Raw genomic sequence first — 54,884 nt, 5'->3', positions numbered from 1 at the left:
AGAAGCGTCACTACGCACACGTTGACGCCCCCGGCCACGCGGACTACATCAAGAACATGATCACCGGTGCGGCCCAGATGGACGGCGCGATCCTCGTGGTTGCGGCGACCGACGGCCCGATGGCCCAGACCCGCGAGCACGTGCTGCTCGCCCGTCAGGTTGGCGTGCCCCAGATCATCGTTGCTCTCAACAAGTCCGATATGGTTGACGACGAAGAGCTGCTCGAACTCGTGGAAATGGAAGTTCGTGAACTTCTGTCCTCGCAGGATTACCCGGGCGATGACCTCCCGGTCGTGAAGATCTCCGCTCTCAAGGCGCTGGAAGGCGATCCGAAGTGGGTTGCTTCCATCGAAGAGCTCATGGACCAGGTGGACAACTACTTCGAGGATCCGGTGCGCGACACCGACAAGCCGTTCCTCATGCCGATTGAGGACGTCTTCACCATTACCGGCCGCGGCACCGTGGTTACCGGCCGTGTGGAGCGCGGTATCCTCAACCTCAACGAGGAAGTGGAAATTCTCGGTATCCGCGATACCCAGAAGACCACCGTCACCGGTATCGAAATGTTCCACAAGCAGATGGACTACGCCGAAGCCGGCGAAAACTGCGGTCTGCTGCTCCGCGGCACCAAGCGTGAAGATGTTGAGCGCGGCCAGGTTGTGGCCAAGCCCGGCACCATCACCCCGCACACCCAGTTCGAAGCTCAGGTCTACGTGCTGAAGAAGGAAGAAGGCGGCCGTCACAACCCGTTCTTCTCCAACTACCGCCCGCAGTTCTACTTCCGCACCACGGACGTCACCGGCGTCATCACGCTGCCCGAAGGCACCGAGATGGTTATGCCCGGCGACAACACCGAGATGTCGGTTGAGCTCATCCAGCCCATCGCCATGGAAGAGGGCCTCGGCTTCGCTATCCGCGAGGGCGGCCACACCGTTGGTTCAGGGCGCGTCACCAAGATCATCAAGTAACTTTTGATGCATCTGGGCGCAGCTACCCGGTATCCGGGTAACTGAGCAAAACGTCCGCCGTGAGGCGGGAAGGGACCCTAGCATTGCGCTAGGGTCCCTTTGTATTTGCACGACGACGCAGAACTTGGCAGAGTGGCGCTATGGCTCTTGAGGATGTGTATAAGAAAATCGGCTTTTCCGCTGGTACGGCGGGCAACGCAACTCAGGCGGGCAGCGGTGCCCCAGCCGCGGTGCTCTGGGATATGGACGGCACCCTGGTGGATTCTGAAGAGGAGTGGGCCCGGGTATCCGGGAATGTGGTGCGTTCCCACGGTGGAATCTGGACCGATGAGGATGTGCTGGCTATCCGCGGTGCGGATACCATCGCGCACGGGCGGCGCATGATGGCAGCGGTGCGCCGCGGCGGGGGAGAAGTGGACCCCTGGAAAATGTTCGCGGAAGTGCTGCGGGCCATGGCCGATCATATGGCCGATGCGGAACTTATTGACGGGGCGGCTGAGCTCCTCGATGCTTTCTCCGCGGCCGGCATCCCGCAGGCACTCGTTACGGCCACCCCGGGGCGCCCGGTGGAAATCTTCCTGGCCGGGCCGGGCAGCCGGCTGGAGGCGGCGGTTACCGGGGACGATGACGTCCCCGGTAAACCGAATCCCGCACCCTACCTCCTGGGTGCGCAGCGCCTTGGCGTTCCTATTGAGAGCTGCCTAGCTTTTGAGGATTCCGGGCCCGGACTGGCCGCGGCCCGCAGCGCCGGCGCTTTCACCGTGGATGTGGGGGAGTTCCCCCTGGCTGAACTCGCGGCGCTACTTTAGCTGGTAGCCATATTGCAGTCCGCGGTTCTGCGGGGCCGCGGCTTTGCTCTAGCGCGCTGCCGCGCAGCCCACCCGCTAGAAGGACGTGATAACCACGCGCCCAATCCCGGCGTGATGATCGACCATCGCCTTGTAGGTCGCGTCGATATCATCGAGGGCAATCTCCGTGGCAACAAGGTCATCCAGGTGGAGGCGGCCCTGCTGGTAGAACTCCACGTACTGGGGGATATCCGTCTTAATATCGGTATTCCCCATGTACACCGCGTGGATATGGCGCCGGTGCACGAAGAATTCATTGAGCGGATTAATGGTCCACTCCATCTCCGGCTTGAAGACCCCGGCTACGTACACGTCCCCACCCTGGCGGGTGGCGGCGATGGCCGTCTCCATCGTGGGCACGATGCCGAGCGCCTCGAAGGACTTATCCACCCCGCGCCCCTCGGTTGCGGCGAAGATCTGCTTGATAACATCCCGGTCCCCCGCGTTCACGAAGTGGGTCATCCCGAATTTCTTTCCGAATTCTTCCTTCTCTGGGTTGGTATCCACCCCGATAATCCGGCTGGCCCCGGCAATGCGGGCGCCGTTGACGATGCTCAGGCCCACTCCGCCCAAGCCCACCACCGCCACGGTGTCACCCGGGCGTACCCGCGCGGTATTGAGAGCTGCACCCGCGCCGGTAATGACCGCGCAGCCGATCACGCAGGCCTGCGGGAAAGGCATGTCCGGGTTGATCTTCGCGATCTGGTGTTCGTGCACGAGCGCCTGCTCCGCGAAGCCGGCAATACCGTAGGTCTGGAAAATCGGTTCGCCGTTCCGGCTCAGCCGCGGGGCTTCGTCCGGCCCGCGCAGTGTTTCCTCCGGGAATTCGCATTCGTACATGCGCGATTCGCGGCAGGCCCGGCAGTGCCCGCAATACTGGATGAGGGAGGCGACCACGTGGTCACCGACCTTGATTTCCTTCACGTCCGGGCCGACGGCGGTGACCACGCCGGCGGCTTCGTGCCCGAGCACCTGCGGGAAGGGGAAACCGAAATTGGTGGTGGAGAGCGTGAGATCCGAGCGGCACAGGCCGGAAGCCTTGACGTCGAAAAGTACCTCGCGCCCGATGGGTTCGGCAATCTCGATATCTTCGATGGTGAACCCGCCGCCCACAGAATTGACTACTGCTGCTTTCATGCTTACTCCTTTCCTGAAAGCGAGGAGAGGAACTCCACCGCGGAGATTCCCTCCGGGAGAAGAATCGACTGGATATTGGCGAATTCGCGTACCCCTTCGTAGCCCATCTCGCGCCCGAAACCGGAGCGCTTGACACCGCCGAAAGGCATGCCGGCGGGAACAGCGGGAACCGGGGAGTTAATGGCAACGGTGCCGGTATCTACCCGGGCGGCAACGCGCGCGGCATGCGCAACGTCTACCGAATGAACCGTTCCGCCCAGCCCGTAGCACGAATCATTAGCCAGTCGGATCGCCTCTTCTTCCGAGGATACCCGGTACACGCTCCAGACCGGCCCGAAAATCTCCTCGTAGAAGACGGGGTTATCCCGCTCCACGTTTTCGAGCAGGGTGGGCTGCACCCAGGTATCTCCTTCGGGAACAATATGGCCCAGGGGAGTGGCGCTCGCCCCGCCTTCGATAGCCCGCCGAATCTGATCGTTGACCGTGGCGGCCTGTTCGCGGGACGACATCGGCGGCACGGTGGTGTCTGCCGCTGCCGGGTCCCCGGGCCGCAGTTGCGCGGTGCTTTCCTTGAGGCCGGTAACGAAACGGTCGTAGAGCGCATCGGGAACGATCATGCGTTTGGGGGAGGCGCATACCTGGCCGGCATTGAAGCAGCGTCCCATAATTGCCAGCTGGATGGTGGCCTCAATATCGGCGTCGTCCAAAACAATAAAGGGATCGGAACCACCCAGTTCCATGACGGATTTCTTCAGGTGCCGGGACGCGAGCTGCGCGATTTTCGCTCCCGCAGCTTCTGAGCCGGTGAGCGTAACAATGCGTACCCGGTCGTCGCTGATGAGCCGCTCCACCTGCGCGTGGGTCGCGTAGAGATTTTGCCATACCCCGCGCGGTAGCCCGGCATCGTAGAGCACCTGGACAATCGCTGCAGCGCATTGCGGCAGAATCGACGCGTGCTTGAGGATAACTGTATTGCCGCAGAGCATTGCGGGCGCGAAACCGCGAATGGCCTGGTAGTACGGGAAGTTCCACGGTTCAATTTCGACGACGACGCCCTCCGGGCGATAGTCAATATAGCCTTCAAAAGGTGCGGCGGTGGAGCTGACAGGGCGCGGAGCTAAAATATTTTCCGCTTCATCAGCGAGCCAGCGCAGCATTGTTGGAACGGTGCCGCCGGCTTCCCCGGTGGCTTCCCCAATGAGTTTGCCCATTTCCAGGGTGGCCAGCGCCCCCAGTTCGCTCGCGCGTTCTTCCGCGATATCCGCGGCGCGGCGCAAAATAGCGGCGCGTTCGGCGATAGAGGTGCGGCTCCACGTCTGGAATGTTTCGTGAGCCAGCTCGAGGGCCTTATCCACCTCGTCGTCGGTGGCATAGGGGAATTCGGCGAGCACCTCACCGGTATAGGGATTAGTTGATCGATAGGACATCTTTGTCTACCTCCTCGGTATGGTGGATGATCACCCGCCCGCGGCAACCGCACCGCTGAGCGACGTAGATCACTTAAGGCCATGCTAGGTGGTGGCGGCATCCGGGGCAAGGGTGGGGCGACGGCGCCGCTGGCGGCCCGCGTGGCCGAGAGTCCGGGAGGCTGCGGCGTCGTCGTACTGCGACGTGAAGCGCTTCACCGCAACCGTTTCTTGCACGAAACGCGGCCTTTCGGTAAAATTTTTACCCGTGCCGGCAGGCCTTCGGGCTTGCTGGGAATGAGAAACGGCGCACGTTCGCCGTGAAAGTCTTGAAAGTACGCCGAAGTTTTTGGCATACTTAACAAGTTGCTCGGATTACGAGCGAAGGAACTTAATCGGTTACCCAACGCCGATTATCGTATAAAGGGTTCTCCGTAACCTCACATAGGGCATGGCTACTAGATTTACCTCCGGTACGACACGCCCGAGTGCGGGTACCGGGCACCGAAGCTAAAGAGAGGTAGACGCGCCATGGCGGGACAGAAGATCCGCATTCGGCTGAAGTCATATGACCACGAGGTCATTGATAGCGCGGCCAAGAAGCTCGTCGATGAAGTTGCGCGTACCGGCGCGACCGTGGTGGGACCCGTCCCGCTGCCGACGGAAAAAAACGTTTTTTGCGTTATCCGCTCGCCCCACAAGTACAAGGACTCCCGCGATCACTTTGAGATGCGCACACACAAGCGCCTTATTGACATCGTGGATCCCACCCTGAAGACGATTGACAGCCTGCGCCGTCTCGATCTTCCGGCTGACGTCAACGTGGAAATCAAGCTCTGAGGTAATACGCAATGAACTCCAAGCAAGCTGTTGCCAGCAAGCCCGTGAAGGCGTTGCTGGGCACGAAGCTGGGGATGACCCAGCTCTGGGATGAGGACGGGCGCCTCCTTCCCATTACCGTTGTGCGCGTGGGCACCAATGTGGTGACCCAGGTTCGCACCCCCGAGGTTGACGGCTATTCCGCCGTGCAGCTCGCCTCGGGCGATGAAAAGACGAAGAACGTCACCAAGCCACTCCAGGGCCACTTCGCTAAGGCCGGTGTTACGCCGCGTAAGAAGCTGGCGGAAATCCGCACCCCCGATGCCAGTGAATACACGCTCGGGCAGGAACTGACCGCGGATATCTTCGAAGCCGGTCAGTCCGTTGACGTTATCGGTACCTCCCGCGGTAAGGGCTTCGCCGGTGTGATGAAGCGTCACGGCTTCGCCGGTGTGTCGGCCTCCCACGGTGCGCACCGCAACCACCGCAAGCCCGGTTCCATCGGCGCCTGCGCCACCCCCTCGCGCGTCTTCAAGGGTCTGCGCATGGCTGGTCGCATGGGTCAGGACCGCGTCACGGTGCAGAATCTGTCCATCCACTCCGTTGACCTCGAGAACGGCCTGTTGCTCGTGGTTGGCGCCATCCCCGGTGCAAAGGGTGGCTCGGTTGTGGTCCGCACGTCCGTGAAGGGAGCCTAACAATGGCAGACTTCAAGATTGACGTTCTCGATGAAACCGGCAAGGTGACCTCGCAGGCCACCCTCCCGGCTCAGCTCTTTGATCTCGACTTCAATATGGCGCTGGTCCACCAGGTCGTTAACGCGCAGCAAGCTGCCGCTCGCCTGGGTACCCACGCCACGAAGACCCGCGGTCAGGTGTCCGGCGGCGGCAAGAAGCCGTGGCGCCAGAAGGGGACCGGCCGGGCCCGCCAGGGTTCGATCCGCGCTCCGCAGTGGGTCGGTGGCGGCGTTGTCCACGGCCCGCAGCCGCGTGACTACTCGCAGCGCACCCCCAAGAAGATGATTGCGGCCGCGCTGCTGCAGTCCCTCTCGGATCGGGCTCGCCACGAGCGTATTCACGCCGTGACCGCTTTTGTTGCCGATGAGACCCCGTCCACCAAGGCGGCACGTGCGCTCATCGAGAAGATGAACGAGGGGCGCAAGGCGCTCGTCGTGGTCCAGCGTGAAGATGATGCCTCGGTGCTCTCCGTGCGCAACCTCCCGCAGATCCACGTCCTCTACGTTGATCAGCTCAATAGCTACGACGTTCTTGCTGCTGACGACGTCATCTTCACCGAAGCCGCGCTCGGCGCGTTCGTGGAGAAGAACACCAAGAAGGATGAGAAGTAATGACTGAGAACGGTAACTTCTGGAATAAGAACCCGCACGATGTCATCCTCGCCCCGGTGATGTCGGAGAAGAGCGCGCTGCTCGAAGAACAGGGTAAGTACACCTTCTTCGTTGATCCGCGTTCGAATAAGACCGAAATCAAGCAGGCCGTCGAAGCGATTTTTGGCGTCAAGGTTGCCTCCGTCAATACGCAGAACCGCCAGGGCAAGACCCGGCGTACGCGCAACGGCATCGGGCGGCGCAAGAATACCAAGCGGGCCATCGTCACCTTGCGTGAAGGCTCCATCGACATCTACGGCGAAATCGTCTAATAGGCGATTCGAGGAACTGAGGAATAAGAACTCATGGGAATTCGTAAGTACAAGCCGACGACCCCGGGTCGTCGCGGTGCGAGCGTTGCCGACTTCGCCGAGATCACTCGTTCGACCCCGGAGAAGTCCCTCGTTCGTCCCCTGAAGAAGACCGGTGGGCGTAACAACCAGGGACGCATCACCACCCGTCACAAGGGCGGCGGGCACAAGCGCCAGTACCGTCTCATCGACTTCCGTCGCTGGGATAAGGACGGCGTGCCGGCCAAGGTTGCGCACATCGAATACGATCCGAACCGCACCGCGCGCATTGCGCTGCTCCACTTCGTTGACGGCGAGAAGCGTTACATCGTTGCTCCCCGCGGCGTGAAGCAGGGCGATCTCATCGAAACCGGTCCGAACGCGGATATCAAGCCCGGCAACAACCTGCCGCTGCGCAATATCCCGCTCGGTACCACGGTGCACAATGTGGAACTCAAGCCGCTGGGCGGGGCAAAGATCGCCCGCAGCGCCGGCGCTTCCGTGCAGTTGGTTGCCCGCGAAGGCAAGTACGCGCAGCTGCGTATGCCCTCCGGCGAAATCCGTAACGTGGACGTGCGTTGCCGCGCCACCGTCGGTGAAGTCGGCAATGCCGAGCAGGCGAATATCAACTGGGGTAAGGCCGGCCGTATGCGCTGGAAGGGCGTGCGCCCGACCGTCCGCGGTGTCGTTATGAACCCGGTGGACCACCCGCACGGTGGTGGTGAAGGTAAGACGTCCGGTGGGCGCCATCCCGTTAGCCCGTGGGGCAAGAAGGAAGGCCGTACCCGCCGTCCGAACAAGGCCAGCGACAAGCTCATCGTGCGCCGTCGCAAGACCGGCAAGAAGCGCTGAGGAAGGATTAGCTGATGCCCCGCAGTTTGAAGAAGGGTCCGTTCGTCGACGAGCACCTCTACAAGAAGGTCGACGAGCAGAACGAGAAGAACACCAAGAACGTAATCAAGACCTGGTCGCGTCGGTCGGTTATCACCCCCGATTTCCTGGGTCACACCTTTGCAGTGCACGATGGACGCAAGCATGTGCCGGTATTCATTACCGAATCCATGGTTGGCCACAAGCTCGGGGAGTTCGCCCCGACCCGCACCTTCCGCGGGCACGACAAGGACGACCGAAAGGGCCGCCGGCGCTAAGCCGGGGCCTCGAGCGAGAGAGTAAGGCAGAACTATGGAAGCAAAGGCGCAGGCGCGCTTCGTGCGCGTGTCGCCCATGAAGGCCCGTCGTGTCGTGGACACCATCCGCGGCCGGCGCGCCCTGGACGCTATTGACGTACTGCAGTTCGCACCGTTTGCGGCCGCCACTCCGGTTCGTAAGATCGTGGAGTCGGCCATCGCCAACGCGCGCTACGCCGCCGAGCAGGCGGGGGAGCGTTTCGATGAGTCTGAGCTGTTCATCGGCGAGATTTACGCCGATGAAGGCCCGACGATGAAGCGTATCCAGCCGCGTGCCCAGGGCCGGGCGAACCGCATCAACAAGCGGACGAGTCACATCACCGTTATCGTTACCGACGAGAAGCCCAAGACCAAGAACCAGAGGAGGGCCCGCTAGTGGGACAGAAAGTCAACCCTATTGGGTTCCGTCTCGGCATCACGACCGACCACCGCTCCAAGTGGTTCGCTGATTCCACCAAGAAGGGGCAGCGCTACTCGGACTACGTCCTCGAAGATGTCAAAATCCGTGACATGATCGAAAAGACGCTTGAGCGCGCCGGTATTTCCAGCGTGCATATCGAGCGCCGCGCCGAGCGCGTGGTTGTGGATATCCACACCGCTCGCCCCGGCATCGTCATTGGCCGGCGCGGTGCGGAAGCTGATCGCCTCCGCGCTGATCTGGAGAAGCTGACCGGCAAGGCCGTGCAGCTCAATATTCTCGAAGTGAAGAACCCGGAAGCTGACGCCCAGCTCGTGGCGCAGGGTATCGCGGAACAGCTCGCCTCGCGCGTGTCCTTCCGCCGCGCCATGCGCAAGGGTATCCAGTCCGCCGAGCGCGCCGGTGCCAAGGGCATCCGCGTGCAGTGCTCGGGCCGTCTGGGTGGCGCCGAAATGTCGCGTAGCGAGTTCTACCGCGAAGGGCGCGTGCCGCTGCACACCCTGCGCGCGAATATCAACTACGGTTTCTACGAAGCGCGTACCACCTTCGGCCGCATCGGCGTGAAGGTGTGGATCTACCGCGGTGATCTGACCGACGCTGAGTACTATCGCAGCCTCGCGGAAGCTCCGCGCGGTGGGCGCGGGGGCCGTTCGGATCGTCGCGGGCGCCGCGGCGCCGGTCGCGGTCGTGGTGGCCAGCGTGGGGAAGCCCGCAGCGAACAGGCTCAGAGCCCGGCGGCCGGAGCCGAAGCTCCGGTGTCCGCGCCGGAATCAACCGGAACGGAGGCATAACTCATGCTGATTCCTCGTCGTACTAAATGGCGCAAGCAGCACCGTCCGCACCGTAAGGGTATGGCCAAGGGCGGAACTCAGCTGGCTTTCGGTGAATACGGCATCCAGGCGCTTGAGCCGGCCTACATCACCAATCGTCAAATTGAAGCAGCCCGTATTGCCATGACGCGTCACGTCAAGCGTGGCGGCAAGATCTGGATCAACATCTTCCCGGATCGCCCGCTCACCAAGAAGCCGCTTGGCGTGCGTATGGGTTCGGGTAAGGGCCCGGTGGAAACCTGGGTTGCTAATATCAAGCCCGGCCGTGTCATGTTCGAAATGGCCGGCGTGGATGAGGCTCTCGCCCGTGAGGCCATGAGCCGCGCCCAGCACAAGCTGCCCATCAAGACCCGCTTTATCACCCGTGAGGAGGTTGAGTAATGGCTAAGGGACTGACCACCGCGGAACTCGACGCGATGACCGACGCGGAGCTTCTCGAGAAGCTTGCCGAGTCGAAGAAGGAACTGTTCAACCTCCGCTTCTCGGCGGTGACTCACCGCCTGGAGGACAGTGGCCGCCTGCGGGAAGTTCGTCGCGAGATTGCTCGCATTTACACCATTAAGAGCGAGCGGGAGAAGAACATTCGAACCGCTCCGGCCGCTCAGTAAGTGAGGATGAGATGAGCGAGAACGCAAGCACCGAAACACGTAATCATCGCAAGTCGCTGCGCGGCTACGTGGTCTCCGACAAAATGGACAAGACCGTTGTTGTTGAAGTTGAAGATCGCGTAAAGCACCCGCTATACGGTAAAGTTATTACCCGCACCAAGCGAGTGAAGGCGCACGACGAAAATAACGAAGTTCGCGTAGGCGATTTGGTTTCCATTATGGAAACCCGCCCGCTCTCCGCGACCAAGCACTTCCGGGTCGTTACGATCATCGAGAAGGCGAAGTAGTTAGGGCTTTCCTAGCTTGAGCGAATGTGACCGGCCTGAACGCAGGCGGCCCTCGCATGTGGGCCAAAGGCGTTTGGGCCGGCGCAGTTCGCGCGAACCCATTCGTTCGGCAAGGCTCGAATCCGAGAACCGGCACGACAATAGGAGATAGAAACACATGATCCAGCAGGAGACGCGGCTTAGCGTCGCCGATAACACCGGTGCCAAGGAACTTTTGTGCATCCGCGTGCTCGGCGGCTCCGGCCGGCGCTACGCCGGAATTGGTGACACCATCGTCGCCACCGTCAAGGATGCTATTCCGGGCGGAAACGTAAAGAAGGGCGACGTCGTCAAGGCGGTCGTCGTCCGTGCAGTTAAGGAAACGCGCCGCAAGGACGGGTCCTACATCAAGTTCGACGAAAACGCAGCCGTGCTGTTGAAGAACGACGGCGAACCCCGCGGCACCCGTATCTTCGGGCCCGTTGGGCGTGAGCTTCGCGACGCGAAGTTCATGCGCATCATTTCGCTGGCTCCGGAGGTGATCTAATGGCGAAGATTAAGAAGGATGATCTCGTCCAGGTGATCGCCGGGCGCGATAAGGGTATGCAGGGGCGCGTGCTTTCCGTTGATACCAAGCGTGATCGCGTCATCGTGGAGGGCGTCCAGCGCGTGAAGAAGCACGTGCGCGTGGGGCAGACCTCGCGGGGCGGCACCACCGGCGGTATTGAAACCGTTGAAGCACCGATTCACATTTCGAACGTTGCCCTCGTTCACGATGGCAAGCCGATTCGCGTGGGCTACCGCGAGGTAGAGGTGGAGCGCGACGGCAAGAAGAAGATTGTCCGTGAGCGCATCGGACGCCGCGGCGGGAAGGAAATCGAACTGTGAGCGATACCCCCCGTCTCAAGGTGAAGTACCGGGAACACATCATCCCGGAACTCCAGGAAGAATTTAAGTACGTCAATGTCAACCAGGTTCCCAAGATCGTCAAGGTCGTGGTGAATATGGGCGTGGGTGATGCTGCGCGTGACTCCAAGGTGCTCGACGGCGCCGTCGCCGATATGACGGCGATTACCGGCCAGAAGCCGATGATCACCAAGGCCAAGAAGTCCATCGCGCAGTTTAAGCTGCGTGAAGGCCAGGCCATCGGGTGCTTCGTTACCATCCGCGGTGACCGCATGTGGGAATTCCTTGACCGGCTTATTTCCACCGCGCTGCCGCGTATCCGCGACTTCCGCGGCCTTTCGCCCAAGCAGTTTGACGGCAACGGGAACTACACCTTCGGTCTGACCGAACAGACCGTGTTCCACGAGATCGACCAGGACAAGATTGATCGCGTGCGCGGTATGGACATCACCGTGGTGACCTCTGCCGGGAGCGACGACGAAGGGCGCGCTCTTCTCAAGCATCTCGGATTCCCCTTCAAGGAGGCCTAAATATGGCAAAGACCGCTCTGAAGCAAAAGGCCGCCGGTAAGCAGAAGTTCGCCGTTCGTGCGTACACCCGTTGCAACCGGTGCGGCCGTCCGCATTCCGTTTACCGCAAGTTCGGCCTGTGCCGTATTTGCCTGCGTGAGTTGGCCCTGCGCGGCGAACTCCCCGGTGTTAAGAAGTCCAGCTGGTAAAGACTACGTCGCAGGTCCATCGGAAACCGCGACGAGGAAGGGCCACAGCCCAAAATGACAATGACTGACCCAATCGCAGACATGCTGACGCGTCTGCGTAACGCCAATTCGGCGTTCCATGAGTCGGTGTCTATGCCGTACTCCAAGATTAAGTCCCATATTGCGGACATCTTGAAGCGCGAAGGCTACATCGACTCCTACGAGGTGGAGAGCGCCCAGGTGGGCAAGACTCTCACCCTCACGTTGAAGTACGGATCGAACCGTGAGCGCGCCCTCGCTGGCGTCCGGCGCATCTCCAAGCCGGGCCTGCGCGTTTACGCGAAGTCCACGAACCTGCCGCGCGTTCTTGACGGCCTGGGTGTGGCTATTTTGTCCACCTCCTCCGGCCTCATGACGGACCGCGAGGCCAAGGATAAGGGCGTTGGCGGGGAAGTCCTCGCCTACGTCTGGTAATGGGAAGTAGGTGCAATAATGTCTCGAATTGGTAGGCTTCCCATCGCTATCCCCGGCGGCGTCGACGTGTCGGTTTCCGGCCAGGACGTCACCGTCAAGGGCCCCAAGGGTCAGCTCGCGCTCTCCGTGGCCGAGCCGATCGCGGTCAATGTTGATGACAATACGGTTCTGGTGACCCGGCCCAATGACGAGCGCGAATCGCGTTCGCTGCACGGCCTGACCCGCACCCTCGTCGCGAATATGATCGAGGGCGTCACCAACGGGTACACCAAGGCGATGGAAATCGTCGGAACCGGTTACCGCGTGGTCGCCAAGGGTTCTGATCTTGAATTCTCGCTGGGCTACTCCCACACGATTCTTTTCGAAGCTCCCGAAGGTATCACCTTCACGGTGACGACCCCGACCAAGTTCACGGTCTCGGGTATCGATAAGCAGCTCGTGGGCGAAACCGCCGCGAAGATTCGCAAGCTTCGTAAGCCCGAACCCTACAAGGGTAAGGGCGTCAAGTACGCGGACGAAGTTATTCGTCGCAAGGCTGGAAAGGCTGGTAAGTGATGGCTGTTACCATCAAGGGCAAGGGCAAGTACATCGCTCGTGCGCGCCGCCACTTCCGGTTGCGCAAGCGTATTTCCGGTACCGCCGCGCGGCCGCGTCTCGTGGTTTCGCGTTCCAACCGTCATATTTACGCCCAGGTTATCGACGACGTCGTGGGCCGCACTCTCGCGGCCGCCTCGTCCTACGAGGCTGACCTGCGCGAAGCGGAGGGTACCAAGACAGAAATCGCGCGGAAGGTCGGCGAACGCGTCGGTCAGCGCGCCAAGGACGCTGGGATCAGCGCCGTGGTCTTCGACCGCGGTGGCAACCAGTACCACGGTCGCGTTGCAGCTGTCGCCGAAGGTGCGCGCGAAGCAGGACTCGATTTCTAACGGCTGAGGAAAGGCAGAGGAAAATGGCTGCAGAGCAGCAGGATCCGGCCCAGAACGGCCGGGAAAATCGCAACGAAGGTCGTCGCGGCCGCCGCGACAACCGTCGTGAGAACCGCCGCGACAACCGTCGCGGTGAAGAAAAGAACGCTTATATCGAGCGCGTGGTGACCATTAACCGCGTTGCGAAGACGGTCAAGGGTGGCCGCCGGATGTCCTTCACCGCTCTCGTGGTGGTGGGCGATGGCAACGGCCTCGTGGGTGTCGGCTACGGCAAGGCCCGCGAAGTTCCCGCCGCTATCGCCAAGGGTACCGAGGAAGCGAAGAAGAACTTCTTCCGCATTCCGCGTATCGCGCGGACCATCCCGCACGTGGTGCAGGGCGAAGACGCCGCCGGCGTTGTGCTGCTGCGTCCGGCCGCTCCCGGTACCGGCGTTATCGCCGGTGGCCCGGTGCGCGCCATTATGGAGTGCGCGGGTATTCACGATGTGCTCTCCAAGTCGCTCGGTTCCTCGAACGCGATCAATATCGTGCACGCCACCGTGGCTGCCCTCAAGCAGCTTGAGCAGCCCGAAGCGGTTGCCGCCCGGCGTGGGCTCCCGATCGAGCGCGTTGTCCCCGAAGCTATGCTGCGGGCCCGCGCCGAAGCGGAAGCTAAGGAACGCGAGATCGAAGAGGCCGAAGCCGCCAAGGCGGAAAATGAGGCCGCGGCCGCGGGAGTTGGTGCGTAATGGCAAATCTTAAGATCACCCAGGTGAAGGGTGTTGTTGGTGCGATCCAGCGCCAGAAGGACACCCTGCGCACGCTCGGTCTGCGCAAGATCGGTCAGTCCGTTGTGCGCGAGGATACCCCCGAGGTGAAGGGCATGGTTCGCGCCGTGGCTCACCTCGTTACGGTGGAGGAGGTTGACTAATGGCGGAAGCAGAAAAGGATTCCATCATTAAGCTGCACGACCTGCGTCCGGCTCCCGGTTCGAACAAGGCGAAGATTCGCGTTGGTCGCGGTGAAGGATCCAAGGGTAAGACGTCCGGTCGCGGTACCAAGGGTACCCGGGCACGTAATACCGTGCGTCCCGGTTTCGAAGGTGGCCAGATGCCGCTGCATATGCGCCTTCCGAAGCTGCGCGGTTTCAAGAACCCGTTCCGGGTCGAATACCAGGTCATTAACGTTTCGGCGCTCGGCGAGCTCTTCCCCGAAGGTGGGAAGGTGACCTCGGCGGATCTCGTGGCCAAGGGTGCGGTTCGCAAGAACTCCCCGGTCAAGGTTCTCGGAACCGGTGAGATTTCCGTCAAGCTCGACGTTGAAGTGGAAGCGTGGTCGAATTCGGCTAAGGAAAAGATCGAGGCTGCCGGGGGTTCTATCTCCGCGCCGCAGGTCGAATCCAAGTAATACGCGCTGGCCGCACGGCCACCGTTTGGCTGAGCACTCACCCACACTCTGTGGATGAACAGTGCGAAATTTGCTCGTCCCCGCTATTATGGCGGGGGCGAGCTTTTTTCTGGGCGCAGGCAGCCCTGCTGAAGTATTGCTTTGCTGCGGAAAGATTGCTTTCAGTGGCGAATAAGCAGCGTGGCCGGTGCGCCGTCGTACGTACTTTCCCGGAAAATACGCTTGTCCCCATTTCCGTCACCCGACGGTTCTCGACGATAACGGACTGCCCCGCGCGATCCGTCACCATCAGGAGGAATCTTGATTAAGGCTTTCGCAGCTGCTTTCCGCACCCCGGATCTGCGCCGCAAGTTGCTTTTCACCATGATGATTATGGTGATTTACCGCTTGGGCAGCTTCATCCCGGCTCCGTTCGTGAGCCTGAGTAATATTCGGGAGTGCACCACGCAGCAGTCGGGCGCGCAGGATCTCATCGATATGCTCAACCTGTTCTCAGGTGGCGCGATGATGCAGCTCTCCGTTTTCGCCCTCGGAATCATGCCCTATATTACGGCCTCGATTATTGTGCAGCTGCTGCGCGTGGTGATCCCGCGCTTCCAGGAACTGCATAAGCAGGGGCAGTCGGGTACCGCGAAGCTGACGGAATACACCCGCTACCTCACCATCGGCCTGGGTCTGCTTCAGTCCTCGGTTGTGGTGGCCACCGCGAACTTCACGCTCTTCGCCGGCTGTAAAGAACCGGTCATCCCGAATGCCACCTGGTGGACCTACACCATGACCATCCTCGCCATGACCGCCGGCACCGGCCTCATCATGTGGATGGCTGAGCTCATCACCGAACGCGGGGTGGGCAACGGTATGTCCATCCTCATCTTCACGGGTATCTGCGCCGGCTTCCCCTCGATGATGGGCCAGATCTACGCCGGGCACGGCATCGGCACCCTCCTCATCGTTATCGTGGTCTTCGCGCTCATCACCCTGGTTGTTACCTTCGTGGAGCAGTCCCAGCGCCGCATCCCGGTCCAGTACGCCAAGCGCGTGATCGGCCGGCGCACCTACGGCGGGTCCACCACCTACCTGCCCATCAAGATCAATATGGCGAATGTTATCCCGGTGATCTTCGCCTCCTCGATCCTCATGCTCCCCACCATGATTTCCACCTTCGGGAATCAGAACTCTTCGTGGGTCATCTGGATCCAGCGCAACTTCCAGCACAATGGCTGGGCCTATATCCTCACCTACGCGCTTCTCACCTTCGCCTTCACCTTCTTCTACACCTCCATCGCCTTCGATACAGACGAAGTTGCGGACAATATGAAGAAGTACGGCGGCTTCATTCCGAATGTGCGCGCCGGTAAGCCCACCGCGGATTACCTCCACTTTGTGTCGAATCGTCTCACCTGGGTGGGCGCCACCTACCTCACCATCGTGGCCCTCATCCCGCTGCTGCTCTTCAGTGCGCTCGGCATCGTACAGTCCGGTTTCGGCGGTACCTCCATCATGATTCTGGTGGGTGTGGGCCTCCAGACCGTCAAGGACATCAACGCCCAGCTCCAGCAGCGCCACTACGAAGGCTTCCTCGGCGGTATCCGCTAACGCGGCCTCGCCCCTTCTTTCCGGCGGGGCGCGCGGGCGCTCCGCATCGATAACACAGAAAGGTGCCACTCATGTCAGTACGTTTGATTTTGGTTGGCCCCCCGGGCGCGGGCAAAGGCACCCAGGCGGCCGGTATCGCGCAGCGCTACGGTATCCCGGCGATTTCTACCGGTGACCTATTCCGCGCGCACGCCAAGGCCCAGGATGAACTCGGGCGGCTGGCCGCTTCCTACTCGGAAAAGGGCGAGTTGGTTCCCGATTCCGTCACCAACCAGATGGTGGAGGAGCGCCTGGGCGAAGCCGACGCGGCCGCCGGTTTCCTCCTGGATGGCTACCCTCGCAACCTCGACCAGGTGAGCGCCCTGGATGCCATGCTCGGTGAGAAGAACGTGGACGCCGTGGTGGAACTGCAGGCCGACGACGACGTGGTGGTCCAGCGCCTCCTCGGGCGCGCCCTCGAGCAGGGCCGTGCCGACGATACCGAGGATGTTATCCGCCACCGCATCGAGGTTTATCACGCCACCACCAAGCCGATTATCGATGCCTACGCCAGCCGCGGGCTCGTGGTCTCCGTCAATGGCTTGGGCACGGTGGAGGAAGTCGCGGCCGCGATTGATAGCTCGCTGCGCGATTTCCTGGGCCGGTAGGCGCACCGATGATTAATCTTCGCAGCGAGGCGGATATCCTGGGCATGCGCCAGGCCGCGCTCGTGGTGCGCGCGATTCACGATGACTTGCGCGCCCACGTGAAAGCCGGGATGTCGACGGCGCAGCTCGATCAGCGCGCCAAGGCCGTCTTGGAGGCACACGGGGCCGTCTCGAATTTTTACGGGTATTACGATTACCCGGCCCAGACCTGCATCTCGGTGAATAACACCGTGGTGCACGGTATCCCCAGCGAGGAGGAAATCCTCAAGCCGGGAGATCTAGTTTCCTTCGACTGCGGGGCACTCCTCAACGGCTGGAATGGGGATTCCTGTTTCTCCATTGTTCTTCCGGGTGGCGATGAGAAGCAGATGGCCGCCCGCCAGCGGCTCTCCGATATTACTGAAGAATCCATGTGGGTGGGTATCGCCGCGATGGCCACCGGCAAATTCGTATCCGATATCGGGGCAGCCATTGACGATTTCGTGGTAGCGCAAGATCCCGAACCGGGTATCGTGGAAGAATTCACCGGGCACGGAATCGGGCGGGCTATGCACGAAGACCCTACGGTCTTCAACTACCGCACCCGCGGGCGCGGACCCCGGCTCAAGGCCGGCATGGTGCTGTGCATCGAACCGATTCTTACCGCCGGCTCCCAGGAGAACATCACCCTGGCCGATGGCTGGACGGTTAAAACCGCGGATGGCCAGGATGCCTGCCACTGGGAAAGCCAAATCGCTAAGCACGCCGGCGGTATCTGGGTACTCAACGAGCCCGATGGGGGAGCAGCTCGCCTCGCGAAGTACGGTGTGGTGCCGGTTCCTCTCGGGGACTAGCTGCGCCGTCGTACTGAAGGTGTGCGGTGCTGGGCTGAGGGCCCGCGCGCCGCAGCTGCGCCGTCGTACTGAAGACGCACCGCGCACAACTGTTCCCGGCGCAATTCTCGCGCTACACGTGACCCATAACATCGCTGCCGCCCCTTACGTAGGGGCGGCTTCGTGCAGTAGTATTGAACGTCGGTGCCGTGTGCCCGTATGGCGCACGCTTGCGCACCGATTTTGATGTCCCGCACAATCCGGTGCGGGCAACACTGTTAGCGAGGAACATGGCGAAGAAAGACGGCGTCATCGAAGTTGAAGGTAGCGTGATCGAAGCGCTGCCCAACGCGATGTTCAAGGTCGAGCTGGAAAACGGGCACGAAGTTCTGGCCCATATTTCCGGCAAAATGCGTCAGCACTACATTCGTATCCTGCCCGAGGATCGGGTGGTTGTAGAGCTCACGCCCTATGACCTGAACCGCGGGCGGATTGTCTACCGCTACAAGTGATCAACAAGGAAAGTTATTCATGAAGGTCAAGCCGAGCGTTAAGCGCATTTGCGATAACTGCAAGGTCATTCGGCGCCACGGTCGCGTCATGGTGATCTGCAGCTCGAATCCGCGCCATAAGCAGCGTCAGGGCTAAAGCCCCGTTGCACCAGCACTGTTAGCCGCAAGGCAACCCCCGGTCCGGAGGCCGGGGCTCACGGATTAGAGACCCGTGGGAACAGCAGTGCCCGACACCTCCGGCATAACTAAGGGAGCTAAGAAATTGGCACGTCTCTCCGGCGTTGATCTCCCCCGCGAAAAGCGGATTGAGATCGCGCTTACTTACATTTTTGGCATTGGACGCACCCGCGCCCACGAGACCCTCGCCGCTACCGGGGTGAACCCCGATACCCGCGTGCGTGATCTCACTGAAGACGATCTGGTGAAACTCAAGAACCATATCGACGAGAACTACAAGGTTGAAGGCGACCTGCGCCGCGAAGTCCAGGCCGATATTCGCCGCAAGATCGAAATCGGTTCGTACCAGGGCCTGCGTCACCGTCGCGGCCTGCCCGTGCACGGGCAGCGCACCAAGACCAACGCGCGCACCCGCAAGGGCCCCAAGCGCACCGTGGCCGGTAAGAAGAAGGCCAAGTAGGCTTCGTCGTAGTTCAGGAGAAATAGATTATGGCTCGTCAGACTCGTTCTGCTAACGCCGGTGCGCGCCGTCCGCGTCGCAATCAGCGTCGTAATGTCACCGTGGGTCAGGCCCACATTAAGTCCACCTTCAATAACACCATCGTGTCCATCACCGATCCCACCGGCGCGGTGATTGCTTCCGCGTCCTCCGGGATGGTTGGCTTCAAGGGCTCGCGTAAGTCGACTCCCTACGCCGCGCAGCTCGCCGCGGAAAACGCCGCGCGCCAGGCCATGGAACAGGGCATGAAGAAGGTTGATGTATTCGTCAAGGGTCCGGGTTCCGGGCGCGAAACCGCGATCCGTTCCCTGACCGCCTCCGGGCTGGAAGTCACCTCCATTTCCGATGTGACTCCGCAGGCCTTCAACGGGTGCCGCCCGCCCAAGCGCCGTCGCGTCTAATACGCGTTTGGCCGCAACTGCGTCGTCGTTCTTAACGACGACGCCGCGCGCAGCGGCCCCGGCCGCTGCGGCACCCCTCCCAGGGCGTGGGCTTTGACAGGAAAAGCCGCGCCCGAACCTCGCGGACAGACGGAGTTTCGCGAGGCTACGCAAACCTCATATAGCGGTTGTTTGCGGAAAGGAAAGAATCGTGCTTATTGCACAACGTCCCGTTCTGAGTGAAGAGAAGATCTCCGAATTCCGGTCCCGGTTCGTCCTCGAACCGCTCGAACCCGGATTCGGGTACACGCTGGGCAATTCCCTGCGCCGTACCTTGCTGTCCTCCATTCCCGGTGCTGCGGTCACCTCGATCCGCATCGATGGGGTGCTCCATGAGTTCTCCACCATTCCCGGTGTGAAGGAAGATGTTGCGGAAATCATCCTCAACCTCAAGGAACTTGTTGTCTCCTCGGATAACGACGAACCGGTCCTCATGTACCTGCGGAAGACCGGCCCGGGCGAAGTGACCGCCGCGGATATCACCCCGCCGGCGGGCGTGGAGATCCTCAACCAGGATCTGCATATCGCCACCCTCAATGACAAGGGCAAGCTCGAAATCGACCTCACGGTTGAACGCGGGCGCGGCTACGTTTCCGCGGCTCTCAACAAGGGCGATAACGATGAGATCGGCCGCATTCCGATTGACTCGATCTACTCGCCGGTGCTCAAGGTTTCCTACAAGGTGGAAGCCACTCGTGTGGAACAGCGCACCGACTTTGATCGCCTCGTGGTGGATGTGGAAACCAAGGAGTCGACGACCCCGCGGGACGCTCTCGCCTCTGCCGGCAAGACCCTCGTGGAGCTCTTCGGCCTGGCCGTGGATCTCAATGACGAAGCCGAAGGCATCGAAATTGGTCCGGCACCGGTTACCGAGCAGCGCTCCTCGGATCTGCAGCGTCCGATCACCATCCTCAACCTGCCCGCACGTTCCCAGAACTGCCTGCAGCGCGAAGGTATCCACACCATTGGGGAACTGGTGCAGCGTTCGGAAGCCGACCTGCTCGATATTCGCAACTTCGGGGCGAAGTCCATCGATGATGTCAAGGATGAACTGGCGAAGATGGACCTGAGCCTCAAGGATTCCGGATCGAGCTTCCTCGGTGGCGGATTCGATGATTTCGGGATGCAGTTCAGCGACGATTCTCAGGCCTGAGCAGCCACATAATTTACTAGGAGTAGACAATGCCTAAGCCCACCAAGGGTCCGCGCCTCGGCGGTAGCCCCGCCCACCAGCGCAAGATTCTTGCCAACCTGTGCAAGGAACTTATTCATCACACCTCGATCAAGACCACCGAAGCGAAGGCTCGCGCGGTGCGTCCCCATATCGAAAAGCTCATCACGAAGGCGAAGAAGGGTGATACCCACAATCGCCGCCTGGCCCTCAAGGTGCTGGGTGATCGTGAAACCGCCTACATCCTCTTCGAGGAACTCGCCCCGCTGTTCGCGGAACGCGAGGGTGGCTACACCCGCATCACCAAGGTGGGCAATCGCCGCGGTGATAACACCCCGATGGCCGTTATTTCGCTGGTGACCGAGAAGGTTTCCCCGAAGCAGGCGGTTGTTAAGGAAGCGGAAAAGGCCGCTGAGCGTGCCGCTGCCGCGGAAGAAGCCGAGTCGGCTGAGTCGGCGGAATCCGCTGAGTCTGCTGAAAGCGCGGAATCTGCGGAATCGGCTGAGTCTGCCGAGAGCGCCGCTTCGGCGGAAAGCGCCGAGTCTGCGGAATCGGCTGCAAGCGCGGACGAAGCTGCGGAAGCCGAGAAGGCCGAAGAAGCTAAGTAAGCGCCTGTGGGAAGTCCGGTTGCTTGACGAACCGGGCGGCCTAGAAGCTTGAGAAAAGGGCTTCGGAAACGTGAGTTTCCGGAGCCCTTTTCGCTGCCCGCCGGACGCGTGGCTACTGTTGGCTGCGGGACGCGTGGCTACTGTTGGGCGCGTCCTTGGCTTGGATCCGTCCCGGAACTGCCGTGACCTGTGCCTGGAAACAAAGTGCGAGGCAGAGCACCGTTTCGGGGCGGTTTTGTGTCTCTTACGCACATCCTGTGGGAGGCGATGTCTCGGACTCACACTTTGCCTAGTTGGACCGCCTGGCTTACCCGCGGATTCGGAGCACCGCGCTGGATCACCGCGCCGAACCGCCGCGCTGGAGCGCCGCGCCGGACCGCCGCGCCGGTCGGGGCGGGGTGTATTTTTCTGAGCTGTACTGCGGATGTCGTACATACGAAGTACAGCCCTGAAAACAGATACCCCCTCCCCAGGGGCTGGTGTGACTATTGAAGTGAGTGAGGCCAGTGAGATTCACGCGGGTCGGTCGCCTTGTCTGCCTGAAATCAAAGTGCAACGGCAGCTACGTTAAGAAATTGTTTTGATGTCGTGGGGTTGCATCCTGTTGGGCTCGCTGTCGTGGAGTTGCCTTTTGTGGAGGGAGCTGCGGACGGGGCTGCCGACCTGTCTATTTACCCTACTGTTCCGCGCGGGCCCGCTCGGAGGCGGCCACCAAATCCCAGGCGCGCACCCCGCCACTCATCCCGGCGGCATTCGGAATAAAGACCACCGAGCCGCCCAGGCGTTCGCGCACGCTCTCGGTAATGCGCGCCGCGTTGCCGCCCCCGAGGTAGAGGGTGTCCCAGCGGATCACCGGGTAGAGGGATTCAATAGCGCGGGCCACCTGCCGGCTCCACGCGGCATCGCCCAGGCGGATGCGCTCAATTTCACCGATCACGTCATCATAGGTGAGGCCCCAGCGCAGCGGGGCATGCGAAAACTCCAGGTGGGGGGCCAGCACCCCGTTATCAACAATCGCATTGCCCAGTCCGGTTCCGAAGGTGAGCACCACTTCCAAGCCCCGGCCGGTCACGGTTGCGGCGGCGGCCACCTCGGCGTCGTTGAGCACCAGGGTGGGGCGGGAAAAACGTGCGGCGAGGGCAGCGCGAATATCCAGGCCGTTCCAGGCGGCCTCCATCTCCGGGTCGAGGCGGGTATGCGGGCCGGCACGGCGAATGTAATGCGGGGTATAAACCACCACGCCGTGGCGGAGCATCCCCGGCATTCCTACCGTGAGGCGCTCGAAATCGCAGCCCTCGGCGCGCAGTGCGGCGGCATCCGCAGCGATGATATTTTCCAGGGCCGCGGGGGAGAAGGGGTAGCGGACCGGGGTACGCCGGGCCGGCCCGATCTGGGTGCCGGCCGCGTCCAGCAGCGCCGTTTTGATACCGCCTCCGCCGCAATCAACCGCGAATGTGCGCGGTCCGGAAACAGCAGCCGCGGTGGTGGCGTTCGCGGCATCCTCCGGGCTAGGTGCGCTCGCGTACAGCGGTGCGGTGCCGAGCGGGAGAGCCGGCTCCTCGCTTTCGGGTGCACGGCCCGCGGCTACACAGGCCTCGGCTACGTGCCCCTCGGGCACGCGGCTTTCCGGTACGCGGCCCGCGAGTATGCGTGCGGAGGGCTCGGCATGGGAAACTGGATCCATGAGTGACACGCTAGCGCAAAACCTTCGGCTTCGGCTTGATCTTTCCTACGACGGTACCGAATTTCACGGTTGGGCGGCGCAGCCCGGCCTGCGCACCGTGGAAGGCACCCTCACCGAAGCCCTCGCCACGGTGCTGCGCGTGCCGGTCGCCCTCACCGTTGCCGGGCGCACCGACGCCGGGGTGCATGCCCGCGGGCAGGTCGCTCATCTGGATGTGCCGCGCGCTGCACTCGCCTCGGTGGCGGGGCGTTCTCAAGATGACCCCACCCGGGTGCTGGTGCGGCGCGTGCAGGGCCTGCTCGCGCGGGGTGCGGGCGGCCCGCGGGGGAGTGCCGATATTGTGCTCCACAGCGCCCGCGAAGTTTCCCCCGATTTCGACGCCCGTTTTTCCGCGGTGTCGCGCGAATACACGTACCGCATTGCGGTGGGTCACTTTGATCCTTTACGACGCCGCGATGTTCTCTGGCTGGCCGGCCCGCTCGACCTCAACGCGATGCGGGAGGCCGCGGCCTCCCTCCTGGGCGAACACGATTTCCTCTCCTATTGCAAACCGCGCCCGGGGGCGACGACGGTCCGCGAGCTCCTGGCCCTGGACGTGGCTGAAGAAGGCGAGTTGGTAACCATCCACGCGGTGGCCGATGCTTTCTGCCATTCCATGGTGCGGACCCTGGTCGGCTCGCTGCTCCGAGTGGGTGAGGGGCAGCGCGACGCCGCCTGGCCACTCCGGCGCCTGCGCGAAGCGAGCCGCGACGGGGAAGTGGTGGTGGCCCCGCCCCATCCCCTCACCCTGGAAAAAGTGAATTATCCCGAACCGGCCCAGTGGGCCGCGCGCGCCGCGGCATCCCGGGCCATCCGCACCCTGCTTGAGGATTAGCTGGGCGTTACCGTTGCGCACGCTCGGCGCGGCGAACCGTGCCGCCGCTGCTCCGCACGCAGCTGCAGCGGAAGTTGCCTGCGCTGTAGCGTGCGCGGTGAACACTTTCAATTCAGGCCGATTTAATGTGTCGTAGGCGCCGAGTAAAATCAAGGCGTGACTCAGGAACAAAGCGATGTCGGGCAAACAACGCCGGTGCTCTCGGTGCGGCACAGCGCTGACCAGCGCTGGCCGGTCCCCGCGCGCCCGCCCGCCTATACCCGCCTGCCCCGGCAGCGGCTGCGGCGCGGCTTCCCCTTGTATGCGGTCTTGGCGGGGCTTTTCGTCGTCGTCGCCCTGATTTACAGTTTCTGGCTGGCTGTGCTGCTTTTGCTGCGCGGGCTCCCCGGGCAGCCGCTGTGGTGGCTCCACCTGCTGGTATTTTGGGCGCTCGCGGCGTATTTCGCTTTCCCGCGCCTCCACCAGCTGTTTTCGCTGATGTACGTCCCGGATTATTTCTTCGGGCGCACCAAAACGGCGGACGGCATCCTCGGGGACCCGGTCAATATCGGCTGGGAGGGCAGCGAGGCGGATATTCACGCGGCCATGCGGGCCGCGGGCTGGATTGAAGCCGAACCCATTACCTTCCGCACTTCTTGGCGGATAATTGTGGCCGCGGTGCTGCGCCGCTCCTATCCCTCCGCACCGGTCTCCGACCTGTATTTGTTTTCCCGGAAACAGGAATTCGCCTACCAGCAGGAAGTGGATGGTAATGCGGCCCGGCGCCACCACGTGCGCTTCTGGCGCTGCCCGCCGGATTGGACGCTCCCGGGTGGGGAACGCATCACCTGGCTCGCCGCCGGAACCTTTGATCGTAGCGTGGGCCTGTCTATTTTCACCGGGCAATTCACCCACAAAATCGATCCGAATATTGATGCGGAGCGGGATTTCATTATCAATACGGTGCGCTACGCGGATCCCGATAGTCACGTGAGCGTGATCGAGCAGTATTTCAATGCCTATAGCTCGCGTAACGGCGGCGGGGATGAGATTCAAACCGACGGTGATCTTCCCATCCTCGATGTCACCGGCGCCGCCGCGCGCCTGGAAGAGGGGCTGGAACTGGAAGAGGGGCTAGAGGCGGCCCTCCCCGATGCCGAGGGAACGTACGGTGAGGAAGCATGCGGTGAGGAAGCGCGCGGTGAGGGAACATGCGGTGAGGGAATGCGTGGTGCGGGAACGTGCGCTTCCGGTAGTGGAACGACGGCGCTGCCGGGCCGCGGGCGCTCTAGCCATCCGCGCGCGGGCCGGCGGGGTTCGAGATACCCGGGCCGGGGGGGGGGGGGGGCGGGCCGGCGCCGGCACGCCGGCGCGGTGGGCAAACCCGGGTGGCGCAATTCCAGTGCCATGGCGGAAAAAGCCACCGAGCTGGCGCGCACCGCGGCCGAACACCGCGTCCCGCCCGGGGCCCTGCTCTTTTCCGCTGTCGCGATCACGGTGCTGCTGGGCGCCGCGCTGGTCACCGATATGCTCCCGGCTTCCGCGGTGGACGTGGTGCTCTACCTGGTGATGCTGCTGCTCCTGTTCGGGGTGGCCAACCATTCCCGGGTGGCCTGGGTGCTCTTCCTCGCCTGCGAAGCGGGTATTGCGCTGCTCTACCTTTTGCTTGCAACCACGGGGGAAACCGCGGCCATGTACCCGGCCGGGATCTCGGTGCTGGTGGTGCTGGCAATCACCGCGCCGCATGTGCGCCTGTGGGTCACAGAAGGCCGGGCCGAACCCGTGGTGGACCTGCCCACCCCGATCCTGTAATGCCCGATCCTGTAGTACCTGATCCTGTCATGCCCGCTTCTCTAGTGCCCACCCGCACTGCCGCGGCGCGCAGGAAAGTGAGGCGGCGGGCCGGTGCGGCGTCGTCGTACTTTCCCGCGCGGAAGCGCCGGTGGAGTACCTCACAGCGTCGGCAAAGCTTTGACCGGCATAGGCGCTACGGGTATGATAGAGCGTTGTTGTCCATACCATCGGCGCGATGCTTATTCCCACTCGTCGCGCGCTGTGAAGGGCACATCTAACTTTTGACCGTTACGGTTTCGCCCGCCACCACGGCGGATGTTCGGAACCAATATCAGAAACGAAGGCTACGCACGTGCGCACGTACACTCCTAAGCCCGGCGACATTGAGAAGAAGTGGTACATCATTGACGCCACCGATGTTGTCCTCGGGCGTTTGGCAGCTCAGGTTGCCGCCCTGCTCCGTGGGAAGCACAAACCGAATTTTGCTCCTCACATGGATACCGGCGATTTCGTTATTATCACGAATGCGAGCAAGGTGACCCTCACGGGAAGCAAGGCAACGCAGAAGATGGCTTACCGGCATTCCGGTTACCCGGGGGGCCTCAAGGCTACCTCGTACGCCGAACTCCTTGCCTCGAATCCCGAGCAGGCCGTTATTAAGGCGGTGCGCGGCATGCTTCCGCACACATCTCTCGGCCGCCAGCAGCTGAAGAAGCTGAAGGTTTTCGCCGGCGCTGAGCATCCGCACGGAGCTCAGAAGCCCGAACCTTACGAGCTGAAGAAGATCGCCCAATAAGCGAGTCGCGTTCGGCCGCTTTTTTCGGAACAGGATTTACATCAATGTCAGAAACTCAAATTGACACCCAGGTGGAGGAGGAGTTCAGCGGCTCCTACACCACAGAGACCGAAACCCCCAAGGTCGGTCAGGGTGTATCCGCCGCTGTCCCGGGTCAGGCACTCGGCCGCCGCAAGGAAGCCGTTGCCCGCGTCCGGCTCGTCCCCGGCTCCGGGGAATGGAAGGTGAACGGCCGTGACCTGGCCGATTACTTCCCCAACAAAATCCATCAGCAGCTCGTGAAGTCCCCCTTCACCCTGCTCGATCTCGAAGGCCGTTTCGATGTTATCGCCCGTATCAACGGCGGTGGCATTTCCGGCCAGGCCGGTGCGCTGCGTCTTGGCATCGCCCGCGCCCTCAACGAAATTGACCGCGAAGCGAATCGCCCGGCCCTCAAGAAGGCCGGTTACCTCACCCGCGATGCTCGCGCGGTGGAACGCAAGAAGGCCGGCCTGAAGAAGGCCCGCAAGGCTTCGCAGTTCTCCAAGCGTTAAGCTTCGGCGTTATGCGCCATTTCGGCGCAGCGCTCAGTTTTTACAAGGGAGGTCCCACTTCGGGGCCTCCCTTGTTTTATGCTGCGGTTCGCCCTTTGCAGTGCGCCGTGCGCGGTTCGCCGTTTGGCCACCCCGCGTCCACCCCGCGTTCCTTTTTCCGCCGGCCGGCCGCGCGCGTTACAGTAGAACACAGCGCACCCGCGGTGCCAACCAGGCCGGCCAGCTTCAACAAGCTCCACAGCCGCCCCGGTTCCGGGCCCCGCGGGCGAAATAAGAACAGAGGGAAGCACATGTGGCGCGGCACCGGCCGCGCCCCGGCGAAAGGCTGAGTAATGCCACGACTTTTTGGAACAGACGGCGTCCGCGGACTCGCAAACCGCGCACTCACGGCGGACCTCGCCGTGAAATTGGGTGAAGCCGCCGCCCGGGTCCTCACCCGCGAATTCGACGGGGAAGGCCGCCCGCGCGCGGTCATCGGTCAGGATTCGCGTGTCTCGGGCGGGATGCTATCCCAGGCGGTGGCGGCCGGGCTCGCCGGCGCCGGGGTGGACGTGGAACACGTGGACGTTATCCCCACCCCCGGCATCGCCTTCCTCACCGCGGAAGGCGGCTATGACCTGGGCGTCATGATCTCCGCGTCCCACAACCCCATGCAGGACAACGGCATTAAATTCTTCGCCAAAGGCGGCTTCAAACTCGAAGACAGCCTCGAAGACGAAATCGAAGAACTCCTCGGCACGGACTGGGGCCGCCCCACCGGCGCCGGCATCGGCCGCATCAGCGATACCGCAGAATTCGGGGATCGCCTCTACCTCGACCACCTCACCACCGCGATCACCACCCGGCTGGACGGCCTGACCATCGTCACCGATTGCGCGAACGGCGCCACTTCCGCCATCGCACCCGAGGCGCTGCGCCGCGCCGGAGCGAAGGTTATTGTTATTAACGCCGATCCTTCCGGATACAACATCAACGACGGCTGCGGCTCCACCCACCCGGAAGCCCTCCAGCGCGCGGTCGTGGATAACGGCGCCGATTTCGGGGTGGCTTTCGACGGCGACGCAGACCGCTGCCTCGCGGTCGATCACGAAGGCGAGCTCGTGGACGGCGATCAAATCATGGCAATCCTCGCCCTCGCCCTCAAGGATGCCGGCAAACTCGCGAAAGATACCCTCGTCGTCACGGTCATGTCCAACCTCGGCCTGCTCCTGGCGATGAAAGAGCACGGCGTGCGCACGATCCAAACCGGGGTGGGGGACCGCTACGTCCTCGAAGAAATGCGCCGCGGGGGATACAGCCTGGGCGGCGAACAATCCGGCCACGTCATCTCCCTCGAAAAAGCCACCACCGGCGACGGCTCCCTCACCAGCCTGCTCCTCGCCCAGCAGGTCGCGGCATCCGGGCGCAGCCTGAAAGAGCTGGCCAGCGTGGTCACCCGCCTTCCGCAAATCCTCGTGAATGTTCCGAATGTGGATAAAGCCGCGGCTTCCACAAACGAGCAGGTCCAGCGCGCGGTCCGCGAGGCCGAGGAACGCCTAGGGGAGACCGGCCGGGTGCTGCTGCGCCCCTCGGGCACCGAGCCGCTGGTGCGCGTCATGGTCGAGGCCGCCACCCAGGAGGAGGCAAACGCCGTGGCCCACGAACTCGCGGACGTGGTCGCCACAAACCTCGCGCTATAACTCTTACGGTGCGCGCCGCGCAGTATTTTTTACGACGACGCCGCCACGTAGCCTTGTGCCCCGGCCCGCCTACGCTGCTGGCCGGGGCACAGCCTAGCTATGGGCCGGGCGGCTACAACTTACGCAGGTGAATGCGCTGGACCCGGTGGTCGGCGCCCTTGCAGAGCATAATATCGGCGCGCTCGCGGGTGGGCTGAATATTCTCCAGCAGATTGGGCAGGTTGATGGCGTTCCAGATGTCGAGGGAGCGGGCCCGCAGCTCGGCGTCTGGCATATCCGCAAACTGGTGGAAATAGGCGCCGGGCAGATTAAAAGCGACGTCGCGCAATTTGAAAATACGCGAGAGATACCAGGTTTCCAGATCTTCCGGGGAAGCGTCCACGTAAATCGAGACGTCGAAGAAATCGGAAACCGCGGTGAGGTTCCCGGTGTAGAAAGCAGCATCTGTGGGAGTGACGCGCGCGGGGGCGGCGGTCCGGGTGCCGGGCCGCGAATCAGCTTGCTCGCCGGCCGCTGTGCCGTCCCCGGCATTCCTGTTCGGCCAGCCGGCTGCCAGCAGTGGCGGCTGGAGCACATTGAGCCCTTCCAGGATGAGAATATCCGGGTGGGCCACCACCTGGTGCTGACCGGGCACAATATCGTAAATAACATGATCGTAGCGGGGCACCTCCACGCGGTCCTCCCCGGATTTGACCCGCCGCAGAAAATCAAGAAGCGCGGCGTGATCATAGGATTCCGGGAAACCCTTGCGGTCCATGAGGCCGCGCTCTTCCAGCACCGCATTGGGGTAGAGGAAGCCATCCGTGGTCACCAGGTCCACTCGGGGAGTGTAGGGCCAGCGCCGAAGCAACTCTTGGAGAAGTCGCGCCGTCGTCGATTTTCCTACCGCAACCGAACCGGCAATACCGATGACAAAAGGCGTGCGCTGTTCGCGCAAACCCAAAAAATCGGAAGTTTTGCGGTGCAGATCGCCGATTTCCTGGGCGTACATTTGCAGCAGCGCGGAGAGCGGGCGGTAAATAGCATCCGCTTCGGCCAGGTCAATCGGGTCGCCGAGGGCTTTCAGGTGCCGCACATCCGTGTGCGTGAGGGGGAGGGGCGCGTTCTTGGCGAGGGCGCTCCATTCGTCGTGCGTGAAGGTGACGAGGTGACGGTTGGACTCCATGGGGCCAGCCTACTAGCTGGGCGCGGGTATCGCGGCGCAGGTGCGCGGCTCTGCTCGCGGTTCGTGACCGCGCCGGCCCAGCTCCACGGGCGCGGGCGCGCGTTACCATACCAGTATGTTGCGTACCTATGATGCCGCGACCGTGCGAGCCGCGGAAGAACCCCTGTTGGCGGCCGGCGAGCCGCTCATGGCCCGGGCCGCTCGGGCGCTCGCGAATGCGATTATTTGGGAGCTGCGCCGCCGCTCCATCCGCGTGAGCGGGACCCGCATCGCGATTTTTGCCGGGGCGGGTAATAACGGCGGGGACGCCCTCTACGCCGGTGCATATTTAGCACGGCGCGGGGCCACCGTGGTGGCGGCGCTTCCGCTGCCCGCCTATCACCGCGCGGGGGCGCAGGCTTTGGAGCGGGCCGGCGGCACTCTCATCCGCGAGGCCAGCGTGGCGCAGGCGGTTGAGCTCGCGCGCCGCAGCGCCGTGTGGATGGACGGGCTGCTCGGCATCGGTGCGCGCGGGCCGGCGCGCGAACCGCTGGCTTCGTGGCTTGCCGCGCTGGAATCCGAGCGCCTGGCCAGCCCGGTGGAACCGCTCGTGGTCGCGGTGGATACCCCCTCCGGGATCGGGGTGGACGACGGCGCCCTCCCTGGCCCCTACCTCTCCGCCCACCTCACCGTGACTATGGGAGCGGCCAAAGCCGGGCTGGTGCTCGACCCGGCCCGCCGGGCCGCGGGGCGCATCGAGGTGGTGGAACTCGGCTTCGCCCCCTACCTGGGCGAACCTTCCGTGCTGCGCCTGGGCGATTCCGATGTGGCGGACCTGTGGCGGGTGCCCGGCGCCAACGACCACAAATACACCCGCGGCGTGGTGGGGATCGTGGCCGGTTCGGTGCAGTACCCGGGTGCGGGTTTATTAACGACGACGGCCGCTCTCGCGGCGGGACCCGGGATGGTACGTTACCTCGGCGAGAATGAGGTCGCGGAGCTGGTCATCACCGCGCATCCGGAAGTGGTGGCGGCCCCGGGGCGCATCCAGGCCCTCGCGGTTGGTTCGGGCGATCCTCCGGGAGCACCGGCCCTGCTGCACGCCGCGCTTAAAGACGGCTCCCCGGTGGTTGTGGATGCTGGGGCCTTGCCCACCATCGCCGATATAGCGGCGCGCAAAGGCGTGCGGTTCGGCGAGCACGTGGTGCTCACCCCGCACGCCGGGGAAGCCGCCCTGCTCGCCGCGCAATTGGATCTCCGCAACGGGGATGGCACGCCTTTTAGCCGCGCGGTGATTGAGTCCTGCCCGGTGGCGGCCGCGCGGGCCCTGGCGTCCCGGTTGGGTGCGACGGTGGTGCTCAAGGGATCCGTTGACGTGGTGGCCAGCCCGAGCGGATCGTGCTACGCCCAGGGCGGAGCGCCTGGCTGGCGCGCCGTGGCCGGGGCCGGCGATGTGCTGGCCGGGCTCATCGGAGCCATGCTCGCTCAGCATGCCGTGGTTGCCGAGCACACGGAGGTTGCGGGGCGTACTGAACTCACCGAGCCGGCAGATGGCGCGGGCGGGCCCACCGTAATCGACGCACCCGCTGCGACTGCCTGCCTCGCACCCGGGGCGGCCGCCCGTATTGCGGCCGCTGCCCTGCACGTGCATGCCCGCGCTGCCGCGCTCGCGGCCGGAACGCCATTCGCCGCGCCGGTGCGGGGCGCGCTCGGGGAACCTGCCCCCGCGCCGGGCCGGCCTATCAGCGCAGCCCAGATCGCCGCGCGCATACCGGAGGTCATCGGCCAGATTCTGAGCGGCGCGTAGAATACAGGCACGCCCGCGCCGCGGCCCGCGGCCGGCAGCTCGCAGCGCGGCTCGCCCGCAGGCGACCAGCGCGCCGCAGCTCGCCAGTCCCGCCCCGCACTCCTATCCGCGCCTCAACAGGAAGAACACCATGTTTAACCTTGATCCCGCAGTTTTCACCTCCCGAGCTACCATCAGCCTGGGTGCGCTCGAACAGAACCTCACCCGGGTACGGGCCCACCTCACGGGCCAGAAAATCATGGCGGTTATCAAAGGTGATGCCTACGGCCACGGGTTGCTTCCCGCTGCGCGCGCATTCGCGCGCGCGGGAGCGGACTACCTGGGGGTTGCCCAACTTGCCGAAGCGCTCGCGCTGGTCCGGGAATGGGGGGAGCGGCCTACCGAAGGTGAAGCGCTGGCTGGCCACCCGACTCTGCCCCCGGTGTTCTCCTGGATTTACACCCCCGATAGTGACCTCGCTCCGGCACTGAAAGCCGGAATTGAACTCTCGGTGGGGGACACCTGGATGATTGAGGCGGTAGCGCGGGCCGCGGAAGCTACCGGCCACACCGCCCGGGTCCACCTGAGCGTGGATAGCGGCATGACCCGCGAGGGCTTCAACCTGGAAGATATCCCCGCGGCCGCACAACTCCTAGCCGAACACCAACAGGCTGGGCGCCTTCAAGTGGTTGGCATCTGGAGCCACCTGGCCTGCGCGGATGACCCGGATAGCGATGCCACCACCAGCCAAATCGCCGCTTTCGACGAAGCTCGCCGCCTCGCCGCCCGCGCCGGCCTCAGCCCGCGCCTGGCCCACCTTTCCGCCTCCAGCGGGGTGCTCTGGCACCCGGGAGCCCGCTACGATATGGTGCGCCCCGGCATTATCCTCTACGGGCTCAGCCCCGAACCGCGCCGCACCCTCGCCTCTGACCTGGGCTTGCGCCCCGCCATGCGCCTAGAATCCGAACTCCTCACCACCCGCCAGCTTTCCCACCGCGCCGGCGTTTCTTACGGGCACACGGCCGTTGTTGAGGACGGGGCCGTGCTCGGCGTCGTACCGCTCGGATATGCCGATGGGGTTCCGCGGGCGCTGTCCAATAAGGGCTATGTGACGGTCGGGGAGGGGCCGGCCGCTCAGCGCGCGCCCATCACCGGGCGGGTGTGCATGGACCAGTTTGTGGTGCGCCTGGACGGGCCGCTGCCGGCCGGCACCCCCGTGGTGCTCTTCGGCGACCCGGCCCGCGGGGAAGTGAGCGCCGCGCAATGGGCGCTGGCCAGCGGCACGATTTCTTATGAGATTATTACCCGGGTGGCCGCCCGGGTCCCGCGCGTGTACGTGAAGTAGGCACCCGCGCAAAGAAATACCGCGTGCGAAAACTAGCGGCCCGCCGCAGCCCCGACGTGCTGAACCCGGCACCTGCACGTCGCCCCGCGCCCCGGCCCGCACGCCCTACGCCCGCGCCCGCGAAGCGACGTAGAATAGCACGGTGACTGAGAAGATCCTTATTGAGGACGCCGAGGCGATGCACGCCGTTGGCTGCGCCCTCGGAAAACTCCTGCGCGGCGGCGACCTCATCATGCTCAACGGGCCGCTGGGCGCCGGAAAAACCACAATGACCCGCGGAATCGCGGAAGGCATGAACGTGGGCGGGCGCGTGACCTCCCCGACGTTCGTGATCGCCAATGTGCACCGCTCGCGCGTGGGTGGCCCCGACCTCGTCCACGTGGACGCCTACCGCCTCACCTCCCTGGAAGAACTGGACGCCCTGGACCTGGATTCCTCCCTGGAAGAATCCGCCACCGTGGTGGAATGGGGCGAAGGCAAAACCGAGGTCCTCACCAATGACCGCCTCGATATTGATATCGAACGGCCCGTCGGCGCCGCGGCCGGCAGCGATGTGCTCGACCTGTACGTCGATTCGCCCCGCACCCTCAGCCTGCGCGCTTCCGGCCCGCGTTCGCGCCAGCTCGCCGCCGACCTGCTCGCCTCGTACCACCAGGAGAATGCTTCATGAATATTTTGACGATTGATACCAGCGACCTGTCCGTGGTGGGCCTGGTCCGTGTGGATCATTTTGGGAACGACGGCGCCGCCGGGCAGATCGCCACTCTGGCCCGCGAGGTGTCCCCGGATTCGCGCCACCACGCTGAAACTCTCACCCCGATGGTCGAGGCAGTCCTGGATGCCGCCGGGGTGGAACGCGCCGATGCCATCGTGGCGGGAACCGGCCCCGGGGCTTTTACCGGGCTGCGTGCCGGCTTGGTGACCGCCCGCACCCTCGCTTTCGCCTGGGATGTGCCCCTCTACGGCGTTTCCTCCCTGGAAGTGCGGGCCTTGGGTGCGCTGCGCGAGGGAGCTACCCGCGCGCTCGCGGTCATCGATGCCCGGCGTAAGGAACTGTATGTGCTGAGCGCAGAAGCAGCACCGGCTGCCCAGAGCGCGGCGCGCGGCGAACTCACCGTCACGGACGGCCCCCGGATTATCCGCCCGGCCGAGGTGCCTGCGCTGCGCGGCGAACATACCAGCGTCGTCGTATCCCATGGGGATATGTATCCGGAACTGAGCGGGGCGCGCGTGGTGGAATGCGAACCGGAGCTCATGGTGGCGCGCGCGGGCGCGAAGTTGGCGGCGGGCGAGGCGCTCGATACCGAGCCGCAGTATTTGCGCCGCCCCGATATTGCGCAGGGTGTGGCCCAGCCGGCGGGCAGCGGTTACCTCGGCAGCTAGGCGCGCGATGGGGAGTGAGATGCCGCGGCACTGGCGCGATGTGCCGGTGCGGCGCGTGGTAGCTGATCCGTCCTGGGCGCGTGACCTGGCGCGTTTCGACGCCGCGCAATTTGGCGCGCGGGAAGCCTGGCCGCGCGGGGCCTGGGAGCAGGCGCTGCGGGCCAGCAGCGAAGCCTACCTGCTCTACACGGTGGAGCCCCCGCGGGAAGTAGCGGAGTGCGGCGCAGCTTCGGCAACGGCGGTATTCCCGAGTACTGCCGCGAATTCTGCCGCGTCTGGCAACAATTCATCCGCGCCCGGCACTGCTAAACCAAGCGCTCCTTCCATTAATGCGCTCGACGATCTCCACCCGCCCATCCTGGCGGCCGGCGGGGTGAGCCTCGGAGTGGAAGCCGAAATCCTCACCCTCGCGGTCGCGCAGGCGGTGCGCGGGCAGGGCCTGGGCGGTGCGCTTCTTGACGACCTCATGACCCTGGCGCGTGACGCGGGCGGAGAAACCATGTTCCTGGAGGTCCGCTCGGACGACCCGATTGCCACCGGACTCTATGCCTCGCGCGGCTTTACCGCGGTGGGGCGGCGCCCGGGCTACTATCACGGGCGTGACGCCACGATTATGCGCTGTTCATTAGCCGCCGCTTCGGCCTAAACTATCCCTTTGCGGGCTCGCGGGTGAATCCGCCGGCACAGTGTAGTGACAGCGAAAGGAAACGGGATGGCGGAATGCAGCGGCGCGGATATGACGGGTAGGGCGGATGCTGTGGATTATGCGGATGCGGCTGGCTGTGCGGATGCGGCGGACGTTGCGGGCTTTGCGGACGTTGCGGATTTTGCAGGATTTGAGGTTCACCGGCTGCGCCAGCCCCTCCCGATCTGCCCGGAGCTTTTCGGTCTCGCTCCCTCCCCGAATATCAGCGCGTGGGTCGGCCCGCACCTGGCGCTTCTCGGCTGGGGCGAATACACGGCGGTAGAAAGCGAGGCCCCGGATACTCTTGAACGCGCGGCCGCGCGCTGGGCGCAGCTGAGCGGCGCGGCACAGCACAGCGGGGGAACCGCGCGAACCGGGCACAGCGAGCGAACTGAGCGAACCGGGCGAACCGGGCACAGCGAGCGAACTGAGCGAACCGGGCGAACCGGGCACAGCGAGCGAACCGGGCACAACCGCCACACGGATACGAACAAGTACGACGACGCAGAGCTGCCCTGCGCACTCCCGCTCGCCTTCGGATCTTTCGGGTTTCTCCGGGGCGGGATGCTCCTGATCCCGGAAACTCTCCTGGTGATCACCAAGGCCGCCAGCTGGGTGATCGGGGTGGATTGTGAAGATCTGGCTCGGCGCTTGGACTCCCTGGACGGGGAGGCGGTGCGCGCGGCGGGCCGCGCCGCATTAGCGAGCATCCCCGGCTGCGGGGCCACGCACTCGGAAGGCGGGAGCCTAAGCGAAAGCGAATGGTGCGCGGCGGTGGCCACGGTGCGCGATATGCTCCGCGCTGGCCAAGCGGACAAAGTAGTGCTGGCCCGAGATAAAAAACTGCGGGCGCAACGGGATTTCGATCCGCGCCTGCTGTGCGCCCACCTGGCGCGCTCCTATCCGAGCTGCTGGATATACGCGGTGCGCGGCCTGGTGGGCGCCACCCCCGAACTCTTGGTTGGTACTCGGGCGGGGGAATTTTCCTGCCGGGTCCTCGCGGGAACAGCCACAGCGGATGAGGGGGAGGCGCTCCTCGCCTCGGAAAAGGACCGCCGCGAACATGAGATCGCGGTGGCATCGGTGCGCAGCTCGCTTACTCCCGTGGCGAGCTCGCTGGACATTCCCGAGCAACCGGGGCTGCTCCAGCTCCCGAACGTGTGCCATTTGGCAACCGATGTGCGCGGACGCAGCGAGCATTCCGCCTTGGGCCTGGCCTTCGCTTTACATCCCACCGCGGCGGTATGCGGCCAGCCCACCGCCCTGGCCCGCGATATTCTCACCGATGTGGAACATATGGACCGCGGGCGGTATGCCGGCCCGGTCGGCTGGGTGGACGCGGCCGGCAACGGCGAATTCGGGATCGCGTTGCGCGGGGGCCACATCACCGGAAACCTCATCACCCTGTACGCGGGAGGCGGGATTATGCCGCAATCTATCCCGGCGGCAGAATTCGCGGAAACCGAAGCGAAAATGCTCCCCATGCTCAGCGCGGTAGCGGAAAGCCGCTAAGCCCCGTACCGCGCCGGGGCGCTCAGCTCACCCGGCGCTCAGCCCATGCGGTGCTTCGCTCGTGCATCGCGTGAGCTACGCACCCAGGGCAGCACTAATCTCCGCTTGCACCTGCGCATCCCGGGCGCGCAGATCCGGAATATCGGTACGCACCTCGACTACCGACACCCCGCGGATCGGGCGCTCCAGGAGGTCATCGAGCTGGTCAAGGCTGCGCACCTCCAGATAATCAGCTCCCATTCCGTAGGCAAGGTACTCGATGTCACAGCGCTGCGGCGTCGCAAAATAACGCCCGAAATCCTGCGCGTGCTGCGGCTCGCCGTGCTCCAAGCCGGCGAAAATGGAGCCGCCCGCATCGTTGAGAACAATGACTTGCAGATCCACCTCCGGTTCGTAACTCCCGCGGAGCAGCCCGCCCATATCGTGAAGGAAGGTGAGATCGCCCAGCAGCACCCGCACTGGCTCTCCGGTGGCGGTGGCCAGCCCGCGCGCGCAACTGATGGTGCCGTCAATCCCCGCCAGCCCGCGATTACTGAGAACCCGAAGCGGGCGGGCCGGGGTGCGCGCCGCGCGGTCGAGGATCCGGATAGAAGACGAAGCTCCCACGAAAAGCAGCGGGGCGCTCTCGGGATGCTCGCTGTGGCTATCCCAGATAGTGCAGGCAATATGCAGGGGATCGAAAGGTGCGCCGGGGGTGCGCGTGGCTAGGCTGCGCCGTCGGCTTATCATCGTGGCGCTACGTTCCTCCGCTGCGCGCCACAACGGTGGAATCGTACCCGTAGTTTCCGGTGCGGGCGGCAGCGCCGGTAGCACGGCGCGAACCGTTCCGAAAGGATCGCAATAGTAGCCGCTGCGATCAGCCACCGCCACAATATTAATATCGGCCCGTTTGAGGAGCTGGGTGACGGGACGCGAGAGAGTGGGATGCCCGCACAGGAGCACCTGCTCAATACCCTGCATGTGCTGGAGATAGTAAACGTAGTGGCTGAGCGCGGGCCCGTACGCCGCCGGGCTACTCGGCTCAGCCAGCAGCGGCCAGCCCAGCGCCGTGGCGAGCGCCACGATGCCCGCCCCGCTGCCGGTATCATCCCCGGCCACAATAACGGTGCCCAGCTCCCGGTCCAGAACTTCCGGCCAGGGCGCGCCGGCCGCACCCATAGGGGCCGGCGCGGGAATCCGGCGGGGCGCGGCCCATACCCGCGGGGGAGCGGGCAGCGCGGCAAGATTGCCGTCTAAACAAATATTGAGATGCGCGGGGCCGGGGCGCCCGCCCTCGCCGAGCGCCCGGGCGGCCGTGCGCCACACCTGGTTCGCGACCAACGCGCCGTCCTCCCCGAAGGCCGGAATATCCACCTGTGCGCGCACCACGGTGGCGAATATTCCGGCTTGCTGGGTGGTCTGATTGGCTCCGGTGCCGCGCAGATAGGCGGGCCGGTCCGCGGTCACCGCGAGGAGGGGGATCCCGGTGGCATCGGCTTCCGCGAGAGCCGGGTGAAGATTGGCGACGGCGGTGCCGGACGTGGTGATCACAGCAACCGGGCGGCGCTCTCCGGCGAGCACCTCAGCGCGGGCCAGCCCGAGGGCGAAGAAGCCAGCGCTGCGCTCATCGACTCGCACGTGGGTGGTGATCAGGCCGGCGCGCGTCGCTGCCGCTGCCGCGTAGGTGAGGGGCGCATTGCGCGAACCGGGGCAGATGACCATATGGCGCACTCCGGAACCGATCAGCGCCCCGATAATATCGCGGGCGTGCGCGGCGGTTGCGTCGTCGTTCATTATGCTCATGAGTACCACTCCATCATCTCGCTCAGGCGCCGCTGCCAGCGCGCCGCCAAGTCCGGTGCCGCGCTGAGCTGCGAGGTATCTACGGCGGCCCTCCCGCATTCGATCATGCCCGCGCGAGGCAGCTTCGCTTTGCTCACAATATCGGCGCTCAGGAGCTGAACGGTGGCCAAACCGCAGGCGTAGGGGAGGTGATCAAGGGCCGCGGCCGCGGCCAGCCCGGCCGCGATCCCCACCGAAGTCTCCAGGGCGGAGGACAGCACCACATCCAATCCACACTCGCGAGCAACATTGAGTGCGCGCGGGATTCCTCCCAGGGGCGCCACTTTAATAACCGCAATATCGGCAGCTCCCGCGCGGGCCACCGCCAGCGGGTCGCTCGCGCGGCGAATCGATTCATCCGCGGCAATTTTGGGAGCAACTCGGGCGCGCACCCGGGCGAGCTCCGTGATCTCCTTGCAGGGCTGCTCCACGTATTCCAGCCCGGCCAGCCCGCCCGCGCGCGCCGCCGCATCAAGTTCGGTGATGGCCCGGATAGCAGTATCGGTATCCCAGGCCGCGTTCGCATCCACGCGCACCTTCCCGCCCGGCCCGAGGGTCGCCGCCACTGCGGCCACCCGCTCGCAATCTTCGCGCAGGGTCGAGCGCGGATCGGCAACTTTCACTTTCGCGGTGGTGCACCCGGCCGCGCCGCGAACCAACCGGGCCGCGTCTTGAGGTGAGGTAACCGGGATCGTCACGTTCACGGGGATATGGCTGCGCAGCGGGCGCGGAAAAGGCCGGGTGGCCGCCTCGATTCCGGCGCGCAGCCACCGGGCTGATTCCCGCGGGTCATAATCCCAAAACGGAGCTGCCTCACCCCAGCCGGCCGGGCCCTCCAGGAGCAGTCCCTCCCGCACGGTAATTCCTCGGAAGCGGCGCTTGAGTGGAATCGAATAGGCGAGCACCCGGGACAGCTCGGGGAAAGGATTGACTAATTCAGTAAGCATGGCCTCGTTGACAAGTACGCGGGACGGCGCGCGGGTCCGGGCCGCTAGGCCGTGGCTCCGCGCCGCCGAGAGTGTGAAACAGACCCCATACTAGCGCCTGCCGGCTAAACTGTCCCCCATGAGTATGCTTCCTTCGGTTTCAGATACGTTCGATCCCGCGCGCTGGCGCACGGTCCCCGGTTTTGAGTTTGAAGATATTACCTACCATCGTGGTATTTCCCGCGGGGAGGTGGATGGCCGGCCCGCGGGGGAGGACCTCCCGGTGGTGCGCATCGCCTTTGACCGCCCCGATGTGCGTAACGCTTTCCGCCCGCTCACCGTGGACGAACTCTATCGGGCTTTCGACCACGCGCGCATGAGTTCCGATGTGGCCGCCATTATCCTCACCGGGAACGGCCCCTCCCCGCGCGATGGCGGTTACGCGTTCTGCTCGGGTGGCGACCAGCGGGTGCGCGGGGCAGATGGCTACCAGTACGAAAAGGCCGGCGCGGATTCCAGCGCCGGGGTGGCTCAACGCCGCGCCCAGATCGACCACGCCCAAGCCAGCCGCATGCACGTGCTCGAACTCCAGCGCCTTATCCGCACCACCCCGAAACCGGTGATCGCGGCGCTCACCGGGTGGGTGACCGGTGGCGGGCATTCCCTCATGGTGGTCTGCGATCTGGCGGTTGCTTCCCGCGAACACGCCCGCTTCAAGCAGATCGACGCCAATGTAGGTTCCTTCGACGCCGGATACGGCAGCGCCCTACTGGCCCGCCAGGCCGGTGACAAGCGCGCTCGCGAGATTTTCTTCCTCGCCCGCGAATACAGCGCGGACCAGGCCGCGGCCTGGGGCGTTATTAACGAAGCGGTTGCGCACGCGCAGGTGGAAGAAACCGCTCTCGAGTACGCGCGTATTATTGCCACGAAATCGCCGCAAAGCATCCGTATGCTCAAATTTGCTTTTAATATGGTCGACGACGGTATCGCCGGCCAGCAGGTATTCGCTGGTGAAGCCACCCGTTTGGCCTATATGACGCCGGAAGCCCAGGAAGGCCGGGATGCGTTCCTCGAACATCGCAGCCCCAATTGGGATCCCTACCCGCGCTACTTCTAAAACAGGCGGGTTGAGGTTCGCGCATGTCCAGTGTTCTTGGCCCGGAGGATATCGAGTTCATTGTTCCTTCCCGGAGCGGTATACGCGCGCTATACGATGCGATAGCGGCGCGGCTGGAATCCCCCGGTAGCCACCGCCCGCTCATGCCGTTGGCTTCTTCGGATGGCGTAGCGGCGGATGCAGCGGTTGCTGCGACTACGGCCGCGGATGCGGCGGTTGCTGCGGTCGATGCGGCGGCGGTGGCGGGGCGGATCCGGTGGCGGCCGGATATCGATTTTATTTTGCAAACCTCGGGTTCTACCACGGGGAGGGGGCATCTGGTTGGGCTCTCCGCCCGAGCTTTCCTCGCTTCGGAAGCCGCCACCGCGGAATTCTTCGGGGGTAGGGGCCGCTGGGTGCTGGCCCTTCCCGCGCATCACGTGGCTGGGTTCCAGGTAGTGGCACGCTCCTGCGTGGCCGGTAGCTATCCGGTGGTGCTCCCACCCAGGGTATCGTTACGCGAGCACGGCGGCGCGGGCATGGTGGATATGCCGGAGGGTGGCTTCCTCTCCGTGGTTCCCACCCAGCTCTCCGATATTGTGGAATCCGGCCACGTGGGCACCACGGCCTTGAGGAACTTGCGTGCCATATTGGTGGGCGGGGCGGCGGCTGCGCCGTCGCTCATTATCCGTGCCCGAGCATTGGGGCTCCCGGTGGTGACCACCTACGGCATGACGGAAACCGCGGGCGGCTGCGTCTATAACGGCATCCCGCTGCCCGGGGTGCAGGTGGCCGCGCCCGGTGGGCGGCTGCACTTATCCGGGCCGATGCTGGCCGCGGGTTATCTGGACGAACCGGAATCTGCGGCTTTTATAACGAGTGGCGGCCGGCGCTGGCATGTGACGAATGATGCCGGGAGCGTCACCGATGGGATCGTGCAGGTCGCCGGGCGGCTCGATGACGTCATCATTTCCGGCGGGGTGAAGGTGCATGCCCGGCAGGTCAGCGAGGTGCTGTGCAGTTTCCCGGGAGTGCGGCGCGCGGAAGTTCTTCCGGTGGCAGATGCACGCTGGGGGCAGATCGTGGGAGTAATTCTGGAAGCTGATTTTCCTTTCGCGCAGCGCGCGGCGGAGGTCCGTGAGTACGTGCGCGCGCAGCTGGGGAAGGCCGCCGCGCCACGCCGGGTGGTGCAAGCAGCTATCCCCATGCTGGCCTCCGGGAAAGTGGATCGCCTGCGCGCGCTGGAGATGCTGCGCACTCCCACATGGGAAAAGTGAGGAGTAAGATTGCCGGGCGTGAGTACAACAGTTTTGGGAATCGAAACCTCGTGTGATGAAACGGGGATCGGGATCGTACGCGACGGCGAGCTGCTGGCCGATGCGACCGCCACGTCTATGGATGAATACGCCCGCTACGGCGGCATTATCCCGGAGATTGCCTCGCGTGCTCACCTCCAGCAAATGGTCCCCACCTTGAACGCGGCCCTGGAGAAGGCTGGCGTGGGCCTGGGCGATCTGGATGCGATTGCGGTAACCGCCGGCCCGGGGCTCATTGGTTCACTCACCGTGGGGGTTTCCGCCGCGAAATCCCTGGCATTGGCGCTGGGTATTCCGCTCTACGGCGTTAATCATATTATTGGGCACCTGGCGGTGGATCAGCTGGCCAGCGGGCCCTTCCCGGAAAGCTTTATTGGCCTAGTGGTTTCCGGTGGGCATTCCTCGATTCTGCATGTGCGCGATATTGCCGGGGACGTGACGGAGCTGGGTGGCACTCTGGATGATGCCGCAGGTGAGGCTTTCGACAAAGTGGGGCGCCTCCTCGGCCTGCCCTACCCGGGCGGCCCGCATATTGACCGACTTTCGCGCACCGGCAACCGGGATGCCATTCGTTTCCCGCGCGGCCTGGAAGGCGGGAAAAATAAGGCACGCCACCGCTACGATTTCTCCTTCTCCGGCCTGAAAACCGCGGTGGCCCGCTATATTGAGGGCCTGGAGGAACGCGGCGAAGAAGTCAATGTTCCCGATATTGCCGCCGGATTCACCGAAGCTATTACCGATACTCTCACGGATAAAGCCCTGCGGGCCTGCGAAGATAAAGGCTGTGACACCCTGGTGGTGGGCGGGGGGTTCTCCGCGAATTCCCGGCTGCGGGAACTGGCTGCTCAGCGCGGAGCCGAACGCGGGATCAACGTGCGTATCCCAGCGCTGCGCTACTGCACCGATAATGGCGCCATGATTGCTGCCCTCGGGTACAGCGTGGCGGTCAGCGGGCGGGCGCCGTCGTCCCTCGATATTACGGTGGACACGAATATGCCCCTCGATCTGGTAGCGTTCTAGCGCCTACCACCCTTCGCGTTCGGCGACGATAGCGCGGTGCTCGCCGAGGATCCGGGTGAGGATCACGGTGGCGGCGCCGTCCCCGGCGTTCTTGTGCAGCTTGAGTTGTTTGCGGAAGAGCGCCGGGTCAATATCGGTTCCGCGTTTTTTGATTTCGGCCCGCACGACGCCGCGTTTGCGCAGCTCGGTAGCCACGGTTTTGGCGTGCAGCGGGAGCACATCCAGTATTTTGAAACGGGCGAGGAGCGGGGAGGCGACGGCGTCGCCGCTTAAATACGCCAGCCCGGGCGAAATCGGAGCCAAATCAAAATCGCTACACACCTGGTCAAGGCCGCCCGCGCGCATAAGCGCCGGATCCGGTTCGTACAGGTACGCATCCAGGGGCCGGGCCGGCAGGGGAGCGGCGGACTGGCTCGGATCCCCGCGCCAGGTGCGGTAGTAGCCGACCAAGTTCCTGGTGGCGGAAGTGGCGCCGTCGTCGCCCTCCTCGCGCCGGGGCTTTTCGGTGAGGATCGTGGCGCCGCGCCCCGGATCGCGCGTCCCGAACCACGCCACCGCCTCCACGAGGTCCCCGTCCACGCTCACCCAATCGACGAAGGCGTCGGCGGGCAAATCCGCCCAGCGAATCCCGGGCCCGAGCTTAATTCCGGTCACCCGGAATTCGCGCGCCAGCGCAATGGCATCGCTGAGGGCCGGCTGCCAGTGCTCGGGATGCGAAATCCGCTTTCCCCGCGCATCGCGCCGCGCCGGGTCGAGCCACAGCCCCTCGCGGCTCTCATAGCTACCGAGCAGGGTGTATCCATCTGTTGGTACGACGGCGCAACCGGCATTAGCCTGCGCGAAATGAGCGGTAACCGGGTCACGCTCCACTCCCAGGGCGGTCAGGCCGGCGTCGGTGAAGGCCTGGGAATCCGCCCCGATCCCGCAGCCGAAATCGAGCACTTCGCGCACGCCGGCACGTTGGAAGACCGAGGCGTGCTGGCGGGCCACGCTGGCGCGGGTGGATTGCTGGAGGCCGGCGTCGGTGAAGAACATGCGGGTGGCGCGCTCGCCGAATTTGGCGCGGGCGGCATCGCGCAGGCGGGTCTGGGTGAGCAGAGCGGAGCTTTGCTCGGGGGTGAGGCCGCGTTCGCGCAGTTCGGTGGAGAGTTTGAAAGCATCGGCCACGTTATGGGCCGGCATGGTGGCGAGGAGGGCTTGCCCGGCGGGGGAGGTGAGCCAGTGGGCGACGTCGAGCTGTTCCACGCTTCCAAGCCTAGCGTGCCCGGGCGGGCGGGGCCTAACGCGTCTGGGGAGGCGGAGCCTAACGCGCCCGGGGGAGTGCCTGGCGCGAGCTGCCCGCGCCTGGCACACTATGTGATATGGCTAATATTCCGACATTGACATTGAACGACGGACACACCATCCCGCAGCTCGGCTTCGGCGTTTTCCTGGTGAAGCCGCAGGAGGCAGAGCGCGTGGTGAGCGAGGCGCTGGCCACCGGCTATCGGCATATTGACACCGCAGCCATTTACGGCAACGAAGCTGAGGTGGGGCGCGCGATTGCGGCCTCCGGTATCCCGCGCGAGGAACTTTTTATCACCACGAAACTGTGGAATGACCGGCAGGCCGATGCCCCGGCCGCGCTGGCGCAATCCCTGGAGAAACTCGGGCTTGATTACGTGGATCTGTATCTCATCCACTGGCCGGCACCCCAGCAGGGGCTGTACGGGGAGGCCTGGAAGGACCTGGTGAGCTTCCGGGAAGCTGGGTTGGTCCGTTCGGTGGGCGTATCGAATTTCCAACCTGCGCATCTCAATCGCATCGTGGCTGATGGCGGCGTCGTACCGGCCGTGAACCAAGTTGAGCTGCACCCGCGTTTCCAGCAACACGAAGTTTCTCAGTATTGCGCCGCGCGCGATATCAAGATCGAGGCGTGGGGGCCGCTGGGGCAGTCTAAGTACGGGCTTGATGAACTGGAGCCGATTGCGGCCGCGGCCCGCGCGCACGGGAAAACCGCCGCGCAGGTCACGTTGCGCTGGCATCTGCAAAGCGGGCATATTGTTTTCCCGAAAACCACGCACCGGGCGCGTATGGAGGAGAATATCGACGTCTTCGATTTCGAGCTCAGCGCCGCGGAAATGCAGGCGATTGCCGTGCTGGATGCCGGGGAAGCCGGGCGGGTGAGCTCCCATCCCGATGAGGTGAACTAAGCGCGAGGAACGGCGCGAGTGCGGGTGCGACGCGGTAGGTGTGAATGCCGGGAGCCCTGCAACCGAGAGCGCGCCGTGCGAGAAACTTCGCTTTTCGCAAATCCTTAGCACTCACCTTGACTGAGTGCTAAGTGCGGCTTACCTTTAATAGCGGACGTAGTTCATGCTACGGCTTGTGCTTAGTGCGGGCCCGGCCCCCGCGACGGCGGGTCCCGGTTCTGAGCGCGTTTGTAGTGCACGAGTTGAGAAGTAAGGAGGAGCCGCATGTCGGTCTCCATTAAGCCGCTTGAGGATCGCGTTGTTATCCGTCAAGCTGAAGCAGAAACGACCACCGCTTCCGGTCTGATCGTTCCCGATACCGCTTCGGAAAAGCCCCAGGAGGGCACCGTTCTGGCGGTGGGCCCGGGCCGTATTGATGACAAGGGCAACCGCGTTCCCATGGATGTCAAGGTGGGGGATGTTGTGGTGTACTCCCGCTACGGTGGCACCGAAGTCAACTACGGCGGGGATGAATTCATTATCCTCTCCGCGCGTGACGTGCTCGCCGTGGTGGAAAAGTAACATCATCTAGGCAGCGCCGTTTTTGCGGCAACTAGTAGCGCCGCGATTCGGCGGCAACGTAGTACGTGGTGGGGCTGGCTCGTTTGGGCCGGCCCCACCACGTTTTACCTGAGTCGTAGCCTCGGCCCCCGCGAAACTCCGGTAAAGTTGCGGTGGAACATAACAAGGAGGTTCTTGTGGCAGCTGCGGCTCAGCGGGCGAATTTGCATCGGACAATTTGGCGAGTTGCCAACGATCTGCGCGGAAGCGTGGATGGCTGGGATTTCAAAGCCTACGTGCTGGGCATGCTCTTCTACCGTTTCATTTCCGAGCACATCACGAACTGGGTGAATAAGATCCAGGCGGAAGCGGGCGAGACCGGTTTCGATTACGCGCAGCTTTCTGACGACGACGCAGAGCAGGCCCGCGCCTACCTTGTCCAGACCCTCGGATTTTTCATTGCGCCTTCTGAACTGTTCCAGAACATCCGCAAGGTTGCCCCGCGTGATCCTAATCTGAATGAAACTCTTGCCAAGGTCTTCTCAAGCATCGAAGCTTCGGCCACGGGTAGCGAATCCGAAGATGATATGAAGGGCCTTTTCGAGGACATCAACGTCAACAGCCCGCGGCTGGGTAACACCATCGAGCAGCGTAATGACAAGCTCGTGAAATTGCTTGATGCTATCGGCGACCTTGAGTTCGGCAATTACCAGGATGCCGATATCGATACGTTCGGTGATGCCTACGAGTACCTCATGACGATGTATGCGTCGTCGGCCGGGAAATCGGGAGGGGAATTCTTCACCCCGCAAGACGTTTCGGAACTGATCGCCCGCATCACCGTCCTAGGTAAGCGACGGGTGTCGCGCGTGTATGATCCGGCCTGCGGTTCTGGTTCGCTGCTCCTTAAATTCGCTAAGGTGCTGGGCCGGGATAACGTGGAGGAAGGTTTTTACGGTCAGGAAATCAACCTCACCACCTATAACCTGTGCCGGATCAATATGTTTTTGCACGGCGTGAACTTCTCGAAGTTCAATATCGCGCTGGGGGATACGCTCACCGCACCGGCACATTGGGATGATGAGCCCTTCGAGGCGATTGTTTCCAATCCTCCCTACTCCACGAAGTGGATCGGCTCGGATTCGCCCACGTTAATGAACGACGAGCGCTTTTCCCCGGCGGGTGTGCTTGCCCCGAAGGGGAAGGCTGATCTGGCTTTCACCATGCATATTCTTTCCTGGCTGGCAGAAGATGGCACGGCTGCTATTGTTCAGTTCCCCGGGGTGCTCTACCGCGGCGGGGCGGAGCAGAAGATCCGCAAATATTTGGTGGATGGCAACTATGTTGATGCCGTGATCCAGCTGCCGGTGGACCTGTTCTACGGCACTTCCATCGGTACGTGTGTGCTGGTGCTTAAGAAGGCCAAGAAGGATTCGAACGTTCTGTTCATTGATGCTTCTCAATTGTTCGAGCGGTCTGGCACGAAGAATCAGATCACGGAGGCTTACCGCGAGCAGATTCTGGATGCCTATGCGAAGCGGGAGAATCAGGAGCATTTCGCGCAGCTTGTTCCGATGAGCGAGATCGCGGACGCTGATTACAATCTGTCGGTTTCCAGTTATGTGGAGCCCGAGGATACCCGGGAAAAGATAGATATCCACGCGCTCAATAAGGAGATCGAGGGGATCGTGGCCCGCCAAGCTGAGTTGCGCGCCGCTATCGACGCGATTGTCGCGGATCTGGAGGGTGCCAAGTGAATCGTATTGACGAATTGATCCAGAAGTACTGCCCGAACGGGGTGGAGTATCTTCCTATGGGTTCTGTTGGCACATTTGAACGGGGCAGCGGTTTACAGAAGAATCAGCTCCAATCGAGGGGTGTTCCCGCGATTCATTACGGCCAGATTTACACCCATTATGGAGTGGCTGCGAGCGAAACTCTTAGTTTTGTATCGTCTGAGGATTCTCGGAAATTCAAGCGCGCGTATCCCGGGGACGTACTCATTGCTACTACAAGTGAGAACGACGAGGATCTGTGTAAAGCAGTGGCGTGGGTTGGTGACGAACCACTCGTGTTTAGTGGGGACGCGTGTAGGTTTTCATCGAATCTCAACGCGCGATACGTATCATATTTTTTGGGTTCAACGTATTTTCATGAGGCAAAGCGAAAGTACATTACGGGGACCAAAGTTCGGAGAGTATCACCGCAAGCTCTGAGCAAAATTAAGATCCCCGTTCCACCGTGTGAAGTTCAAGACGAAATAGTGCGAATCTTAGATACATTCACTAAAATGGAAGCGGAGCTGGAAGCGGAGCTGGAAGCCCGACGTATGCAATATGGGCATTATCGTAGCTCCATATTTTATAAGGTCCGTAATGCTGAATCCACTCGAATGATTGCCCTGAAGGAACTTGGTGAGTGGGGTGGCGGCGGAACACCCAGTAAGAGTGTTGAGGCTTATTGGAACGGTCCTATTCCTTGGTTTTCACCCAAAGACATGAAGCAGACTCTTCTGGAAGAATCACAGGATCAAATATCGGAAGAAGCGGTAACTGCGCGGGGACTTACCAAGTATGGTGAGAACACGATTCTGGTAGTTGCAAGGTCTGGCATACTGAAGCACACCCTGCCGGTTGGTATTTTGGCGACCGAGGCAACAGTCAACCAGGATATGAAAGCACTGACAACGAGCAAGAAGATCGCACCAAGATATGCTCTCTATCTTTTGCAGAATTACGCCGGGGAAATCCTACTGAAATGTCATAAGGCGGGTGGGTCTGTGGATTCGTTGGACACGAGGAAGTTTTTCGATTTTCGTGTTCCAGTACCCCCACTCGCCGAACAGGAACGCATCGTGGCTATTCTCGATAAGTTCGATGCCCTCGTCAACGATATTTCCTCGGGTCTGCCCGCGGAGATTGAGGCTCGGCGCAAGCAGTATGAGTACTACCGTGACCGGCTCCTGAGTTTCGAGGAAGCCAAATGACCAGTTATCTTCCGATTGCCGCCAGCGACGATGCGACCGTCGTCGCCACATATGACCCGCCCACGCGTCAAGCCGCAGGGTATCAATCCGAAGCAGCGCTAGAAAAAGAACTCATCGCGCAACTCCAGCGGCAAGAATACGAGTACCTGCCCATCAAAGAAGAAGCAGACCTCGAAAACAATCTGCGCGCGCAGCTTGAGGCCCTCAACGGCATCCGCTTCGACGCCGAGGAGTGGGCGCGTTTCTACAGCATGCAGCTTGCCAATAAAGCCGAAGGGATCCTGGAAAAAACCGCGATTATTCAGGCGAATCCCGCGGCGTTGGTACTAGTCCGCACAGACGGCAGCCAGAAGAATATCCACCTTTTCGACAAGGAAAATATTCACCGCAACCATATGCAGGTCATCAACCAGTACGAGGTGGAAGGCCGGCATCATAACCGCTACGACGTGACCATCCTGGTGAACGGCCTGCCGCTCGTACATATTGAACTCAAGCGGCGCGGCGTGGAACTGCGCGAAGCTTTCAACCAGATCAACCGCTACCAGCGCGATAGCTTCTGGGCGGGCAGTGGGCTGTTCCAATACGTCCAACTTTTCGTGATTTCCAACGGCACCTACACGAAGTACTACTCCAATACCACGCGTTTCGAGCACGTGAAAGGCCAGAATTCCGGGCATAAGAAGGCGAGCGCCGCGAGTTTCGAGTTCACCTCCTGGTGGACAGACGCGCGTAACCGCCACATCACCGACCTCATGGATTTCGCGAAGACGTTCCTCTCCAAACGCACCCTGCTCAACATCATTTCGCGATTCTGCGTCTTCACCTCCGAGAAGAACCTCATGGTGCTGCGGCCCTACCAAATCGTGGCCGCCGAGCGCATTATCAACCGCATCCGGATCGCCACCAATTACAAAAAACTCGGAAGCATCGAAGCCGGCGGCTATATTTGGCACACTACCGGCTCGGGTAAAACCCTCACCAGCTTCAAGACCGCCCAGCTCGCAACCCGAATCGAGGGAGTGGATAAGGTTCTTTTCGTCGTCGACCGAAAAGATCTGGACGACCAAACCAAGAAGGAATACGAGACGTTCCAAAAAGGCGCGGTCAATTCCAACCGTTCCACCGCCGAGCTGGCCCGGCAGCTATCCAACCCGGCTGCCCGCATCGTCATCACCACGATCCAGAAGCTCTCCAACTTCGTGCGTGCAACCAAGACTCACGATGTCTACAACAGCCATATCGTCATCATCTTCGACGAATGCCACCGCAGCCAATTCGGGGATATGCACAAGGCGATCACGAAAGCCTTCCGGAACTACCACCTCTTCGGTTTCACCGGCACCCCGATTTTCAACGAAAACAAGGCAAGCGGCTCCTCGCTCGCGATTCGTACGACGGCGCAAGTCTTTGGCGATCGCCTCCACTCCTACACCATTTCGGACGCGATCACAGACGCCAATGTGCTGCCCTTCCGTATTGACTACGTCAACACCGTGCGGGCCCGCGAAGGCGTGGAGGATGAGGAAGTAGCAGCCATCGCCACCGAGGCAGCCCTCCTGGACCCACGCCGAATCAGCCAGGTTGTGGCTTATATCCTTGAGCACTTCGATCAGAAAACAAAAAGGAACGAGCACTACTCCCTCAAAGGCAAGCGCCTCTCCGGCTTCAACTCTATTTTCGCAACCGCCTCCGTCAACGCCGCAAAACTCTACTACACGGAATTTGCTCGGCAACAAGAGAACCTGCCGGTGGAGCGGCGCCTGAAAATCGCCACGATCTTCACCTACGCGGCGAACTCAGATGAGTACAGCGGCGATGGCCTACTTCCCGAAGAAGACTTCAACGCTGAGGCGCTTTCGTTGCCGGATCGCGAATTCCTTGAGGGAGCCATCGCCGATTACAACACCATGTTCGGATCGAATTTCGATACCTCGGCAAACAACTTCGGCAACTACTACGAGGACGTATCCAAGAAGATGAAGACGCGGGAGCTGGATATGCTCATCGTGGTCAATATGTTCCTCACCGGATTCGATGCGAAAACCCTCAATACCCTGTGGGTGGATAAGCATATGCATCACCACGGGTTGCTCCAGGCGTTCTCGCGGACCAACCGGATCCTCAACTCCGTGAAAACCTACGGGAATATCGTTTCCTTCCGGAACCTCGAAAAGGAAACAAACGATGCCATCGCGCTGTTCGGGAACAAAGAAGCGCAAGGCATCACCGTGCTCAAGCCTTTCGCTGATTACTTCTCCACGTACGTAACGAAGATCGACGCCCTGCGGACCTGGGAACCCGGCGCGGTTATCGCCAGCGAAAGCCAGCAAAACGCGTTCATTCAGGTATTCGGAGAGCTGCTGCGCCTGCGCAATATCCTCACCGCTTTCGATGAATTCGAGGGACAGGACCCGCTTTCCCAGCGCGATCTGCAGGACTACCAATCCACATACCTTGAGCTATACCGGGCCCGGCGCAAACAAAGCGAAGGCGATGTTGAGCGCATCAATGACGATCTCACTTTCGAGATTGAGCTCATGAAGCACGTTGAGGTCAACGTTGATTACATCCTCATGCTGGTGGAACGCTACCGGGCACAGCACGAAGCTGGATCGCGAGCCGAGATTCGCGAAGAAATCCGGCGGGTGGTGAAATCCAGCCCGAGCCTGCAGAACAAGCTTGACCTTATTGAGCGGTTTATCGAGTCGGTCTCCGTGACCGGTGAGATTGACCAAGAATGGGAACAGTATCTAGCTGAACAAAAGGCTGTCGAAATTGAACAGCTGGTGCGGGAGGAAAACCTCAAACAGCCGCAAACGGATACTTTCATTGATATGGTCTTCCGGCGCGGGCGTTTGGTGGCCTCGGGTGCGGATATTGAAATCATCTTGCCGGCCGAATCGCTCTTCGGGGCGGGTAAGAACAGCCGCATTGCCCGCAAACAGCGTGTTATCGAGAAGATCAGCCTTCTGCTGGATCGCTTCCGCGGGCTCGGCGCCCCGGCTACCGCGGAAAGCTATGCGGTGGCCGATGCCGGTGAATATGTTTGAGGTGGGTCCGGTGCATAGTTTCATAGCCTCACGGCAAGGTTAAAGAGCGGACGGTGAGATGGCATTCCAATACTTGCATCCGGAGGAAGAATTCCAGGTGTGGACGCTCATCCATTACGCGGATGCCCGCCCGGATAATTTACTCGATATTCACTACGAAGAAGGCGAACGTTACCGCTGCCTCTTAGCCACTGCATATGAGAGCGAGAACGGAGGAGAACTCGATATCGAACCGGAGGATCCACTCTACGATGAGTTTCTCCAAGTAGCTATGGACATCATTGAGATCGTTCATGATGGGCCACGGCGCTACAACGCTTCTCTTACTCTCGATTATCGAGATTTTCCCACCCTGATCACCGACTCCGTCACCGGCGAAACCGTGTATTCGGCTAGTAGTGATCCTCTGCGCGGGTAGTGATCGGCGCGTCCGGGCTGACAGTGCCTGTGTGGAAACGGTGGAGTCTGCGCAAGTAGTGTGCTACTGGGGTTTGTCCCTTTGGTTTTACCTTCTGGTAAATGCGGACGCTACTCGAAAAACGGTAGAATAATTAGTTCGGCTGGTTCTTAGGTGCCGCTTTGCGGAGCCAGGTGGCTAAACACTCAAATGAAGGTGTGAGCATTTCTATAATTTCATCGCTGCTAATGTGCATGACTTTGTTCCGAGCTAATCGGGCATCGTTTAGGGCCGTTAGGCAACGATCCTTGTCCAGCCCATCTATCGAAAGGCACTGTTTCCAAACCTCTTTAGAGCTAAAGCACTTCATGTAACCGGCAAACGTTAACCTTTCTATATATTGCTCAGACTCACTGGATTGCCCATAGTTTATGTCTTCGTCGTTGAACAGGGGGCCGCTATCATCAGCCTTTTTAATGTCGGTGAGGCTTTTTGTTTCGGATACGGCTTTTCTGAGGATGTCCTCATCAACTTGACCTAGAATTCTCCGAATTAGATTCTCTATTTCTTGTACTCGTAGGAACATTTCAGTTGTGGAGTGAAGGTGTTTTGCCAGATCGGCAAGGGTATATATTTGGACGATTCGTCCATTAGTGTCGGATCCGTATATGAATCCATGTTGAAGAATTGAAGGGATGCAGTCGGAGAGTTTTCTTTCTGTTGGGAAGATAGGCACCTGGGTCTGCGCCATTTCAACCAGCTTACTTTGGCCAGCGGTAATGCCGCGGGCCAGGTCGGATACCGTTACTGAGCCAATTATTGAAGCTTTATCGGATTCGCTGAAGAACAAAGGCATTTTGCTTCGCCCTGTATTTTGCATCCGATCTAACGCCTCGTTCGGAGTCATGCCGTAAGTTAAGTAGTCAAGATCGTCGGGTTCGTCGGCTTTTAGAAGGGATAGGACACTGCCCTGAATGGAAGATGTATCCCTGTTTGCGGCGTTTGGCCTAGGTGATAGTTGCACATCCCCGTAGTAGTCCGCTAGTTCGATTGGTGGGAACATTTCCCAGCCCATGCTCGTCAGTTCAGCCCGGATTTCGTTGTTTATATTCGAACCCCGTCGCTCTCGATTTTTTCTTTTTAGAAGATTCTGAGTCGATATCAGAATGCTCCCGTCTTCCTTGAATTCAACATCTTTATCCCCTTTTCTGATGTTGAACGGGGTGTTTACGACGCTATTTACACTGCTTCTTTGCATAACTATATTATCGCAGATAATATAGAGAATTTGTGTCGGTTATTCACGGGAAATCCTGACCGCCGTAGCTGCTTACGGAAGGTTTTTCTCGTGTTTTTATCGCGGTTTTCGGGCCTACTTGGACTGATCGCTGATCGTCTCGTTTCCTAGTTAAATTTGATGGAAGGGGAGGCTCCCGGAAAATCCGGGGCCTCCCCTTTCGCTTGCCCGGGGCGGGATGCTGGCCAATAGGCCGGCATCCCGCGCGAGGCGCGCTAGTTGTTAGCGGGTTGCTAACAGTGCTGTGTTAGCGGCGGACGATGGGGGTATCAATACCATCCCCGTCCCAGTCACCAACCAGCATCTGGTCACCAGACCGGCCGTAATGCAAGGTGATATCGGCGTTCCCGCTCTTGAGCGAGTTCGCCACAAACACCTGGTTACCGCGGCGGACCGCGAAGGTGTCCTTACCGTCGCCGTCCCAGTCACCAACGAAGATTTGGTCACCGGTCTTGCCGTAGGAGAAGGAGGTTTCCGCCTTGCCGCCCGTGAGGGTGTTATTCACGAAGAACACATTCCCCCGTTGGACCGCGAAGCTGGACTTGCCATCCCCGTCGAAATCGCCGGAGAGCAATACATCGCCGTCGCGGCCGAAGCTGAATGCCTGGTCGGCATCGCCGGAACGGATCGAGTTGAGGACGAATACCTGGTTGCCGCGGCGGACCGCGAAGGTGTCCTTCCCGTCGCCATCCCAGTCGCCGACCACGATGGTGTCATCGGTGCGCCCGAACGAGATGACTTCATCGGCCACGCCTCCGGTGAGGCTGTTCTGAATGAAGATCTGGTTACCGCGGCGCACTGCCAAGGTTTCCTTACCGTCACCATCCCAGTCACCGATCAACACCTGATCAGCGGCTCGCCCGTAGGAGAAAGCCGGCTGGGTTGCTGCGGAGTCCCAATCATTGGATAGGTAGAACGTATTGCCAGTGTTACCCGGCTTCACCGGGGGAGTGGGAGTGGCCGAGGGCACGGGCTGTGCCGAAGGGGCCGGTTTCTCGGTGGGCGTCGTCGTTACTGAAGGAGTAGGTTTCGGATCTTGCTGCGCAATACCTGCCGATTGCTCAAGGCCGGCCAGGGTAAATTTCGCTTGCTTGATATACGCAAGATCGGTGCGCACATCGTACCCGCGCCCGGACGTTCCCTTCCAGGAACGTGAGAAGTCCTTATCCCAGTGGCCGTACGAGTGCATGATGAACGTGCCATCGGGCAACGCGGTGATGCCCGTATATCCGGTATCCCCGCCGTAACGGTTATTCGACCAATCGCGCTCCAGCAGGATGCGATACTGGCCGGGGCGCTGGTGCATTAAATCATCGAAGGTGCCGACCCAGGCCACCCAGTTCCCGGCCTTCCAATCACTGGCACCATCGTGGCGGCCATTGCCATTGAGGTCATAGCGGATTTCCCGCATCGGAACCACCACCCGGCCGGAGACGGGATCATAGGCCGGCTTATGCCGCTCGCCGGCAAGGGAACCGGGAAGCTCCACCGGTTTCGACCAGGTCTTGCCTTCATCCTTGGACACGATCATCGTGGGCAGATGCGCGTGGGACTGGCTGCGCGCCAAACCAACAATCTGCTTGCCGTCCGGAGAACGGAACATCCCGATCTCACACATTTGATGGGACTTTTCAATATCGCGGTGTTCGGCCAGGTAGGGAACCGGATCAGACCACTTCTCCACGCCGTCCTCGAAAGTGAGATAGGTCTTGTAATTGACGAAATCGTAATCGTGATAGACGCCCATCCATTTTTGGATTGGCTGGCCGGTGCCGTCGCGCAATTGCACCAGGGAAGCCATAGCAACAATCGCAGCATTATCCTTCCCATCATGCTGACGCACCGGATGGAAATTGGTGTACTCGCTCCACGTTTCGCCATTGTCATCCGAATACGAGGTATTCCACCCGTAACGATGGCCGGCATTATCAACACCCCACCCCGGATTAGCGGTGATGAGCATGAGCCGCTCCGAGCCATCCTCCTGGATGAGGGAATACAGGGTAGGAGTCTCCTGCGAACCGGTCCACG

62 protein-coding genes and 1 pseudogene (2 of these 63 cut by a window edge) are annotated in these 54,884 nt (G+C 62.2%); 53 read left to right on the top strand and 10 right to left on the bottom strand.

The window, feature by feature from the left end; all coding sequences use genetic code 11:
* Both tuf and ACRQEC_RS04660 read left to right on the top strand, forming a co-directional pair.
* A protein-coding gene (tuf, locus tag ACRQEC_RS04665) for an elongation factor Tu (protein ID WP_026428288.1) crosses the window boundary here: on the top strand, positions 1–968 show its 3' portion. The gene continues 223 nt to the left of window position 1, outside the view; only the last 968 of its 1,191 coding nucleotides appear in the window; its start codon lies off the left edge, out of view; its stop codon occupies positions 966–968.
* Between the two features lie 140 nt (positions 969–1,108).
* On the top strand, positions 1,109–1,777 hold the full coding sequence (locus tag ACRQEC_RS04660) for an HAD family hydrolase (protein ID WP_284889269.1): 669 nt from the start codon (positions 1,109–1,111) through the stop codon (positions 1,775–1,777).
* A 75-nt stretch (positions 1,778–1,852) separates the two neighbouring features.
* Here the strand turns inward: ACRQEC_RS04660 and ACRQEC_RS04655 are convergent, their stop codons facing one another.
* The 3 genes from ACRQEC_RS04655 to ACRQEC_RS04645 all read right to left on the bottom strand — a co-directional run bounded on the left by ACRQEC_RS04655 (position 1,853) and on the right by ACRQEC_RS04645 (position 4,596).
* Positions 1,853–2,953 carry a zinc-binding dehydrogenase gene (locus ACRQEC_RS04655; RefSeq protein ID WP_284889267.1) on the bottom strand — a complete coding sequence of 367 codons (1,101 nt, stop codon included), beginning with the start codon at positions 2,951–2,953 and terminating at the stop codon, positions 1,853–1,855.
* A gap of 2 nt (positions 2,954–2,955) precedes the next feature.
* Positions 2,956–4,380, bottom strand: a complete 1,425-nt coding sequence (locus ACRQEC_RS04650) for an aldehyde dehydrogenase family protein (RefSeq protein WP_284889266.1) — start codon at positions 4,378–4,380, stop codon at positions 2,956–2,958.
* An 84-nt stretch (positions 4,381–4,464) separates the two neighbouring features.
* Positions 4,465–4,596 carry a hypothetical protein gene (locus ACRQEC_RS04645; protein WP_284889264.1) on the bottom strand — a complete coding sequence of 44 codons (132 nt, stop codon included), beginning with the start codon at positions 4,594–4,596 and terminating at the stop codon, positions 4,465–4,467.
* A 294-nt stretch (positions 4,597–4,890) separates the two neighbouring features.
* Here ACRQEC_RS04645 and rpsJ point away from each other — a divergent pair, with 294 nt between their 5' ends.
* The 30 genes from rpsJ (at position 4,891) to rplQ (ending at position 21,015) form a co-directional block, all read left to right on the top strand.
* The gene (gene rpsJ / locus ACRQEC_RS04640) at positions 4,891–5,199 is read left to right on the top strand and encodes a 30S ribosomal protein S10 (RefSeq protein WP_016443104.1); all 309 of its coding nucleotides are present in this window, start codon (positions 4,891–4,893) and stop codon (positions 5,197–5,199) included.
* A gap of 11 nt (positions 5,200–5,210) precedes the next feature.
* Positions 5,211–5,876 (top strand): 50S ribosomal protein L3, encoded by a 666-nt coding sequence (gene rplC / locus ACRQEC_RS04635; protein WP_016443103.1) that lies wholly within the window; start codon positions 5,211–5,213, stop codon positions 5,874–5,876.
* A gap of 2 nt (positions 5,877–5,878) precedes the next feature.
* Positions 5,879–6,526: a 50S ribosomal protein L4 gene (rplD, locus tag ACRQEC_RS04630; protein ID WP_016443102.1), complete on the top strand. Its 648-nt coding sequence runs from the start codon at positions 5,879–5,881 to the stop codon at positions 6,524–6,526.
* Entirely contained in the window at positions 6,526–6,837 is a 312-nt protein-coding gene (gene rplW / locus ACRQEC_RS04625) for a 50S ribosomal protein L23 (RefSeq protein WP_016443101.1), read from the top strand. Before rplD ends, rplW begins: the two co-directional genes overlap by 1 nt.
* A gap of 33 nt (positions 6,838–6,870) precedes the next feature.
* Complete coding sequence (rplB, locus tag ACRQEC_RS04620; RefSeq protein ID WP_026428283.1) at positions 6,871–7,707, top strand: 50S ribosomal protein L2; 837 nt, start codon at positions 6,871–6,873, stop codon at positions 7,705–7,707.
* Positions 7,708–7,721: 14 nt separating this feature from the next.
* Complete coding sequence (rpsS, locus tag ACRQEC_RS04615) at positions 7,722–8,003, top strand: 30S ribosomal protein S19 (RefSeq protein ID WP_026428282.1); 282 nt, start codon at positions 7,722–7,724, stop codon at positions 8,001–8,003.
* A 34-nt stretch (positions 8,004–8,037) separates the two neighbouring features.
* The gene (gene rplV, locus ACRQEC_RS04610; protein WP_016443098.1) at positions 8,038–8,418 is read left to right on the top strand and encodes a 50S ribosomal protein L22; all 381 of its coding nucleotides are present in this window, start codon (positions 8,038–8,040) and stop codon (positions 8,416–8,418) included.
* On the top strand, positions 8,418–9,251 hold the full coding sequence (gene rpsC, locus ACRQEC_RS04605) for a 30S ribosomal protein S3 (RefSeq protein WP_284889261.1): 834 nt from the start codon (positions 8,418–8,420) through the stop codon (positions 9,249–9,251). The genes rplV and rpsC overlap by 1 nt, the downstream gene beginning before the upstream one ends.
* A gap of 3 nt (positions 9,252–9,254) precedes the next feature.
* Complete coding sequence (gene rplP / locus ACRQEC_RS04600) at positions 9,255–9,671, top strand: 50S ribosomal protein L16 (protein ID WP_016443096.1); 417 nt, start codon at positions 9,255–9,257, stop codon at positions 9,669–9,671.
* On the top strand, positions 9,671–9,898 hold the full coding sequence (gene rpmC, locus ACRQEC_RS04595; RefSeq protein ID WP_016443095.1) for a 50S ribosomal protein L29: 228 nt from the start codon (positions 9,671–9,673) through the stop codon (positions 9,896–9,898). Before rplP ends, rpmC begins: the two co-directional genes overlap by 1 nt.
* A gap of 11 nt (positions 9,899–9,909) precedes the next feature.
* Positions 9,910–10,185: a 30S ribosomal protein S17 gene (gene rpsQ, locus ACRQEC_RS04590; RefSeq protein ID WP_026428279.1), complete on the top strand. Its 276-nt coding sequence runs from the start codon at positions 9,910–9,912 to the stop codon at positions 10,183–10,185.
* A gap of 157 nt (positions 10,186–10,342) precedes the next feature.
* A complete protein-coding gene (rplN, locus tag ACRQEC_RS04585) occupies positions 10,343–10,711 on the top strand; it encodes a 50S ribosomal protein L14 (protein WP_016443093.1) in 369 nt (122 codons plus the stop codon).
* Positions 10,711–11,052: a 50S ribosomal protein L24 gene (gene rplX, locus ACRQEC_RS04580; protein ID WP_016443092.1), complete on the top strand. Its 342-nt coding sequence runs from the start codon at positions 10,711–10,713 to the stop codon at positions 11,050–11,052. The genes rplN and rplX overlap by 1 nt, the downstream gene beginning before the upstream one ends.
* A complete protein-coding gene (rplE, locus tag ACRQEC_RS04575; protein ID WP_016443091.1) occupies positions 11,049–11,600 on the top strand; it encodes a 50S ribosomal protein L5 in 552 nt (183 codons plus the stop codon). The genes rplX and rplE overlap by 4 nt, the downstream gene beginning before the upstream one ends.
* 2 nt (positions 11,601–11,602) lie before the next feature.
* Positions 11,603–11,788, top strand: a complete 186-nt coding sequence (locus tag ACRQEC_RS04570; protein ID WP_016443090.1) for a type Z 30S ribosomal protein S14 — start codon at positions 11,603–11,605, stop codon at positions 11,786–11,788.
* A 54-nt stretch (positions 11,789–11,842) separates the two neighbouring features.
* The gene (gene rpsH / locus ACRQEC_RS04565) at positions 11,843–12,241 is read left to right on the top strand and encodes a 30S ribosomal protein S8 (RefSeq protein ID WP_026428278.1); all 399 of its coding nucleotides are present in this window, start codon (positions 11,843–11,845) and stop codon (positions 12,239–12,241) included.
* Positions 12,242–12,259: 18 nt separating this feature from the next.
* Positions 12,260–12,796: a 50S ribosomal protein L6 gene (gene rplF / locus ACRQEC_RS04560; RefSeq protein WP_026428277.1), complete on the top strand. Its 537-nt coding sequence runs from the start codon at positions 12,260–12,262 to the stop codon at positions 12,794–12,796.
* The gene (gene rplR, locus ACRQEC_RS04555; RefSeq protein ID WP_016443087.1) at positions 12,796–13,167 is read left to right on the top strand and encodes a 50S ribosomal protein L18; all 372 of its coding nucleotides are present in this window, start codon (positions 12,796–12,798) and stop codon (positions 13,165–13,167) included. Before rplF ends, rplR begins: the two co-directional genes overlap by 1 nt.
* Before the next feature lie 23 nt (positions 13,168–13,190).
* Entirely contained in the window at positions 13,191–13,895 is a 705-nt protein-coding gene (rpsE, locus tag ACRQEC_RS04550; protein WP_026428276.1) for a 30S ribosomal protein S5, read from the top strand.
* Entirely contained in the window at positions 13,895–14,077 is a 183-nt protein-coding gene (gene rpmD / locus ACRQEC_RS04545) for a 50S ribosomal protein L30 (RefSeq protein ID WP_026428275.1), read from the top strand. Before rpsE ends, rpmD begins: the two co-directional genes overlap by 1 nt.
* Entirely contained in the window at positions 14,077–14,553 is a 477-nt protein-coding gene (gene rplO, locus ACRQEC_RS04540; protein ID WP_087070541.1) for a 50S ribosomal protein L15, read from the top strand. The genes rpmD and rplO overlap by 1 nt, the downstream gene beginning before the upstream one ends.
* Positions 14,554–14,853: 300 nt before the next feature.
* A complete protein-coding gene (secY, locus tag ACRQEC_RS04535) occupies positions 14,854–16,149 on the top strand; it encodes a preprotein translocase subunit SecY (protein ID WP_026428273.1) in 1,296 nt (431 codons plus the stop codon).
* Between the two features lie 71 nt (positions 16,150–16,220).
* Positions 16,221–16,796, top strand: a complete 576-nt coding sequence (locus ACRQEC_RS04530) for an adenylate kinase (protein WP_284889259.1) — start codon at positions 16,221–16,223, stop codon at positions 16,794–16,796.
* 8 nt (positions 16,797–16,804) lie between these two features.
* Complete coding sequence (map, locus tag ACRQEC_RS04525) at positions 16,805–17,629, top strand: type I methionyl aminopeptidase (protein ID WP_284889258.1); 825 nt, start codon at positions 16,805–16,807, stop codon at positions 17,627–17,629.
* 269 nt (positions 17,630–17,898) lie between these two features.
* Positions 17,899–18,120: a translation initiation factor IF-1 gene (infA, locus tag ACRQEC_RS04520; RefSeq protein ID WP_016443080.1), complete on the top strand. Its 222-nt coding sequence runs from the start codon at positions 17,899–17,901 to the stop codon at positions 18,118–18,120.
* Positions 18,121–18,139: 19 nt separating this feature from the next.
* On the top strand, positions 18,140–18,256 hold the full coding sequence (rpmJ, locus tag ACRQEC_RS04515; RefSeq protein ID WP_016443079.1) for a 50S ribosomal protein L36: 117 nt from the start codon (positions 18,140–18,142) through the stop codon (positions 18,254–18,256).
* A gap of 126 nt (positions 18,257–18,382) precedes the next feature.
* Positions 18,383–18,757, top strand: a complete 375-nt coding sequence (gene rpsM / locus ACRQEC_RS04510) for a 30S ribosomal protein S13 (RefSeq protein WP_026428270.1) — start codon at positions 18,383–18,385, stop codon at positions 18,755–18,757.
* 29 nt (positions 18,758–18,786) lie between these two features.
* Positions 18,787–19,197: a 30S ribosomal protein S11 gene (rpsK, locus tag ACRQEC_RS04505; protein WP_016443077.1), complete on the top strand. Its 411-nt coding sequence runs from the start codon at positions 18,787–18,789 to the stop codon at positions 19,195–19,197.
* 190 nt (positions 19,198–19,387) lie between these two features.
* On the top strand, positions 19,388–20,389 hold the full coding sequence (locus ACRQEC_RS04500) for a DNA-directed RNA polymerase subunit alpha (RefSeq protein ID WP_026428269.1): 1,002 nt from the start codon (positions 19,388–19,390) through the stop codon (positions 20,387–20,389).
* 29 nt (positions 20,390–20,418) lie between these two features.
* On the top strand, positions 20,419–21,015 hold the full coding sequence (rplQ, locus tag ACRQEC_RS04495; RefSeq protein ID WP_284889256.1) for a 50S ribosomal protein L17: 597 nt from the start codon (positions 20,419–20,421) through the stop codon (positions 21,013–21,015).
* A gap of 676 nt (positions 21,016–21,691) precedes the next feature.
* On the opposite strand, the gene ACRQEC_RS04490 is transcribed toward rplQ, so the two are convergent.
* The gene (locus tag ACRQEC_RS04490) at positions 21,692–22,441 is read right to left on the bottom strand and encodes an ROK family protein (protein WP_407707006.1); all 750 of its coding nucleotides are present in this window, start codon (positions 22,439–22,441) and stop codon (positions 21,692–21,694) included.
* Between the two features lie 256 nt (positions 22,442–22,697).
* On the opposite strand from ACRQEC_RS04490, the gene truA reads away from it, so the two are divergent.
* The 5 genes from truA to glmM all read left to right on the top strand — a co-directional run bounded on the left by truA (position 22,698) and on the right by glmM (position 28,354).
* Positions 22,698–23,573, top strand: a complete 876-nt coding sequence (truA, locus tag ACRQEC_RS04485; RefSeq protein ID WP_284889255.1) for a tRNA pseudouridine(38-40) synthase TruA — start codon at positions 22,698–22,700, stop codon at positions 23,571–23,573.
* Positions 23,574–23,729: 156 nt separating this feature from the next.
* Positions 23,730–25,364, top strand: a complete 1,635-nt coding sequence (locus tag ACRQEC_RS04480; RefSeq protein ID WP_435734855.1) for an LssY C-terminal domain-containing protein — start codon at positions 23,730–23,732, stop codon at positions 25,362–25,364.
* A gap of 334 nt (positions 25,365–25,698) precedes the next feature.
* Positions 25,699–26,142 (top strand): 50S ribosomal protein L13, encoded by a 444-nt coding sequence (gene rplM / locus ACRQEC_RS04475; protein ID WP_087070545.1) that lies wholly within the window; start codon positions 25,699–25,701, stop codon positions 26,140–26,142.
* A 44-nt stretch (positions 26,143–26,186) separates the two neighbouring features.
* The gene (rpsI, locus tag ACRQEC_RS04470; RefSeq protein ID WP_016443070.1) at positions 26,187–26,675 is read left to right on the top strand and encodes a 30S ribosomal protein S9; all 489 of its coding nucleotides are present in this window, start codon (positions 26,187–26,189) and stop codon (positions 26,673–26,675) included.
* 332 nt (positions 26,676–27,007) lie between these two features.
* Entirely contained in the window at positions 27,008–28,354 is a 1,347-nt protein-coding gene (gene glmM, locus ACRQEC_RS04465; RefSeq protein ID WP_284889253.1) for a phosphoglucosamine mutase, read from the top strand.
* A gap of 112 nt (positions 28,355–28,466) precedes the next feature.
* Here glmM and coaA read toward each other — a convergent pair whose 3' ends face one another.
* A complete protein-coding gene (gene coaA, locus ACRQEC_RS04460; RefSeq protein ID WP_284889252.1) occupies positions 28,467–29,519 on the bottom strand; it encodes a type I pantothenate kinase in 1,053 nt (350 codons plus the stop codon).
* Between the two features lie 115 nt (positions 29,520–29,634).
* On the opposite strand from coaA, the gene ACRQEC_RS04455 reads away from it, so the two are divergent.
* The 6 genes from ACRQEC_RS04455 (at position 29,635) to ACRQEC_RS04430 (ending at position 36,209) form a co-directional block, all read left to right on the top strand.
* A complete protein-coding gene (locus ACRQEC_RS04455; protein ID WP_284889251.1) occupies positions 29,635–31,305 on the top strand; it encodes a bifunctional ADP-dependent NAD(P)H-hydrate dehydratase/NAD(P)H-hydrate epimerase in 1,671 nt (556 codons plus the stop codon).
* A 130-nt stretch (positions 31,306–31,435) separates the two neighbouring features.
* Positions 31,436–32,629, top strand: coding sequence for an alanine racemase (gene alr / locus ACRQEC_RS04450; protein ID WP_284889250.1), 1,194 nt, complete (start codon positions 31,436–31,438; stop codon positions 32,627–32,629).
* Between the two features lie 142 nt (positions 32,630–32,771).
* The gene (gene tsaE / locus ACRQEC_RS04445; RefSeq protein ID WP_035276466.1) at positions 32,772–33,299 is read left to right on the top strand and encodes a tRNA (adenosine(37)-N6)-threonylcarbamoyltransferase complex ATPase subunit type 1 TsaE; all 528 of its coding nucleotides are present in this window, start codon (positions 32,772–32,774) and stop codon (positions 33,297–33,299) included.
* Positions 33,296–34,012 carry a tRNA (adenosine(37)-N6)-threonylcarbamoyltransferase complex dimerization subunit type 1 TsaB gene (tsaB, locus tag ACRQEC_RS04440; RefSeq protein WP_284889248.1) on the top strand — a complete coding sequence of 239 codons (717 nt, stop codon included), beginning with the start codon at positions 33,296–33,298 and terminating at the stop codon, positions 34,010–34,012. Before tsaE ends, tsaB begins: the two co-directional genes overlap by 4 nt.
* 19 nt (positions 34,013–34,031) lie before the next feature.
* The gene (locus tag ACRQEC_RS04435) at positions 34,032–34,658 is read left to right on the top strand and encodes a GNAT family N-acetyltransferase (RefSeq protein WP_284889247.1); all 627 of its coding nucleotides are present in this window, start codon (positions 34,032–34,034) and stop codon (positions 34,656–34,658) included.
* Between the two features lie 66 nt (positions 34,659–34,724).
* Entirely contained in the window at positions 34,725–36,209 is a 1,485-nt protein-coding gene (locus ACRQEC_RS04430; RefSeq protein WP_284889246.1) for an isochorismate synthase, read from the top strand.
* A 75-nt stretch (positions 36,210–36,284) separates the two neighbouring features.
* Here ACRQEC_RS04430 and menD read toward each other — a convergent pair whose 3' ends face one another.
* Together menD and ACRQEC_RS04420 are read right to left on the bottom strand one after the other, a co-directional pair.
* The gene (gene menD / locus ACRQEC_RS04425) at positions 36,285–37,991 is read right to left on the bottom strand and encodes a 2-succinyl-5-enolpyruvyl-6-hydroxy-3-cyclohexene-1-carboxylic-acid synthase (protein ID WP_284889244.1); all 1,707 of its coding nucleotides are present in this window, start codon (positions 37,989–37,991) and stop codon (positions 36,285–36,287) included.
* On the bottom strand, positions 37,988–38,977 hold the full coding sequence (locus ACRQEC_RS04420) for an o-succinylbenzoate synthase (RefSeq protein WP_284889243.1): 990 nt from the start codon (positions 38,975–38,977) through the stop codon (positions 37,988–37,990). Before ACRQEC_RS04420 ends, menD begins: the two co-directional genes overlap by 4 nt.
* A 118-nt stretch (positions 38,978–39,095) precedes the next feature.
* Here ACRQEC_RS04420 and ACRQEC_RS04415 point away from each other — a divergent pair, with 118 nt between their 5' ends.
* Genes ACRQEC_RS04415 through tsaD form a run of 3 tightly spaced genes read left to right on the top strand, consistent with a single transcriptional unit; the run spans position 39,096 to position 42,388 of the window.
* Positions 39,096–40,073: a 1,4-dihydroxy-2-naphthoyl-CoA synthase gene (locus ACRQEC_RS04415; protein ID WP_284889242.1), complete on the top strand. Its 978-nt coding sequence runs from the start codon at positions 39,096–39,098 to the stop codon at positions 40,071–40,073.
* 23 nt (positions 40,074–40,096) lie between these two features.
* A complete protein-coding gene (locus tag ACRQEC_RS04410; RefSeq protein ID WP_284889240.1) occupies positions 40,097–41,329 on the top strand; it encodes an AMP-binding protein in 1,233 nt (410 codons plus the stop codon).
* 18 nt (positions 41,330–41,347) lie between these two features.
* Positions 41,348–42,388 carry a tRNA (adenosine(37)-N6)-threonylcarbamoyltransferase complex transferase subunit TsaD gene (gene tsaD / locus ACRQEC_RS04405; RefSeq protein WP_435733993.1) on the top strand — a complete coding sequence of 347 codons (1,041 nt, stop codon included), beginning with the start codon at positions 41,348–41,350 and terminating at the stop codon, positions 42,386–42,388.
* A 3-nt stretch (positions 42,389–42,391) separates the two neighbouring features.
* Here the strand turns inward: tsaD and ACRQEC_RS04400 are convergent, their stop codons facing one another.
* Entirely contained in the window at positions 42,392–43,633 is a 1,242-nt protein-coding gene (locus ACRQEC_RS04400) for a THUMP-like domain-containing protein (protein ID WP_435734854.1), read from the bottom strand.
* A gap of 116 nt (positions 43,634–43,749) precedes the next feature.
* On the opposite strand from ACRQEC_RS04400, the gene ACRQEC_RS04395 reads away from it, so the two are divergent.
* From ACRQEC_RS04395 to ACRQEC_RS04365, 7 genes and pseudogenes are all read left to right on the top strand, one after another.
* Complete coding sequence (locus ACRQEC_RS04395; RefSeq protein WP_284889237.1) at positions 43,750–44,580, top strand: aldo/keto reductase; 831 nt, start codon at positions 43,750–43,752, stop codon at positions 44,578–44,580.
* 264 nt (positions 44,581–44,844) lie between these two features.
* A complete protein-coding gene (groES, locus tag ACRQEC_RS04390; RefSeq protein ID WP_284889236.1) occupies positions 44,845–45,141 on the top strand; it encodes a co-chaperone GroES in 297 nt (98 codons plus the stop codon).
* Positions 45,142–45,317: 176 nt separating this feature from the next.
* Positions 45,318–46,877 carry a type I restriction-modification system subunit M gene (locus tag ACRQEC_RS04385; protein ID WP_284889235.1) on the top strand — a complete coding sequence of 520 codons (1,560 nt, stop codon included), beginning with the start codon at positions 45,318–45,320 and terminating at the stop codon, positions 46,875–46,877.
* Positions 46,878–46,933: 56 nt separating this feature from the next.
* Positions 46,934–47,380, top strand: a pseudogene (locus tag ACRQEC_RS04380) (restriction endonuclease subunit S); the annotation flags it as partial.
* A 30-nt stretch (positions 47,381–47,410) separates the two neighbouring features.
* Positions 47,411–48,106 (top strand): restriction endonuclease subunit S, encoded by a 696-nt coding sequence (locus ACRQEC_RS04375; RefSeq protein WP_425541648.1) that lies wholly within the window; start codon positions 47,411–47,413, stop codon positions 48,104–48,106.
* The gene (locus tag ACRQEC_RS04370; RefSeq protein ID WP_284889233.1) at positions 48,103–51,159 is read left to right on the top strand and encodes a type I restriction endonuclease subunit R; all 3,057 of its coding nucleotides are present in this window, start codon (positions 48,103–48,105) and stop codon (positions 51,157–51,159) included. The genes ACRQEC_RS04375 and ACRQEC_RS04370 overlap by 4 nt, the downstream gene beginning before the upstream one ends.
* Before the next feature lie 58 nt (positions 51,160–51,217).
* Complete coding sequence (locus tag ACRQEC_RS04365; protein ID WP_284889231.1) at positions 51,218–51,577, top strand: hypothetical protein; 360 nt, start codon at positions 51,218–51,220, stop codon at positions 51,575–51,577.
* A gap of 133 nt (positions 51,578–51,710) precedes the next feature.
* Here ACRQEC_RS04365 and ACRQEC_RS04360 read toward each other — a convergent pair whose 3' ends face one another.
* Entirely contained in the window at positions 51,711–52,814 is a 1,104-nt protein-coding gene (locus ACRQEC_RS04360) for a CBS domain-containing protein (RefSeq protein WP_284889229.1), read from the bottom strand.
* Positions 52,815–53,100: 286 nt separating this feature from the next.
* On the bottom strand, positions 53,101–54,884 hold the 3' portion of the coding sequence (locus ACRQEC_RS04355) for a LamG-like jellyroll fold domain-containing protein (protein ID WP_284889227.1). Its footprint extends 1,030 nt past the window's final position; 1,784 of the gene's 2,814 nt are visible here — the last part of the coding sequence; the start codon falls outside the window, past its right edge — the gene reads right to left on this strand; it ends in the stop codon at positions 53,101–53,103.

Origin of the sequence: Actinotignum saccati (assembly GCF_051265055.1) — a bacterium.
Taxonomy (GTDB): Bacteria; Actinomycetota; Actinomycetes; order Actinomycetales; family Actinomycetaceae; genus Actinotignum.
The sequence above is the reverse complement of the archived record's forward strand: the minus strand, read 5'-3'. Positions and strand labels throughout refer to the sequence as shown.

Excerpts from the sequence above, each read along its gene's own strand:
- ACRQEC_RS04660 (WP_284889269.1), top strand. The coding sequence starts at position 1,109 with ATGGCTCTTGAGGATGTGTATAAGAAAATCGGCTTTTCCGCTGGTACG.
- ACRQEC_RS04655 (WP_284889267.1), bottom strand. The coding sequence starts at position 2,953 with ATGAAAGCAGCAGTAGTCAATTCTGTGGGCGGCGGGTTCACCATCGAA.
- ACRQEC_RS04650 (WP_284889266.1), bottom strand. The coding sequence starts at position 4,380 with ATGTCCTATCGATCAACTAATCCCTATACCGGTGAGGTGCTCGCCGAA.
- rpsJ (WP_016443104.1), top strand. The coding sequence starts at position 4,891 with ATGGCGGGACAGAAGATCCGCATTCGGCTGAAGTCATATGACCACGAG.
- rplC (WP_016443103.1), top strand. The coding sequence starts at position 5,211 with ATGAACTCCAAGCAAGCTGTTGCCAGCAAGCCCGTGAAGGCGTTGCTG.
- rplD (WP_016443102.1), top strand. The coding sequence starts at position 5,879 with ATGGCAGACTTCAAGATTGACGTTCTCGATGAAACCGGCAAGGTGACC.
- rplW (WP_016443101.1), top strand. The coding sequence starts at position 6,526 with ATGACTGAGAACGGTAACTTCTGGAATAAGAACCCGCACGATGTCATC.
- rplB (WP_026428283.1), top strand. The coding sequence starts at position 6,871 with ATGGGAATTCGTAAGTACAAGCCGACGACCCCGGGTCGTCGCGGTGCG.
- rpsS (WP_026428282.1), top strand. The coding sequence starts at position 7,722 with ATGCCCCGCAGTTTGAAGAAGGGTCCGTTCGTCGACGAGCACCTCTAC.
- rplV (WP_016443098.1), top strand. The coding sequence starts at position 8,038 with ATGGAAGCAAAGGCGCAGGCGCGCTTCGTGCGCGTGTCGCCCATGAAG.
- rplP (WP_016443096.1), top strand. The coding sequence starts at position 9,255 with ATGCTGATTCCTCGTCGTACTAAATGGCGCAAGCAGCACCGTCCGCAC.
- rpmC (WP_016443095.1), top strand. The coding sequence starts at position 9,671 with ATGGCTAAGGGACTGACCACCGCGGAACTCGACGCGATGACCGACGCG.
- rpsQ (WP_026428279.1), top strand. The coding sequence starts at position 9,910 with ATGAGCGAGAACGCAAGCACCGAAACACGTAATCATCGCAAGTCGCTG.
- rplN (WP_016443093.1), top strand. The coding sequence starts at position 10,343 with ATGATCCAGCAGGAGACGCGGCTTAGCGTCGCCGATAACACCGGTGCC.
- rplX (WP_016443092.1), top strand. The coding sequence starts at position 10,711 with ATGGCGAAGATTAAGAAGGATGATCTCGTCCAGGTGATCGCCGGGCGC.
- ACRQEC_RS04570 (WP_016443090.1), top strand. The coding sequence starts at position 11,603 with ATGGCAAAGACCGCTCTGAAGCAAAAGGCCGCCGGTAAGCAGAAGTTC.
- rpsH (WP_026428278.1), top strand. The coding sequence starts at position 11,843 with ATGACAATGACTGACCCAATCGCAGACATGCTGACGCGTCTGCGTAAC.
- rplF (WP_026428277.1), top strand. The coding sequence starts at position 12,260 with ATGTCTCGAATTGGTAGGCTTCCCATCGCTATCCCCGGCGGCGTCGAC.
- rplR (WP_016443087.1), top strand. The coding sequence starts at position 12,796 with ATGGCTGTTACCATCAAGGGCAAGGGCAAGTACATCGCTCGTGCGCGC.
- rpsE (WP_026428276.1), top strand. The coding sequence starts at position 13,191 with ATGGCTGCAGAGCAGCAGGATCCGGCCCAGAACGGCCGGGAAAATCGC.
- rpmD (WP_026428275.1), top strand. The coding sequence starts at position 13,895 with ATGGCAAATCTTAAGATCACCCAGGTGAAGGGTGTTGTTGGTGCGATC.
- rplO (WP_087070541.1), top strand. The coding sequence starts at position 14,077 with ATGGCGGAAGCAGAAAAGGATTCCATCATTAAGCTGCACGACCTGCGT.
- ACRQEC_RS04530 (WP_284889259.1), top strand. The coding sequence starts at position 16,221 with ATGTCAGTACGTTTGATTTTGGTTGGCCCCCCGGGCGCGGGCAAAGGC.
- map (WP_284889258.1), top strand. The coding sequence starts at position 16,805 with ATGATTAATCTTCGCAGCGAGGCGGATATCCTGGGCATGCGCCAGGCC.
- infA (WP_016443080.1), top strand. The coding sequence starts at position 17,899 with ATGGCGAAGAAAGACGGCGTCATCGAAGTTGAAGGTAGCGTGATCGAA.
- rpmJ (WP_016443079.1), top strand. The coding sequence starts at position 18,140 with ATGAAGGTCAAGCCGAGCGTTAAGCGCATTTGCGATAACTGCAAGGTC.
- rpsK (WP_016443077.1), top strand. The coding sequence starts at position 18,787 with ATGGCTCGTCAGACTCGTTCTGCTAACGCCGGTGCGCGCCGTCCGCGT.
- rplQ (WP_284889256.1), top strand. The coding sequence starts at position 20,419 with ATGCCTAAGCCCACCAAGGGTCCGCGCCTCGGCGGTAGCCCCGCCCAC.
- truA (WP_284889255.1), top strand. The coding sequence starts at position 22,698 with ATGAGTGACACGCTAGCGCAAAACCTTCGGCTTCGGCTTGATCTTTCC.
- rpsI (WP_016443070.1), top strand. The coding sequence starts at position 26,187 with ATGTCAGAAACTCAAATTGACACCCAGGTGGAGGAGGAGTTCAGCGGC.
- glmM (WP_284889253.1), top strand. The coding sequence starts at position 27,008 with ATGCCACGACTTTTTGGAACAGACGGCGTCCGCGGACTCGCAAACCGC.
- coaA (WP_284889252.1), bottom strand. The coding sequence starts at position 29,519 with ATGGAGTCCAACCGTCACCTCGTCACCTTCACGCACGACGAATGGAGC.
- ACRQEC_RS04455 (WP_284889251.1), top strand. The coding sequence starts at position 29,635 with ATGTTGCGTACCTATGATGCCGCGACCGTGCGAGCCGCGGAAGAACCC.
- alr (WP_284889250.1), top strand. The coding sequence starts at position 31,436 with ATGTTTAACCTTGATCCCGCAGTTTTCACCTCCCGAGCTACCATCAGC.
- tsaB (WP_284889248.1), top strand. The coding sequence starts at position 33,296 with ATGAATATTTTGACGATTGATACCAGCGACCTGTCCGTGGTGGGCCTG.
- ACRQEC_RS04435 (WP_284889247.1), top strand. The coding sequence starts at position 34,032 with ATGCCGCGGCACTGGCGCGATGTGCCGGTGCGGCGCGTGGTAGCTGAT.
- ACRQEC_RS04430 (WP_284889246.1), top strand. The coding sequence starts at position 34,725 with ATGGCGGAATGCAGCGGCGCGGATATGACGGGTAGGGCGGATGCTGTG.
- menD (WP_284889244.1), bottom strand. The coding sequence starts at position 37,991 with ATGAGCATAATGAACGACGACGCAACCGCCGCGCACGCCCGCGATATT.
- ACRQEC_RS04420 (WP_284889243.1), bottom strand. The coding sequence starts at position 38,977 with ATGCTTACTGAATTAGTCAATCCTTTCCCCGAGCTGTCCCGGGTGCTC.
- ACRQEC_RS04415 (WP_284889242.1), top strand. The coding sequence starts at position 39,096 with ATGAGTATGCTTCCTTCGGTTTCAGATACGTTCGATCCCGCGCGCTGG.
- ACRQEC_RS04410 (WP_284889240.1), top strand. The coding sequence starts at position 40,097 with ATGTCCAGTGTTCTTGGCCCGGAGGATATCGAGTTCATTGTTCCTTCC.
- ACRQEC_RS04395 (WP_284889237.1), top strand. The coding sequence starts at position 43,750 with ATGGCTAATATTCCGACATTGACATTGAACGACGGACACACCATCCCG.
- groES (WP_284889236.1), top strand. The coding sequence starts at position 44,845 with ATGTCGGTCTCCATTAAGCCGCTTGAGGATCGCGTTGTTATCCGTCAA.
- ACRQEC_RS04375 (WP_425541648.1), top strand. The coding sequence starts at position 47,411 with ATGGAAGCGGAGCTGGAAGCGGAGCTGGAAGCCCGACGTATGCAATAT.
- ACRQEC_RS04370 (WP_284889233.1), top strand. The coding sequence starts at position 48,103 with ATGACCAGTTATCTTCCGATTGCCGCCAGCGACGATGCGACCGTCGTC.
- ACRQEC_RS04365 (WP_284889231.1), top strand. The coding sequence starts at position 51,218 with ATGGCATTCCAATACTTGCATCCGGAGGAAGAATTCCAGGTGTGGACG.
- ACRQEC_RS04360 (WP_284889229.1), bottom strand. The coding sequence starts at position 52,814 with ATGCAAAGAAGCAGTGTAAATAGCGTCGTAAACACCCCGTTCAACATC.